Source organism: Paraburkholderia graminis C4D1M (genome assembly GCF_000172415.1).
GTDB classification, from domain to species: domain Bacteria; phylum Pseudomonadota; class Gammaproteobacteria; order Burkholderiales; family Burkholderiaceae; genus Paraburkholderia; species Paraburkholderia graminis.
Genome location: NZ_ABLD01000001.1, coordinates 455,015 through 512,685, shown reverse-complemented (window position 1 = coordinate 512,685; position 57,671 = coordinate 455,015). Strand labels below are relative to the sequence as shown.

Annotated in this window: 45 protein-coding genes, 2 pseudogenes and 1 riboswitch (2 of these 48 running past the window's edge); of the genes and pseudogenes, 20 read left to right on the top strand and 27 right to left on the bottom strand. The window is 64.7% G+C overall.

All coding sequences use genetic code 11. From position 1 onward, the window contains the following. Both treA and BGRAMDRAFT_RS02255 read left to right on the top strand, forming a co-directional pair. Positions 1-200, top strand: the 3' end of a protein-coding gene (gene treA, locus BGRAMDRAFT_RS02260; RefSeq protein ID WP_006047023.1) for an alpha,alpha-trehalase TreA. Its footprint begins 1,504 nt before the window's first position; only the last 200 of its 1,704 coding nucleotides appear in the window; its start codon lies beyond the left edge, outside the window; it ends in the stop codon at positions 198-200. A gap of 135 nt (positions 201-335) precedes the next feature. Then, positions 336-926, top strand: coding sequence for an alpha-ketoglutarate-dependent dioxygenase AlkB (locus BGRAMDRAFT_RS02255; RefSeq protein WP_006047022.1), 591 nt, complete (start codon positions 336-338; stop codon positions 924-926). Positions 927-971: 45 nt separating this feature from the next. Here the strand turns inward: BGRAMDRAFT_RS02255 and BGRAMDRAFT_RS02250 are convergent, their stop codons facing one another. After that, positions 972-1,607 (bottom strand): carbonic anhydrase, encoded by a 636-nt coding sequence (locus BGRAMDRAFT_RS02250; RefSeq protein WP_006047021.1) that lies wholly within the window; start codon positions 1,605-1,607, stop codon positions 972-974. Positions 1,608-1,832: 225 nt separating this feature from the next. Next, entirely contained in the window at positions 1,833-2,105 is a 273-nt protein-coding gene (locus tag BGRAMDRAFT_RS02245) for a DUF1488 family protein (RefSeq protein WP_006047020.1), read from the bottom strand. 226 nt (positions 2,106-2,331) lie between these two features. Here BGRAMDRAFT_RS02245 and BGRAMDRAFT_RS02240 point away from each other — a divergent pair, with 226 nt between their 5' ends. Further along, the gene (locus BGRAMDRAFT_RS02240; protein WP_006047019.1) at positions 2,332-3,825 is read left to right on the top strand and encodes an MDR family MFS transporter; all 1,494 of its coding nucleotides are present in this window, start codon (positions 2,332-2,334) and stop codon (positions 3,823-3,825) included. 68 nt (positions 3,826-3,893) lie between these two features. Here the strand turns inward: BGRAMDRAFT_RS02240 and cobM are convergent, their stop codons facing one another. The 4 genes from cobM to BGRAMDRAFT_RS02220 are packed head-to-tail and all read right to left on the bottom strand — an operon-like array spanning position 3,894 to position 7,711. Next, complete coding sequence (gene cobM, locus BGRAMDRAFT_RS02235) at positions 3,894-4,619, bottom strand: precorrin-4 C(11)-methyltransferase (protein ID WP_006047018.1); 726 nt, start codon at positions 4,617-4,619, stop codon at positions 3,894-3,896. A gap of 28 nt (positions 4,620-4,647) precedes the next feature. Continuing rightward, positions 4,648-5,370 (bottom strand): cobalt-precorrin-6A reductase, encoded by a 723-nt coding sequence (locus BGRAMDRAFT_RS02230; RefSeq protein WP_006047017.1) that lies wholly within the window; start codon positions 5,368-5,370, stop codon positions 4,648-4,650. Next, complete coding sequence (locus BGRAMDRAFT_RS02225) at positions 5,367-6,455, bottom strand: cobalt-precorrin-5B (C(1))-methyltransferase (RefSeq protein WP_006047016.1); 1,089 nt, start codon at positions 6,453-6,455, stop codon at positions 5,367-5,369. The genes BGRAMDRAFT_RS02230 and BGRAMDRAFT_RS02225 overlap by 4 nt, the downstream gene beginning before the upstream one ends. 5 nt (positions 6,456-6,460) lie before the next feature. Continuing rightward, a complete protein-coding gene (locus tag BGRAMDRAFT_RS02220) occupies positions 6,461-7,711 on the bottom strand; it encodes a bifunctional cobalt-precorrin-7 (C(5))-methyltransferase/cobalt-precorrin-6B (C(15))-methyltransferase (protein WP_006047015.1) in 1,251 nt (416 codons plus the stop codon). A gap of 84 nt (positions 7,712-7,795) precedes the next feature. After that, a riboswitch (cobalamin riboswitch) is annotated at positions 7,796-7,986 on the top strand. 83 nt (positions 7,987-8,069) lie between these two features. On the opposite strand from BGRAMDRAFT_RS02220, the gene cobG reads away from it, so the two are divergent. The 4 genes and pseudogenes from cobG to cobJ all read left to right on the top strand — a co-directional run bounded on the left by cobG (position 8,070) and on the right by cobJ (position 12,645). Further along, positions 8,070-9,581 carry a precorrin-3B synthase gene (gene cobG / locus BGRAMDRAFT_RS02215; protein WP_302479667.1) on the top strand — a complete coding sequence of 504 codons (1,512 nt, stop codon included), beginning with the start codon at positions 8,070-8,072 and terminating at the stop codon, positions 9,579-9,581. Next, complete coding sequence (locus tag BGRAMDRAFT_RS02210) at positions 9,574-10,200, top strand: precorrin-8X methylmutase (protein WP_006047013.1); 627 nt, start codon at positions 9,574-9,576, stop codon at positions 10,198-10,200. Before cobG ends, BGRAMDRAFT_RS02210 begins: the two co-directional genes overlap by 8 nt. Further along, positions 10,197-10,939, top strand: a pseudogene (locus BGRAMDRAFT_RS02205) (precorrin-2 C(20)-methyltransferase). Before BGRAMDRAFT_RS02210 ends, BGRAMDRAFT_RS02205 begins: the two are co-directional and overlap by 4 nt. After that, on the top strand, positions 10,936-12,645 hold the full coding sequence (gene cobJ / locus BGRAMDRAFT_RS02200; RefSeq protein WP_083803793.1) for a precorrin-3B C(17)-methyltransferase: 1,710 nt from the start codon (positions 10,936-10,938) through the stop codon (positions 12,643-12,645). The pseudogene BGRAMDRAFT_RS02205 and the gene cobJ overlap by 4 nt, the downstream one beginning before the upstream one ends. A 31-nt stretch (positions 12,646-12,676) precedes the next feature. Here cobJ and BGRAMDRAFT_RS02195 read toward each other — a convergent pair whose 3' ends face one another. Both BGRAMDRAFT_RS02195 and BGRAMDRAFT_RS02190 read right to left on the bottom strand, forming a co-directional pair. After that, the gene (locus tag BGRAMDRAFT_RS02195; protein ID WP_006047010.1) at positions 12,677-15,301 is read right to left on the bottom strand and encodes an AAA family ATPase; all 2,625 of its coding nucleotides are present in this window, start codon (positions 15,299-15,301) and stop codon (positions 12,677-12,679) included. Next, on the bottom strand, positions 15,298-16,440 hold the full coding sequence (locus tag BGRAMDRAFT_RS02190) for a metallophosphoesterase family protein (RefSeq protein ID WP_006047009.1): 1,143 nt from the start codon (positions 16,438-16,440) through the stop codon (positions 15,298-15,300). The genes BGRAMDRAFT_RS02195 and BGRAMDRAFT_RS02190 overlap by 4 nt, the downstream gene beginning before the upstream one ends. A 223-nt stretch (positions 16,441-16,663) precedes the next feature. Between BGRAMDRAFT_RS02190 and BGRAMDRAFT_RS02185 the strand changes: the two genes are divergently transcribed. The 4 genes and pseudogenes from BGRAMDRAFT_RS02185 (at position 16,664) to BGRAMDRAFT_RS02170 (ending at position 22,169) form a co-directional block, all read left to right on the top strand. Then, complete coding sequence (locus BGRAMDRAFT_RS02185; RefSeq protein ID WP_006047008.1) at positions 16,664-17,944, top strand: DUF445 domain-containing protein; 1,281 nt, start codon at positions 16,664-16,666, stop codon at positions 17,942-17,944. A gap of 149 nt (positions 17,945-18,093) precedes the next feature. Then, a complete protein-coding gene (locus BGRAMDRAFT_RS02180) occupies positions 18,094-20,049 on the top strand; it encodes an AI-2E family transporter (protein ID WP_006047007.1) in 1,956 nt (651 codons plus the stop codon). A gap of 173 nt (positions 20,050-20,222) precedes the next feature. After that, positions 20,223-21,972 (top strand): annotated as a pseudogene (locus BGRAMDRAFT_RS02175) (FAD-dependent oxidoreductase). Further along, positions 21,969-22,169 (top strand): hypothetical protein, encoded by a 201-nt coding sequence (locus BGRAMDRAFT_RS02170; protein WP_006047004.1) that lies wholly within the window; start codon positions 21,969-21,971, stop codon positions 22,167-22,169. Before BGRAMDRAFT_RS02175 ends, BGRAMDRAFT_RS02170 begins: the two are co-directional and overlap by 4 nt. Positions 22,170-22,259: 90 nt before the next feature. Here BGRAMDRAFT_RS02170 and BGRAMDRAFT_RS02165 read toward each other — a convergent pair whose 3' ends face one another. The 3 genes from BGRAMDRAFT_RS02165 to BGRAMDRAFT_RS02155 form a co-directional block, all read right to left on the bottom strand. Next, positions 22,260-23,234, bottom strand: a complete 975-nt coding sequence (locus tag BGRAMDRAFT_RS02165; RefSeq protein ID WP_044020097.1) for a 2-dehydropantoate 2-reductase — start codon at positions 23,232-23,234, stop codon at positions 22,260-22,262. A 4-nt stretch (positions 23,235-23,238) separates the two neighbouring features. Next, positions 23,239-24,030, bottom strand: coding sequence for a class II aldolase/adducin family protein (locus tag BGRAMDRAFT_RS02160; RefSeq protein ID WP_006047002.1), 792 nt, complete (start codon positions 24,028-24,030; stop codon positions 23,239-23,241). A 72-nt stretch (positions 24,031-24,102) separates the two neighbouring features. Continuing rightward, on the bottom strand, positions 24,103-25,302 hold the full coding sequence (locus BGRAMDRAFT_RS02155; RefSeq protein WP_006047001.1) for an amino acid aminotransferase: 1,200 nt from the start codon (positions 25,300-25,302) through the stop codon (positions 24,103-24,105). A 174-nt stretch (positions 25,303-25,476) separates the two neighbouring features. Between BGRAMDRAFT_RS02155 and BGRAMDRAFT_RS02150 the strand changes: the two genes are divergently transcribed. Further along, positions 25,477-26,418: a LysR family transcriptional regulator gene (locus BGRAMDRAFT_RS02150; protein WP_006047000.1), complete on the top strand. Its 942-nt coding sequence runs from the start codon at positions 25,477-25,479 to the stop codon at positions 26,416-26,418. A gap of 42 nt (positions 26,419-26,460) precedes the next feature. Here the strand turns inward: BGRAMDRAFT_RS02150 and BGRAMDRAFT_RS02145 are convergent, their stop codons facing one another. The 5 genes from BGRAMDRAFT_RS02145 to BGRAMDRAFT_RS02125 form a co-directional block, all read right to left on the bottom strand. Next, complete coding sequence (locus BGRAMDRAFT_RS02145) at positions 26,461-27,270, bottom strand: helix-turn-helix transcriptional regulator (RefSeq protein ID WP_044020182.1); 810 nt, start codon at positions 27,268-27,270, stop codon at positions 26,461-26,463. 155 nt (positions 27,271-27,425) lie between these two features. Beyond that, positions 27,426-28,550 carry a hybrid sensor histidine kinase/response regulator gene (locus BGRAMDRAFT_RS02140; RefSeq protein ID WP_006046997.1) on the bottom strand — a complete coding sequence of 375 codons (1,125 nt, stop codon included), beginning with the start codon at positions 28,548-28,550 and terminating at the stop codon, positions 27,426-27,428. Positions 28,551-28,559: 9 nt separating this feature from the next. Further along, a complete protein-coding gene (locus tag BGRAMDRAFT_RS02135) occupies positions 28,560-29,186 on the bottom strand; it encodes a chemotaxis protein CheB (RefSeq protein ID WP_006046996.1) in 627 nt (208 codons plus the stop codon). 10 nt (positions 29,187-29,196) lie between these two features. Continuing rightward, positions 29,197-30,042 (bottom strand): CheR family methyltransferase, encoded by an 846-nt coding sequence (locus tag BGRAMDRAFT_RS02130; protein ID WP_006046995.1) that lies wholly within the window; start codon positions 30,040-30,042, stop codon positions 29,197-29,199. Between the two features lie 37 nt (positions 30,043-30,079). Further along, on the bottom strand, positions 30,080-33,688 hold the full coding sequence (locus BGRAMDRAFT_RS02125; protein ID WP_006046994.1) for a response regulator: 3,609 nt from the start codon (positions 33,686-33,688) through the stop codon (positions 30,080-30,082). Between the two features lie 247 nt (positions 33,689-33,935). Between BGRAMDRAFT_RS02125 and treF the strand changes: the two genes are divergently transcribed. Next, positions 33,936-35,759: an alpha,alpha-trehalase TreF gene (gene treF, locus BGRAMDRAFT_RS02120; protein WP_006046993.1), complete on the top strand. Its 1,824-nt coding sequence runs from the start codon at positions 33,936-33,938 to the stop codon at positions 35,757-35,759. 61 nt (positions 35,760-35,820) lie between these two features. Here treF and BGRAMDRAFT_RS02115 read toward each other — a convergent pair whose 3' ends face one another. The 3 genes from BGRAMDRAFT_RS02115 to BGRAMDRAFT_RS02105 form a co-directional block, all read right to left on the bottom strand. Continuing rightward, positions 35,821-36,717: a MipA/OmpV family protein gene (locus BGRAMDRAFT_RS02115; RefSeq protein WP_006046992.1), complete on the bottom strand. Its 897-nt coding sequence runs from the start codon at positions 36,715-36,717 to the stop codon at positions 35,821-35,823. Positions 36,718-37,114: 397 nt separating this feature from the next. Next, entirely contained in the window at positions 37,115-37,858 is a 744-nt protein-coding gene (gene msrA / locus BGRAMDRAFT_RS02110; protein ID WP_006046990.1) for a peptide-methionine (S)-S-oxide reductase MsrA, read from the bottom strand. 203 nt (positions 37,859-38,061) lie between these two features. Continuing rightward, a complete protein-coding gene (locus BGRAMDRAFT_RS02105) occupies positions 38,062-38,589 on the bottom strand; it encodes an Lrp/AsnC family transcriptional regulator (RefSeq protein WP_006046989.1) in 528 nt (175 codons plus the stop codon). A 161-nt stretch (positions 38,590-38,750) separates the two neighbouring features. On the opposite strand from BGRAMDRAFT_RS02105, the gene BGRAMDRAFT_RS02100 reads away from it, so the two are divergent. Continuing rightward, positions 38,751-39,767, top strand: coding sequence for a 1-aminocyclopropane-1-carboxylate deaminase (locus tag BGRAMDRAFT_RS02100; RefSeq protein ID WP_006046988.1), 1,017 nt, complete (start codon positions 38,751-38,753; stop codon positions 39,765-39,767). Between the two features lie 48 nt (positions 39,768-39,815). Here BGRAMDRAFT_RS02100 and BGRAMDRAFT_RS02095 read toward each other — a convergent pair whose 3' ends face one another. Next, positions 39,816-40,706: a LysR family transcriptional regulator gene (locus BGRAMDRAFT_RS02095; RefSeq protein WP_006046987.1), complete on the bottom strand. Its 891-nt coding sequence runs from the start codon at positions 40,704-40,706 to the stop codon at positions 39,816-39,818. A 176-nt stretch (positions 40,707-40,882) separates the two neighbouring features. Between BGRAMDRAFT_RS02095 and BGRAMDRAFT_RS02090 the strand changes: the two genes are divergently transcribed. Next, entirely contained in the window at positions 40,883-41,608 is a 726-nt protein-coding gene (locus BGRAMDRAFT_RS02090; protein WP_006046986.1) for a pirin family protein, read from the top strand. 169 nt (positions 41,609-41,777) lie between these two features. Here BGRAMDRAFT_RS02090 and ahpF read toward each other — a convergent pair whose 3' ends face one another. The 3 genes from ahpF to prpR form a co-directional block, all read right to left on the bottom strand. Beyond that, complete coding sequence (gene ahpF, locus BGRAMDRAFT_RS02085; RefSeq protein ID WP_006046985.1) at positions 41,778-43,370, bottom strand: alkyl hydroperoxide reductase subunit F; 1,593 nt, start codon at positions 43,368-43,370, stop codon at positions 41,778-41,780. Positions 43,371-43,549: 179 nt separating this feature from the next. Then, on the bottom strand, positions 43,550-44,113 hold the full coding sequence (gene ahpC, locus BGRAMDRAFT_RS02080; protein WP_006046984.1) for an alkyl hydroperoxide reductase subunit C: 564 nt from the start codon (positions 44,111-44,113) through the stop codon (positions 43,550-43,552). 126 nt (positions 44,114-44,239) lie between these two features. Then, positions 44,240-46,264, bottom strand: coding sequence for a propionate catabolism operon regulatory protein PrpR (gene prpR / locus BGRAMDRAFT_RS02075; protein ID WP_006046983.1), 2,025 nt, complete (start codon positions 46,262-46,264; stop codon positions 44,240-44,242). 220 nt (positions 46,265-46,484) lie between these two features. Here prpR and BGRAMDRAFT_RS02070 point away from each other — a divergent pair, with 220 nt between their 5' ends. The 3 genes from BGRAMDRAFT_RS02070 to BGRAMDRAFT_RS02055 all read left to right on the top strand — a co-directional run bounded on the left by BGRAMDRAFT_RS02070 (position 46,485) and on the right by BGRAMDRAFT_RS02055 (position 49,773). Beyond that, positions 46,485-47,366 (top strand): isocitrate lyase/PEP mutase family protein, encoded by an 882-nt coding sequence (locus BGRAMDRAFT_RS02070; protein ID WP_006046982.1) that lies wholly within the window; start codon positions 46,485-46,487, stop codon positions 47,364-47,366. Between the two features lie 462 nt (positions 47,367-47,828). After that, entirely contained in the window at positions 47,829-49,283 is a 1,455-nt protein-coding gene (locus BGRAMDRAFT_RS02060; protein ID WP_006046981.1) for an MFS transporter, read from the top strand. A 28-nt stretch (positions 49,284-49,311) separates the two neighbouring features. Continuing rightward, a complete protein-coding gene (locus BGRAMDRAFT_RS02055) occupies positions 49,312-49,773 on the top strand; it encodes a GNAT family N-acetyltransferase (protein ID WP_006046980.1) in 462 nt (153 codons plus the stop codon). Between the two features lie 39 nt (positions 49,774-49,812). On the opposite strand, the gene BGRAMDRAFT_RS02050 is transcribed toward BGRAMDRAFT_RS02055, so the two are convergent. The 4 genes from BGRAMDRAFT_RS02050 to BGRAMDRAFT_RS02035 form a co-directional block, all read right to left on the bottom strand. Further along, the gene (locus BGRAMDRAFT_RS02050; protein WP_006046979.1) at positions 49,813-50,736 is read right to left on the bottom strand and encodes a 2OG-Fe(II) oxygenase; all 924 of its coding nucleotides are present in this window, start codon (positions 50,734-50,736) and stop codon (positions 49,813-49,815) included. A 54-nt stretch (positions 50,737-50,790) separates the two neighbouring features. Further along, entirely contained in the window at positions 50,791-51,270 is a 480-nt protein-coding gene (locus BGRAMDRAFT_RS02045) for a nuclear transport factor 2 family protein (RefSeq protein WP_006046978.1), read from the bottom strand. A 171-nt stretch (positions 51,271-51,441) separates the two neighbouring features. After that, positions 51,442-52,887: a nicotinate phosphoribosyltransferase gene (locus BGRAMDRAFT_RS02040; protein WP_006046977.1), complete on the bottom strand. Its 1,446-nt coding sequence runs from the start codon at positions 52,885-52,887 to the stop codon at positions 51,442-51,444. Between the two features lie 138 nt (positions 52,888-53,025). After that, entirely contained in the window at positions 53,026-53,433 is a 408-nt protein-coding gene (locus tag BGRAMDRAFT_RS02035; protein WP_310033772.1) for a hypothetical protein, read from the bottom strand. Between the two features lie 1,194 nt (positions 53,434-54,627). On the opposite strand from BGRAMDRAFT_RS02035, the gene BGRAMDRAFT_RS02030 reads away from it, so the two are divergent. Together BGRAMDRAFT_RS02030 and BGRAMDRAFT_RS02025 are read left to right on the top strand one after the other, a co-directional pair. Then, the gene (locus BGRAMDRAFT_RS02030) at positions 54,628-56,079 is read left to right on the top strand and encodes a sigma-54-dependent transcriptional regulator (protein ID WP_006046975.1); all 1,452 of its coding nucleotides are present in this window, start codon (positions 54,628-54,630) and stop codon (positions 56,077-56,079) included. A 629-nt stretch (positions 56,080-56,708) separates the two neighbouring features. Further along, positions 56,709-57,671 carry the start of a mechanosensitive ion channel family protein gene (locus BGRAMDRAFT_RS02025; protein WP_006046974.1) on the top strand. Its footprint extends 1,785 nt past the window's final position, so the window shows 963 of its 2,748 coding nt (coding positions 1-963); the start codon lies at positions 56,709-56,711; the stop codon falls past the right edge of the window.

Genomic DNA, 57,671 nt, shown 5'->3' with positions numbered 1-57,671 from the left:
TCGCGCAGCAGATCGGCACGCGCTTTCTCGCCGACGTGAAAGGTGTCTATGCGTCGGACAAGAAGCTGGTCGAGAAATACGTAGTGGAAGGCGCGGGCACGGGCGGTGGCGGCGGCGGCGAATATCCGCTGCAGGACGGCTTTGGCTGGACGAACGGCGTGACGCTGAAACTGCTGGACCTGTATAGCCCCGGCGAGTGAGTTCGCCGCGACGCGAGGAGACCAGAGGCTGGCGGCAGACTTCCGGGACCTGGAAACACTGTATAAAAACACAGTATAATGACAGGCATGAACCCGTCATTTCCTGGCCGGGGCCTGCGCGCCCGGCGTTGAATCATGGTGTCCCAGCAAGGCCTGTTTGCCCCCGAGCCCGTTACCCTGTTTAGCGACAACGAAGGCGGAATGCGTTATCTGCCCGACCTGGTCCCGCTTGCGCTCGCGCAGCAGTGGTTCGGCGAGGCGCTGAAGAACATCGGCTGGAGCAGCCATCAGCGGATGATGTACGAGCGCGAGGTGGCCGTGCCTCGGCTTATCGCCACGTTCCTGCGCGAATCGGCGGACTTGCCGGCGCCGCTTGGCGAGGCGTTCGAAGCGGTGCGCTCGCTCGTCGGCGCGCCGTTTAACCGCGTGGGTCTGAACCTGTATCGCGACGAACACGACAGCGTCGCGCCGCACAGCGACAAGACGGCGAACCTCGTGCGCGGCGAGCCGATCGCGATCGTATCGCTCGGCGCTGCCCGTCGCATGACGATCCGCCCGAAGAAAGGCCCCGGCCGCGCGGTGCATGTCGACCTCGAGCCGGGTAGCTGTCTGGTGATGAGCTACGCGTCGCAGTTCACGCACGACCACGGCATTCCAAAGCTCGGCGAGCGCGTCGGGCCGCGTATCAGCCTGGCATTTCGCTGCTACAACGGGCCACGGGAGTAGGCACGCCTGCGCGCGCGCAAGCCCCCGCCCGCATCCCCCGCCCAATCACACGGCAAAAACGTCCGGATTCTCGAGCAAGGGCACAAACTTACCGCTGCGGCCGTCGAGTGCAAGCATCACGCCGCTTTCAATCTGGAAGAGCCAGCCATGCAGTTGCAGCGTCTTGTTCGCGAGCCCGACCGCCACCGACGGATGCGTGCGGATATTAGCCAGTTGGGCCACCACGTTGTCCTTGACCAGCGCGTCGAGACGTTCCGCCGCCGACTCATAGGTGCGCGACGCATTGATCGCCTTCGCGGCATCGGCGTGACGCAGCCAGCCGGCCACCGCCGGCAGATGTTCGAGGTTCGTGTTGCTCGAGATCGCCGTCATCGCGCCGCAATTCGAGTGGCCGCATATCACGATGTCGCGTACGCCGAGCACCGCCACGGCATATTCGACGGTCGCCGACACGCCGCCCGGCTCGGGACCATACGACGGCACGATATTGCCCGCGTTGCGAATCACGAACAGCGCGCCGGGTTCCGACTGCGTCAGCAGTTCGGGCACCACGCGGCTGTCCGAGCACGTCACGAACAGCGCGCTCGGGCTTTGCGCGGCGGACAGGCGCTTGAACAAAGCGCTTTGCTGCGGAAACACGTCGCGTTGAAAGCGGATCAAGCCCTCGATGATTTCCTGCAAGATGTTCTCTCCGATAGTCGAAGGTTCGAAGTTGCGCGGCGCGCAGCGCACAGCCGCTACGGATTCGCGCGACTATACCGCGTTGCCGCGTTGCCGCGTTGCCACGCGATGGGCATGCGCCGCCGAGGCCGCCGCGCAACACGCCGCGCCAGTGCGACCCGGCGTGTCCTTGCCGCGTCGTCGCGCCGTCAAAGCCGGCGCATTGCCGGCCCAGCTACAACGACCTCACGGCCCCGTCTTGTCGAAATCGCGCGTTTCGAGTTCCACCGATTGCCCGCCGTTTTTTTCGAGCACCCGCTTGGTGGCGTTTTCGATCTGCGCGCGGTTCGCCTCGAACGTGCCCACGAGATCGTGCGCCGACGGCCCGCCGTTGCCGAAATGGTCGTTGAGCGCGTCGAGCGATACGCTGCACCAAACGTCCTTTCCGTCGACATTGGCTTCGAAGGCGACGCGCGCAGCCGCCACCACTTCACGGCGTCCGGTGAATTCGATCCTCATAATGATCCTCCATGTGTCGAAAGAATTGCGGGAGTCGCAAGCGTTGTGCCATGACGGCACGCAGCGCTTCACTGCAGCACTACGCTGCGAAGATTCCCTGCAAGGTGCATACTCGCTTTCGGCCGCTCGAACGGCCACGCCGACGTCATAGCGCCGACCGTGCATCATGCATCAGCCAGGCACCGCCTGGCAGACGCACCCACTATTCTGATACCAACTTCGCCCCATGTCCCGCCATCCGCAATCGTCGCGTCCTTTGGTCATTGCCGCCGTCATGGCTTCGATGGCGATGGTCGCCATCGAAGCCACCATCGTATCCACCGCCATGCCGCAGATCGTCGCACAACTCGGCGATCTGCATCTGTATAGCTGGGTCTTCTCGTCGTTCCTGCTCGCTCAAACGGCGATGACCGTCGTGTTCGGCAAGCTGGCCGATCTCTACGGCCGCAAGCCGATCATGCTGGCGGGCATCGCGATCTTTCTGATCGGCTCCGTGCTCGCGGGCTTCGCGTGGTCGATGCCGGCCATGATCGCATTCCGGCTGATTCAGGGCGTCGGCGCGGGCGCGATCCAGCCGGTCACGCTGACCATCGTCGCGGACCTGTATCCGGCGCGCGAACGCGGCAAGGTGCAAGGTTATCTCGCGAGCGTGTGGGCGATTTCGGCAGTCGTCGGGCCGATGGTCGGCGGCTTCATCATCCACAACATGTCGTGGGCGTGGATCTTCTGGATGAACGTGCCGATCGGCCTCGCCTCGGCTGCGGGCTTCATCGCTTTCCTGCGCGAGGGTGAGCGGCACGCGCGCCCTTCCATCGACTTCGCGGGCGCAGCGCTCTTCATGGCCGCCATCGCCGCGTTGATGACGGCGCTCACCTACGCGGGCGACGACGACCTCGCGCATGCGTCGATGGCCGGCGCGGCGTTCGTCGTGTGCCTGCTGCTGTTCGTGCTGCAGGAGCGCCGCGCCAGGGAGCCGATGATCTCGTTCGCACTGTGGAGCCGCCGCCCGATTGCCGCGTGCAACGGAGCGACCTTGCTCTCCGGCATGATCCTGATGGGCTCGACCACGTTCCTGCCGATGTACGTGCAAGGCGTGCTGAACCGATCGCCCGTGATCGCCGGCCTTGCACTGACGATGATGATGGTCGGCTGGCCCGTCGGCGCGACGCTCGCTGCCAAGGTGTTTCACCGCATCGGCCTGCGGCGCATGCTGATCGCCGGCAGTGCGTTCATTCCGGTCGGCGCGGTGCTGCTGCTGTTTCTCGCGCCGGGCGGCTCGCCGCTCGTCGCCGCGTTCGGCTCGCTCATCATGGGCTTCGGCATGGGCACGTCGAGCGTCAGTTGCCTCATCCTGATCCAGGAAATCGTCAAGATGGAGGAGCGCGGCAGCGCCACGGCGTCGAACCTGTTCTCGCGTAATCTCGGCAGCACGCTCGGCGCGACGCTGTTCGGCGCGGTGCTCAACTTCGGGCTGAGTCATTCGGGAGGCAGCGCCGCCGTCCGGTCCGATCAACTGAAAAGCCTGCTGCAAAATCAGGCGGCGAATTTCGGCGGCGGCGACGCGATCCGCATGGTGCTGCATCAATCGCTGCACCTCACGTTCATGTCGATCTTCGCGATTGCGATTTTTGTGGTCGTGCTGCTGACGCTGGTGCCGGCGATCCACATCGGCGCGGAGAAAAAGATGCCGCTGGAGGCGCTGGCGCCGCTGGAAGATTGAGGCTTTGCGATGCGAGCTGCGCGACGGCAAGCCAACGCCGCCGCTTCGCGCGGCCCATGCACAACGCGTCAGTCCTTCGCGTACAGCGTCGAGTCGGCAAACCCTTCAGCCGCCAGCACGTCGCCGACCAGAATCAACGCGGTGCGCTCGATCTGCGTCGACTTCACCTTGCCGAGAATATCGTCGAGCGTACCGGTGATCTTCTCTTCGTCCGGCCAGCTCGCGCGATAGATCACCGCGATCGGACACGCGCCGCCGTAATGCGGCCGCAATTCGTCGACGATACGCGCAAGGTGCCGCACGCCCAGGTGAATCGCCATCGTCGCACGATGCCGTGCGAGATCGGCAAGTTGCTCGCCTTCGGGCATCGCGGTTTTCGTCGCGTAGCGCGTGAGAATGAGCGTCTGCGAAACGCCGGGCAACGTCAGCTCGCAACCGAGCGCGGCCGCGCTGGCAGCGGTCGCCGTCACGCCCGGCACGATCTCGTAGGGAATCGCGAGTTCGCGCAGTCTGCGAATCTGTTCGCCGATCGCGCCATACAACGACGGATCGCCCGAATGCACGCGCGCCACGTCCTGGCCTTTATCGTGTGCGCGTTTCAGCAAGGCCACGATCTGATCGAGATCGAGCTCGGCGGTGTTGACGACCTCGACCGCCGAATGTCCTTCCAGCACCGCAGCCGGCACCAGCGAACCCGCATACAGAATCACCGGACAACGGCGCACGAGACGCTGCCCTTTCACCGTGATTAGTTCGGGGTCCCCAGGACCCGCGCCGATAAAAAACACCGTCATTCAAAGCTCCATGATTGATGCAGACCATTCAGTGCGACCGAGGCAGCGCTTCGAGCAAACTGGCCGCGCTGTCAAACTCGCGATCCACCGCGGGCAATGACGGCCGGCGCAGCATCACAACCGGCAAGCGGCGCTCGCGTGCGACTTCGAGCTTCGCTTCGGTCGCGCTGCCGCCGCTATTCTTGCTGACGAGCACGTCGAAGCGTTGCAGCGCGAACAGCGCGCGTTCGCCTTCCAGTGTGAACGGTCCGCGCGCCGCGAGTATGCGAGCGCGTGCGGTGTCCGCGTGCGAGTCCAGACAGCGCACGAACCAGAACTGATGCGCGGGAATCTCGTCGAGATGCGCGAGCGGTTCGCGTCCAAGCGTGAAGAGCGGCCGCGCGAATGGCGCCAGCGCCGCCGTGAGTTCGTCCCAGTCAGCGACCATGCGCCAGTCGTCGCCGGCTTGCGGCTGCCAGGCGGGCCGGCGCAGCGCCCAGCACGGCACGCGCGCGGACCTGGCCGCCTGCGCCGCGTTCGCGCTAATTTGCGCCGCGTACGGATGAGTCGCGTCGATCACGAGGCCGATCGCCTCCTGTTCGATATAGCGCTGCATCCCTTCACTGCCGCCGAAGCCGCCCACGCGCACTGCGCAGCACAGATCGTCGGGCACCTTGCCGAGTCCGGCGAGACTGTAGACATCGTGCGCAGCAAGCTGCCGCGCGATGCGCAACGCGTCGCCGGTGCCGCCGAGCAGCAGAACCCGCGTCATCGCGCCGCTCCGATCAGTTTGCCCTGGCGGTCGATCGCGAATGTCTCGACGCTCACCTGCGGCGGCACGATCTCGCGCGCCACGCGAAGCGCATGTTCACAGACGATGTCGGCGAGCGGCACCTGTTGCGCATGCGCGAGCGCGACGGCCTGCTGACTCGTGTTGGCCGCGCGAATCGCGGCCTGCAACGCGTCGTCGGCGCCGTGTTCGGCGGCCCATGCGGCGAGCCGTTCGAGGTCGATGCTCGAGTTGCGGCTATGCAGATCGAGGTGGCCCGCCGCGAGCTTGCTCAGCTTGCCGAAGCCGCCGCAAATGCTCAGGCGCTCGACCGGCGCGCGCTTCATATGCTTGAGCACCGCGCCGACGAAATCGCCCATTTCGATCAACGCGATGTCGGGCAGGCCGTAATGCGCGCGCATCGCGTCTTCGCTCGCGTTGCCGGTGCAGGCGGCGACATGCGTATAGCCGTTCGCGCGCGCGACGTCGATGCCTTGATGAATCGACGCGATATACGCCGAGCACGAGAACGGGCGCACGATGCCGGTCGTGCCCAGAATCGACAACCCGCCGAGAATGCCGAGCCGCGGGTTCATCGTCTTGAGCGCGAGCGCTTCGCCGCCCTCGACGCCGATCGTCACTTCGAAGCCGCCGCGATAGCCGTGCTCGGCGGCGAGTTCGGCGAGGTGCGCGGTCATCATCTGACGCGGCACGGGGTTGATCGCGGGCTCGCCGACCGCGAGCGTCAGACCGGCGCGCGTGACGGTGCCCACGCCGGGTCCGGCGCGAAACACCACGCCCGCTTCCGCGACGAGGCGCACGCGCGCGAACACCACGGCGCCGTGCGTGACGTCGGGATCGTCGCCGGCGTCCTTGATCGTGCCGGCCTCGGCGCCGTCGTCGGTCAGGCGGCAGAACACGAGCGGCATCGGCACATGCTGGCCCTTCGGCAACACGATTTCGGCGATGTCGCTGACCACGCCCGCGAGCAGCAGACGCGCCGCCGCCAGCGACGTCGCGGTGGCGCAACTGCCGGTCGTGTAGCCGCTGCGCAGCGGCGCGGGTTGTTCGGGGGTCTCGTCGCGCATCGCGGTCAGGCGGAGCGTTCGGGCTGTGGGCGGCTTGCGGCGCGCTCGTCGCCGCAGGGCTTCACCACATCGAGCAAGGTGATCGGCAACGCCTGCCGCCACGTATCGAATCCGCCGAGCGGTTGTGCATCGGCAAGCGCGATGCGCGTCAGCGTGCCGCCATGCTGTTCGCGCCATGCGGCAAGCGCCGCCTCGCCTTGCAACGTCACCGCGTTGGCGACCAGCCGGCCGCCGTCGCGCAGACTCGCCCAGCACGCGTCGAGTACACCCGGCACCGTCACGCCGCCGCCGATGAACACCGCATCCGGCGTCGGCAGCCCGTCGAGTGCTTCAGGCGCGCGGCCCGCGACGAGTTGCAGCCCCGGCACGCCCAACGCATCGCGATTGTGTTCGATAAAGCGCTGCCGCTCCGCGTGCGCTTCAATGGCAATCGCGCGGCAAGCGGGATGCGCGCGCATCCATTCGATGCCGATCGAGCCGCTGCCCGCGCCCACGTCCCACAGCAATTCGCCGGGCGCCGGCGCGAGACGCGCGAGCGTGATCGCGCGCACATCGCGTTTGGTCAACTGGCCGTCGTGGCGGAATGCGTCGTCGGGCAAGCCGCAAGTGAGCGGCAGACGCGGCGCGCCATCGGTCGCGCGGCATTCGAGCGCGATCAGGTTCAGCGCGGCAACGTCGCGCGCGGACCACTGATCCGCGCGGCCGTCGATGCGCCGCTCCGCGTCGCCGCCGAGATGTTCGAGCACGGTCATGCGCGTCGCGCCAAAGCCGCGCGCGTTCAGCAGCGCGGCGAGCGCCGCGGGCGTGCCGCCGTCCGCGCTCAACACGAACACGCGCGCGCCGTCATGCAGATGCGCATTCAGCGTCGGCAGCGGCCGGCCGACCAGCGACACGACGGCCACCTCCTGCAACGGCCAGCCAAGCCGGGCGGCGGCCAGCGACAACGACGAAGGTGCGGGCAGCACGCGCAACTCGTCGGCCGGCAACTGCCTGGCCAGCGTCGCGCCGACGCCGAACAGCATCGGATCGCCGCTCGCCAGCACGCAGACGGAGCGGCCGCGCTCGGCGAGCAACGGCGCGAGATCGAACGGACGCGGCCACGCGGCGCGGCGCGCGGCAAGCCGCGCCGGCAGCATCGACAGATGACGCTCGCCGCCGTAAATCGCCGACGCCTCCAGCAACGCACGCCGCGCGGGCCGTCCCAAACCGGCGAAGCCGTCGTCGCCGATGCCCACTACCGTCAGCCACGCCGGCATGCATCCTTCCTCATGATGTCTCTCAAAACAATGCGCTGCGCCACGCCGGTCAAAGCGTCCAGCCTCGTTGTGCTATCCGAAAAAAGGCATAATACAGCCGCCGGTGCCCTTCGGGGCCTAAGAGGGAACACAGCGGGGAAACCATCGCCGCTGCGGCTGCCCCCGCAACTGTATGCAGCGAGTCCGCCTGCGCTAAGCGCCACTGGTTCGACCGGGAAGGCCGCGACGGACGACGACCTGCGAGCCAGGAGACCTGCCGGCGAGACTGTTCGTGCCAGCCAACATCGGGCGGGGTGTACCGATGCCGCAGCCAAGCCGCTTTATCGCTTGCTCGGGCCGTCGCGCGACGCTAACCGCGGTGTCCGTCTTGAATCGAGCTTCTCCCTCCTCCACTGTATTGCCTGACGCGGCTTTCGCGCTGCGGCCCTCGGCGTGTCCGGGGCTCGCGCGGATCGTCGCCGCGCGCGACGGCGGCATCTGCCGGATCAAGCTGCCGGGCGGCGAACTGAGCGCGGCTCAGGCGCACGCAATCGCGGATGCGAGCACGCGGCACGCGGCGGGCGTGATCGAGTTGACGAACCGCGCGAATCTGCAACTGCGCGGCGTTCGTGGCGGCGAGGAAGCGGCGTTGATTGCGGCGCTGGTCGATGCGGGGCTTGGGCCTTTGGCGGAGGCTTCTACTTCTTCTGAAGAAAAAGCCGACACCAGGTCTTCCGCCGCCCTCACCGCTTCAGCCGCCGACGACATCCGCAACGTGATGATCAGCCCTGCCGCAGGGCGCGACCCCTCCGCGCTCTTCGACACAAGGCCGCTTTGCACGACTTTGCTCGCGCTCTTGCAAAGCGACGCGCGTTTCGCGGCGCTGTCGCCGAAATTCGCGCTGCTCGTCGACGGCGGCGAGCGTCTTGCGCGGCTCGATCATCCGCATGACGTGTGGCTCGCGGCATCGCAGGGTGGTTCCGGCGAGATCCGCTTCGTGTTCGGCCTCGCCGGTTGTCCACCGGTTGCTGCGACGAATTCGGCGACGATTGATGCAGGCGCACTCGCCGCCGTGCTGCCGTCGCAAGTTCCGGCGCTGGTGCGGGCGCTGCTGCATACGTTTCTCGATCTCGCCGCCGACTCCGACACGACCCGCATGCGTCACCTGCTCGCCGCACATTCTGCCGACGCAATCCTGCGACACGCGCAAACCTACGTCGATTTCCCGTTGGCACGCGACGCAGCGCTCGCCGAGTGGCAGCGCAGCACGCCCACCGATGCCACGCTGCACGTCGGCGCTCACGCGCAGCGTATCGCGGGAACGTGGCACGTCGGCGGTCAACCGCTGCTCGGCCGCATCGACGCAACCGCGCTGCATGGCCTCGCTTCGCTGGCGCGGCAACACGCGAACGGCGCGCTACGCATCACGCCGTGGCAAAGCGTTCTACTGCCCGACATCGCCACACATGCCGTGCCCGCCGTGCTTGCCGCGCTAAAAACGCTGGGCTTTGCATGCGATCGCAACGACCCCGCTTCACGCCTCATCGCGTGCGCCGGTTCCACCGGCTGTGCAAAAAGTCTCGCGGATACCAAAGCCGACGCGCTCGCGCTCGCGAAGCGCCTGCCCGCGGGCGTCGACGTACACCTGAGCGGCTGCCCGCGCTCCTGCGCCGCCGCGCATTGCGCGCCGTTCACGCTGCTTGCCGCGGCGCCCGGCCTCTACGATCTTTACCGGCGCGACGCACAGCCGGGTTTCGGCGAATGCGTCGCGCGCCGACTGACGATCGCACAAGCCGCCGACACCCTCGCGCAACTCGCCCAAGCCGGACAGACGCACGCCCAGGGCGCACGACCAGAATGCCCGACTCAAATGAGTGATACCGATGCTTGATTACATTCGCGACGGTCAGGAGATCTATCGCCAATCCTTCGCAACGATCCGCGCCGAAGCCGATCTGTCGCGCATCCCCGCCGACCTCGAAAAGCTCGCGGTGCGCGTGATCCACGCGTGCGGGATGGTCGACGTGATCGGCGATCTCGCGTTCTCGCCGAATGCCGGCACGGAGGGGCGTCTCGCGCTCGCGCAAGGTGCGCCGATTCTCTGCGACGCCGGCATGGTCGCGCAAGGCATCACGCGCGCGCGCCTGCCCGCGAACAACGACGTGATCTGCACGCTCACGCACGAAGCGGTGCCGGACCTCGCGCGCGAACTCGGCAACACGCGCTCGGCCGCCGCGCTCGAATTGTGGCGTCCGCGTCTTGCGGGCAGCGTCGTCGTGATCGGCAATGCGCCGACCGCGCTGTTTCATCTGCTCGACATGCTCGATGCCGGCGCGCCGAAACCCGCGCTGATTCTCGGCTTTCCGGTCGGCTTCGTCGGCGCGGCGGAATCGAAAGCCATGCTCGCGGGCGACAGCCGCGGCGTGCCGTATGTCGTCGTGCATGGCCGCCGCGGCGGCAGCGCGATGGCCGCCGCCGCGGTCAACGCGCTGGCGACGGAGGTCGAATGACCGCCGCGCCGCAACGTGCAGGGCGTCTCTTCGGACTCGGCGTGGGTCCGGGCGATCCCGAACTCATCACGCTCAAAGCACTGCGTCTCCTGAAGGCCGCGCCGGTGGTCGCTTACTTCGTCGCGAAGGGCAAGAAGGGCAACGCGTTCAGCATCATCGAGGCGCATTTGCACGACGCGCAGCAGCATCTGCCGCTCGTCTATCCGGTGACAACGGAGGCGCTCGAGCCGCCGCTTTCGTACGAAGCGATCATCGCGGATTTCTACGACACGGCCGCGCAGATCGTCGGCGGACATCTGGACGCGGGGCGCGACGTCGCGGTGATCTGCGAAGGCGATCCGTTTTTCTACGGCTCGTATATGTATCTGCACGACCGGCTCGCCGCGCGCTACGAGAGCGAGGTCGTGCCGGGCGTGTGCTCGATGCTCGGCGGCGCGGCCGTGCTCGGGGCGCCGCTCGTCTATCGCAACCAGAGCCTGTCGGTGCTGTCGGGCGTGCTGCCCGAAGACGAACTGCGCCGCCGTCTCGCCGATGCCGACGCCGCCGTTGTGATGAAACTCGGCCGCACTTCGACAAGGTGCGGCGCGTGCTCGGCGATCTCGGCCTCGCGCATCGCGCGCTGTACGTCGAGCGCGCGACGATGGGCAATCAGCGCATCGTGCCGCTCGCCGAAGTCGATCCGATGGCGTCGCCGTATTTCTCGCTGCTCGTCGTGCCGGGGGAAAAATGGCAAGGATGATGCCGCCCGCCATCGTGATTCTGGGCGTGGGCGCGTTGGACACGGCGCGGCGCATTCAGGCGCTCACGGCCGGTTCGCAGGTGCATGCGCTGCAAGGACGCGTGCAAGCCGACGTCGCTTATAGCGAACTCGGCGCGCATCTGCGCGAGCTGTACGCGCGCGGCACGCCGATCATCGCGCTGTGCGCGGCCGGCATCGTGATTCGCTGCGTCGCGCCGCTCTTGTCGAACAAGGGCGCGGAGCCGCCGGTGCTGGCCGTCGCCGAAGACGGCAGCGCGGTCGTGCCGCTGCTCGGCGGCCTTGCCGGCGTCAACGTGATGGCGCGCGACATCGCGGCCGCGCTCGGTGTGTCGCCCGCCATCACGACGAGCGGAGAACTGAGGTTCGGCACCTGCGTGCTGAATCCGCCCGAAGGCTACGCGCTCGCCGATCCAGGCCAGGGCAAGCGCTTCGTGTCGGATCTGCTGGCGGGCGAAAGCACGCGCGTCGAAGGCGACGCGCCGTGGCTCGACGACGCGCAACTGCCGCGCTCCGCATCCGCGCGGCTCGCGATTCGCGTGACGCCGCACGCGTGGAATGGGCGCGAGGATGAGCTTGTGATTCATCCACGCAGCGTGGTGGCGGCGGTGGCGTTGGGAGAAGCGTCGGAGATTGTCGCTCGCGTGCGCGCTTCGCTTCAGGCGCACGGCCTCGCTCCGCTTTCGCTCGCGGCGCTGGTGGCGTCGTCGGAAGATATGGCGCACGCGGCGTTGGCCGAAGCCGCCGCAAGCCTGAACGTGCCGCTGCGTTTTGTCGAACCTCGTTCCGCAGACGACCGCTCATCGGCGAGCCTGCCACACAAGCTCTTAAACGCCGCATTGCGCATCCCTTACGAAACGCTCAACGACGACCACGCCCAAGGCGTCGCGCTCGCCCTATCGCCTTTGGCCATCGATCCCCACACGATAGGCCGTGCGCGCGGCCGCCTAACGGTGATCGGCCTCGGCCCCGGCAGCGCCGATCTCATGGTGCCCGCCGCCCGGGACGCGCTCGACGAAGCCACCGACATCCTCGGCTACGAGACCTACGTGAAAATGGCCGGCCCGCTGCGCGCCGACCAGCGTGTGCACGCGACCGACAACCGCGAGGAAATGCAGCGCGCGCGCCATGCATTCGAACTCGCGAGCGAGGGACGCTCGGTGGTGATGGTGTCGTCCGGCGACCCCGGCGTGTTCGCGATGGCCGCGGCCGTGCTCGAAGCGCTCGACGCGTCGGACAACAACGCGTGGGCCGCCGTCGAACTCAGCATCGTGCCGGGCGTATCGGCCGCGCTCGCCACCGCCGCGCAAGCGGGTGCGCCGCTCGGCCATGACTTCTGCATGCTGTCGCTGTCGGACAATCTGAAGCCGTGGAGCATCATCGAAAACCGCTTGCGGCATGCAGCGCAAGCGGACCTCGTGATGGCGTTCTACAACCCGATTTCGCGCGCCCGTCCGTGGCAACTCGACAAGGCGCTCGACATCGTGCGTGAATACCGCGCGGCCGATACGCCGGTCGTGCTCGGACGCGACATCGGCAGACCGGGCGGCACGCTGCGCACGGTCACGCTGGCCGAACTGCATTCCGCCGATGTCGACATGCGCACGATGGTGATCGTCGGCTCGTCAACGACGCGCCGCTTTAGCAAAGGCGCGCAATGGGTCTATACGCCGCGCTGGTATCAATGAGCGCGGCCTGTAGAGCGTGTAGGAGCAAAAGTCACGCCGCCGCCTTGATATCGTCGATCGCGCGCTGCCTCACGCCCAGGTCGTCCCACAACTCGGGGTGACAGGTGAACACGAGTATCTGATGCCGCGACGCCGCGTCGATCAACGCCCGCTTGATCGCGTCGCGGCGAGCGGCGTCGGTATGCACGGCGGCATCGTCGAGCATGAGCAGCGTCGGCCGGCCCGACGCCTTCAATAGATCCGCGTACGCGAGCCGCGTGAGAATGCCGAGCTGTTCGCGCGTGCCGAAGCTCAACGCGTCGAGCGTATCGGCGCGGCCATAGCGGTCGAGCGTCGCGGGACTCAGATCGTCGCCGAGCGCAATCGTCGATTGCGGGAAAATCCGCTTCAGATAATGGCCGAGGCGCTCGGTCAACGGCGCGCGCAGTTGCGCGACCGCCGCATCGCGTTCGGCGACGAGCACTTCATCGAGCAGACTCAAGGCACCGGCGCGCAAGCTCAATTCGTCCTTGCGGCGCGTGGCCTGCTCGATCTTTGCCTCGAGCGCGGCGAGCCGCTCGCCGAGTCCCGATGCACCGACGGTCTCCAACTGGCTGCGCAAATGCGCAATGCGCACTTGCCGCTCATGCTGCTCCTGACGCGCGAGCTGCGCAGACGCGCGATAACGCTGCGCCTCTGCGGCGGGATCGTCCAGACGCGCGGCCTCGAGTTCGCGCTCGCGTCCTTCGCGCTGCTTCGTCAGCGCTTCGACCTGCACGCGCTGTTCGACAATCTTCGCCTGCCATTGCGCGCGGTTGCTGCAAAACGCCGCGTCGCTCAATTGCGCTTCCTTGCGCTGCAATTGAAGCGCGAGCGATTCCGCCGTGGCAAGGCCGGTCGAGCGTTTCTCCGCGGCATCGTTCAACAGCTTGCGGGCGCTTTCCAACGCGGCGCGCGCAAGGTCGGCGTTGCGCCGCGCTTCGTCGAGCGGCAACGCCGACGAGACATCGGGCAAGCCCGCGAGCCGTTCGTTCGCGGCCTGCAAGCGCGCACTCGCCGAAGCCGACGCCGCGCGCAACGCGTCGATGCCGTGCGGCGCATGCGCGTCGAGCACTTTCGCGTGACTCGTCTGCTGCGCGACGAGCGCCTTCCACTGCTCATGCCTCTGTTCTGCTTGCGCGAGCGACGCCACGCCGAGCGCCTGCAACGACTGCGCGTGCTGCGCTTCGAGCGCCGCGAGTTCGGACAGTCGCGCGGGCAAATCGGAGACGCCGGGAATCACGCGCAACTCGCCGAGTTCGCCGAGACCAATGCGCTTTTCTTCTTCCAGACGCAGCACGCCCTCGCCGCCGATCCGCGCATCGCCCACCGTGATCGATCCGTTCAACCGGTATTCGATGCGAGTCATCGCCGCTTCGGTGCGCGCGCGCAGCACGGTCAACGACGCATCGAGCGAAGCCAGGCGTTTCAGTTTCGTCTCGTCGACTTCGAGCGCGGCCGCGGCGCGTGTCGCTTCGACAAGCGCTTCGTGCGCTTCGTTCGCCGCGCCGATCGCCGCTTCGAGCCGTTCGAGTTCGGCGCGATAAAGACCGATCTGGCTGCGCAAGTCCGCGGCGCTCACCGCTGCGTTGGCGAGTTCAAGCGCGCGGTTTGCATCGGCCGAGGCTTGCTCCAGTTGCACGACGCGGCTCGACGCCTGCCCATGTTCGGTCTCGACGGCGGACACATTGGCGCGCGCCGCGTCGAGTTGCTGACGATCGCGCGCGACGGCCGCCTCCAGTTCCACCGCGGCCTGTTCCTGCTGCAACGACAACGCGAGTTGCGCCTCGCCGACCTTCAGCGCCTGCACGAGATCCTGCACGCCGCGCTCCAGTTGCACGGCGGCATCGGCGCGCTGTTGCGCGAGCAGCGCCTTCTGCTCGTGAAGCTCCCAGGGCCGCTTGCGCTCGGCGTCGTCGAACGCTTCCTGCTGCGCGGCGAGACGCGCGATGTTTTCGTCGAACTGCTCGCGCTGCCGGACAAGATCGTCGCGTTCGGCGCTCAATGTGCTCAGCGCCGCTTCGGCTTCCGCGAGCGGACCGGTGGACTTCTGCGTGCGCGCGGTCAGCAATTGCCGAAGCTCGCGCTGCACGACGGCGATCAACGCGTCCTCTCCCGCCGATTCGCGGCTGCCCGACAATTGCGACAACGCATCGCGCAGATACTGCGCCGCGTGTCCCGTCGAGTCGCGCATTTCCTGCGTGCCGCCCTGCTGCACCCACAGCAAGCCGGGCACGCCCGCGTTCTCGGCCTTCAGCGGACCGCGCGCGGCGCGCGAAAAGCCGAGCAAGGCCGCGAGCTTGTCTTCCGCTTCGTCTTCGCCGTACACGCTTTGGCCGATCTTCAGTTCGCAGCGCTGACGCGTGACGAACTGCTTCGACAAGCGGCATGCAACGCCGTCCAGATCGAAGCTCACTTCGACGGAAGGCTGCCCGCTCGCCTTGCCCCACGGCAACAAATCCTTCAGATGCGAAGCCTTATAACGTTCGAGGAACACCGCGCGCACGGCCTCGGCAATCGTGCTCTTACCCGCTTCGTTCGGTCCCACGAAAAGATTGAGTCCGGGCTGAAGGTCGTCGATAAAAAGCCGTCCGGTGAACTGCTTGAATTCCTGTATCGCGATGCTTTGTAGCTTCATGCGGACCTCGCCTCACGCGGCAGTTCACGTTGAAAACGCGCCAGCAGCAACAACGCCTCGGCCGCGCGCCGGACCTGTTGCGGATCGGATTGCGGGTCTTCCTGCAGGCCGCGCAGACGCGCGACCACTTTCGCCAGATAACCACTCTGCGCGCCGAGTTCGGCGAGATCTTCGGTGGTGGGCAGCACTTGCAACGCGCTCATGTCGACGCGCAATGCGCGCACGCGCGCGCGGGTTTCCTCGACGGCGACGTGGAGCGCTTCTGCATCGGCGAGCGCGGCCGTGCCGCTCACCGTGACGCGCAGCACGTCGCTGCCGCTCAGCGTGGCGAGGCGCGCCTTCAATGCGTCGACGTCGGTCGGCACGGAGATCGTTTCATCCCACCGATGCCACTGATACTGGCCGACCCGCACCGGCTCGACCACGGCTCGCGCGCTTGGCTCGCTCAGGCTCACATCGAGCACGAAGCCCGGATCGTTCGCGCGAAAACGGTCCTGCTCGTGCGTGCCCGCGTACCACGTGCGATCGTCGACGCGAAGGTGGCCATGCCAGTCGCCGAGCGCCAGATAGTCGAGCCGCGCGCTCGCGGCGCGCGTCGGCGAAATGGGATTGGACGAGTCGATGCCTTCCTGCAGGATGCCGCTCACGCTGCCATGCGCGAGGCCGACGCGGTGATAACCCGGCGGCGTTTCGACGTTATCGAAGAAGCCAGTGGTGTCGTCGTAAGTGATGCGTTGCGTGAGCGGCGCGCACAGGAGCGCGCAGCGGCATGCGTCGAGCAACACGACGCCAGGCTCGAGCACGATGCGCACGTTCGGCGGCACGCAGTTCAGTCGATGCGCGCGCGTCCATACGCTTTCGACGAGCGCCGCGTCGTGATTGCCCGGCAGCATGATCCACGGACCGGCGAACGCTTGCAGCGCGGCGAACAGACGCCGGATCACCGTGTCGGACACGGTTTGCAGATCGAATACGTCGCCGGCCACGAGCACGGCATCGACGTTGCGCGCGGTGGCTTCGTCCGCGATGCGGCGCACCGTGTCGAAGCGCGCCTGCGCGAGATGCGCGGCCTCGTCCGGCTCGAACTGGCCGAACTGCGTGCCGATCTGCCAGTCCGCGGTGTGCAGAAACCTGATCACTGTGCCTCCATTGCATTCGATTGCGTTGCCGCATGGCGCGCGCGATTCGACTCGGCGCATCGCCGCGGCGGTTCAACCGTGCATGTTACCGCGCCGACGCGTCGAAAGAGCCGTATGTGCTTCCTATATCGCTTGGGCTTCGTCACCTCACTTCGCCTCGCATGGCCCCGCCCCGCCCCTCACGGCGCTAAACTCGCGTTTCCAGACCCGGGCTCTCTCGCCGATGAACAAAGCACTCGAACTGAAGAAAGCCAAACGCACGCCGTTGCTGCTGCTCGCGGCCGCGGCCTGCGTCTTCGTCGCGACCGCGTTGATGCCGCGCGGCTTGTGGATCGACGGTATCAAGGCGGTGGCCGAGGCCGCGATGGTCGGCGCACTCGCGGACTGGTTCGCGGTCGCCGCGCTGTTCCGACGCGTGCCGATTCCGCTGGTGTCGGCGCATACGGCGATCATTCCGCGCAACAAGCACAAGATCGCCGACAACCTCGCCGTCTTCGTGCAGGACAAATTTCTCGACGTGCCGTCGCTGGTCGGTCTGATCAGGAAGCACGACCCGGCGCAGAGCATCGCGCGTTGGCTCGCCGAGCCCGCCAACAGCGCACGCCTCGGCGATTACGTGGTGAAACTGACGAGCGGCATGCTCGATCTCACCGACGACGTGCGCATTCAGGTCTTCATCAAGGACGCGCTGCGCGACGTGCTTGCGAAGGTCGACCTCTCGCAGTCGATGGGCTCGATCCTCGACACGCTCACGAAGGACGGCCGTCATCAGGAATTGCTCGACGCCGGCATCGAACAGGTCGTCGCGCTGCTGCGCGAACCGCAGGCGCGCGAGTTTATCGCGCAACGTATCGTCGATTGGGTGAAGAGCGAGTATCCGAAGATGGAGAAGATTCTGCCGTCCGCATGGCTCGGCGAAAAAGGCGCCGAGGCGCTGGCCAACGCGGTGAACCGCATGCTCGAACAGATCAGCGAGAACCCGACGCACGAACTGCGGCAGAAGTTCGACGGCGCGGCGCACAAGCTGATCGTCAAGCTCAAGAGCGACCCCGCGTTCCTGCAAAAAGGCGAGGAACTGAAGCGCTATCTCGTGGAAGGCGAAGCGCTCGCTTCGTATGTGAAGGACATGTGGGGCGAATTGCGCGCGTGGCTCAAGCGCGATCTGCATAGCAGCGACTCGGCGCTGCATGCGCGAGTCGTCGCGTCCGGTCAATGGGTGGGCCGCGAACTCGCGAACGATCCGGCGCTGCGCCAATCGCTGAACGATCACCTCGAAGAAGCCGCGCGCGCGATGGCGCCCGAGTTCGCGCGATTCCTCACACGGCATATCAGCGATACCGTGAAGAACTGGAACGCGCCGGAGATGTCGCGGCAAATCGAGTTGAACATCGGCCGGGATCTGCAATACATCCGCATCAACGGAACGGTGGTCGGCGGCTTTATCGGTTTGCTGCTTTATGTGAGCACGCAACTGTTCGGCTTGCTGCGCGTGCACATCGGCTGAGCGTGCGATATAGCGTCGCGCGACGCAAAGCGCCTACAATCCGGGCATAAGGTTTGCTCTCCCGCATGGGCCGCACACGGCCTATGCCGCCGCCGCGTCCATCGCGCCGGACCAGAAGCGACCGCGCCACTCAATCGGACAGTGTGCTCATGAAAATATCGTTGCCGCCGCCTGGGCGGCCCAATCGCGTTTATCCGCCTGGCGCGCCAGGCCTGCACGGCCTTGCCTCGGTGATCACGGGCGTCGTGGTGGTATGCGCGCTTTACTTCGGCCGCGCGGTGCTGATCCCGATCACGCTCTCCGTGCTGCTCAGCTTTCTGCTCGCGCCGCTCGTGCAGATGCTGCGGCGTTTGCGCATGGGACAGTTGCCGTCCATCTTCATTGCGGTGCTGTTCGCGCTCGCCGCGCTGCTCGCTATCGGCGCGCTGATCGGCGCGCAGCTCGTGCAATTGGCCGGCGACTTGCCGCAGTATCAGGTGGCGATCGAGCAGAAGATCGAAACCGTGCAGGAGAAAACGATCGGCCGCGCCGATTCGCTGATGAGCCGCGCGGCCGCCACGCTGCAACGCGTGGCGCCCTCGAAGCCGCCGCCGCCGCGTCCGACCGGCCGCGCGGCGCGCAATGCGCCCGCGGTGCCTACGCCGGTCGAAGTGCACGAGCCGTCGCCTACGCCGATGCAGCTCGCGCAGCGCGCGTTGTCGCCGGCCATCGCGCCAATCGAAACCACGTTCATCGTGCTGGTGGTGACGATTTTTATCCTGCTGCAACGCGAGGATTTGCGTGACCGTTTGATCAGTCTGTTCGGCTCGCGCGACCTGCATCGCACGACGACCGCGATCAACGACGCCGCCGTGCGCCTGAGCCGCTACTTCGTCGCGCAACTCGGCGTGAACCTGAGCGCGGGCGGCGTGATTGCAATCGGTCTCGCGATCATCGGCGTGCCGGGCGCGCTGCTATTCGGCGTGATCGCGGCGCTGCTGCGCTTCGTGCCGTATATCGGCATCTGGATCGCGGCGATTCTCGCGGTGTTTCTCGCCGCCGCGATTCAGCCGCAATGGACGATGGCGGTGTACACGCTGATACTGTTCATCGTCGTGGATGTGGTCGCCGGGCAGATCGCGGAGCCGCTGCTGTATGGGCACCGTTCGGGGCTCTCGCCGCTCGCGGTCGTGGTCGCGGCGATTTTCTGGAGCTGGCTATGGGGGCCGATCGGCCTCGTGCTGTCCACGCCGCTCACGCTGTGCGTGGTCACGCTCGGGCGTTACGCCGACCGTCTGAACTTTCTCACGGTGCTGCTCGGCGATCAGCCGGCGCTCACGCCCGCGCAGAACTTCTATCAGCGGCTGCTCGCCGACGATCCGCACGAGGCGATCGTGCAGGCGGAGCGTCTGTTGCGCGAAATGTCGCTGATCGACTACTACGACAAGGTCGCGCTCGAAGGGCTCAAGCTCGCGCGCAACGACGCGATGCGCGGCGTGTTGATGCCCGACCAGTTGGCGAGCGTCAACGAAGCGCTGGTGGACATCGTGGAAAACCTCGAGATCGCGGACGGCTTGCCGGACCGCCTCGCGCGTCCCGAGCCGGGCGACGCGGCCGCGCTGCACGCGGCGTCATCGGCGGATCTGTCGGAGCGGCACGAGCAGACCCGCGAGCATTCGTCCGAACATCACGACGACGAAAAGACCGCCGTGCTATGCGTGCCGGGACGCGGCGCGTTCGACGAGGTCACGACCGCCATCGCCGTGCAACTGCTCGGGCGCGTCGGCTTCGCGCCGATCATGGCGACGCACTCGGGCTATCGCAGCGCGCGCGCCGACGAACCGAGCTATAAAAATGCGCCGATCATCTGCATCGTCACGCTCGACGCGCCCGATTCGCCGCCGTATCTGCGCAACATGCTGCGGCGCACGCGCGAATGGCGGCCGCGCGCGACGCTCGTGGTCGGCGTGGGCGGCAGCGCGGAAAACGGGCACGACATCGGCATGGGCTCGACTGCCGCGGCGCACTCGGCGCCCACCTTCCGCGCGATGATCGAAGAATGCCAGGTCGCCGCGTGGGCGTTGCAGGCGGGCCGGCATTCGCATGTCGCCGGTGGGGCGGATTGATCGTGGTCGATCCAACCCCCGCATAAAAGCACCCCGCGCCTGTACCCAAAATGAGGACAGGCGCGCACAAGCTCTCCTTCATACTTCGCTCATCGCTTTTCATTTCGCGCCGCTTCTAAAAGAACCGAACACGGGCGGCGGCCGCGAATGCAGCGAACATCGAGGAGACCCGCATGAGCCGCAGCTTCAAACCCTATCCATTTTCGCCGCGCCGTTACGGGGGCGCCGTGCCTCCACTCGTCGACGGACGCGATCCCGTGCGACGGTCCGTTGCGATTGTCGGCGGCGGGCCGGTCGGCATGACGCTCGCGCTGGCGCTCGCCCGCCAGGGCGTGCGCTCCGTTCTGATCGAAGCCGACGACAGCGTATGCACCGGCAGCCGCGCCATTTGCATCTCGCGGCGCAGCCTCGAAATACTCAAGCGCCTGGGCGCCGTTGAAGGCTTCTTGCAAAAAGGTCTGCCGTGGACGGGCGGCCGCAGCTTCTATCGCGATGCCGAGGTGTTCCGCTTTTCGATGCATCAGGACGACGAGCAATCGCTGCCGCCGATGATCAACATCGCGCAGTATCAGATCGAACAGTTCCTGCTCGACGAACTGGAGCGGCACGCGGACCTGATCGAGATTCGCTGGCAAACGCGTGTGACCGCAATCGGGCAACGCGCTGCGTCGGACGCCTCGCGCGGCGCCACGCTCGATCTGCAGACCGGCGACACCGCGTGGCAAATGGAAGCCGACTGGGTCGTCGCGTGCGATGGCGGGCGCAGCACGATACGCGAGGCGCTGGGACTCAAACTGACCGGCACGACGTACGAAGGCCGCTACGTGATCGTCGATATCGAACTGCACAGCGATCGCGCGACCGAGCGGCTCGCCTATTTCGATCCGCCGTCCAATCCCGGCTCGACCGTTCTCGTGCACAAGCAGCCGGACAACGTGTGGCGCATCGACTACCAGCTACGCGACGACGAAGACCCGCAGGCTGCAGTCGAACCCGGCAACGTGATGCCGCGCGTGCAAAGCGTGCTGGACGCGATGGGCGAAACAGGCGAATGGTCGCCGATCTGGATCACCGTCTACAAGGCCAACGCGCTGACGCTCGAACGTTATCGCCACGGCTCGGTGCTGTTCGCGGGCGACGCGGCGCATCTGGTGCCGATCTTCGGCGTGCGCGGCGCGAACTCGGGTATCGACGACGCCGACAATCTCGGCTGGAAACTCGGCTGCGTGGTGAACGGCATCGCGTCGCCCGAGCTGCTCGACAGCTATAGCGACGAGCGCGTGTTCGCCGCACGCGAAAATTTGAGCTACGGCATGAAGAGCACCGAATTCATGGCGCCGCCGACCTTCGCTTTCGAGCTGATGAGAAGCGCCGTGCTCGGACTCGCCGAACGTCATGCCGCTGTGCGTCCGCTGATCAATCCGCGGCAGACGCATCCGATTGCTTATGTGCAATCGCCGCTCAATCGCGCGGCGGCCGAGGCAACGGAGAGTCAGTTCACCCATGGCGCGGCGCCAGGCAGTGTGCTGCCGGAGTGCCCCCTCAAGTCCATTCGCGATGGCGAGCTGCTCGACATGCACCTCACCGATCTGCTTGCGCCCTGCTTCACCGCGCTGCGCTTTTCCGCCGATGCATCGCAAGAGAGCGCGTGGCGGGACATGCAAGAGGACCTGGCGAGCCGCGCGATTCCGTTTCAACGTAATCACCGTGGTTCATGCAAGCGACGAGGCCAACGCTAACGGCATAACCGCAATCGATCACACCGGCCGTCTGCATCAAATGCTCGATGCGGCAAAGGGCACCGTCTACCTGATCCGCCCCGACGGCCATGTGCTCGCGCGCTGGCGCGAAGGCAGCGCGGCCACCACGCAGCGCGCGCTGATGGCCGCACTGAACATCGAAAACAAGGAGAGCCAGTCATGACCGATAGCGATCTCGACCGCGTCTATACGGCGCTTTGTCATACGCTCACCGCCGAAGGCGAAGCCGATGCTCCGCTGTATCTCGCTCGCCTTGCGCTGCTGTGCATCACCGGACTCGACGACGCGCAACGGGCTTTGTCCTTGATCGAAGCGGCGCGTTTGCCAAGGTCAGAAGCCGTCACGGCGACGGCTGTTTAGTTGGAATAGCCCTATAAAACAGGCATAAAAAAAGCCGCCGCGAGAAAAACACGCGGCGGCTTTCTGCTTCAACGTGGCACTGCGCTGCGTTCAATACAGACCCAGCGTGCTGGCATGCAAGCGCGCGAGACCGAGCAGCGCATCCGTATAAGGCGTCTTCACGCCGGTCAATTGCCCGAGTTCGCGGACCGCGCTCACGAGTGCATCCAGTTCGACCGCCTTGCGCGCCTGCACGTCTTGCAGCATCGACGTTTTCATCGCGCCGAGTTTCAGCGTGACCGCGTGCCGGTCCTCGGGCGCCTGGTCGATCGGAATGCCGAAACGCGCGCCGATTTCCTTCGCCTCGAGCATGATGCTCGTGACGAAGTTGCGCGCCAGTTCGTCGCCGAGAATGCGGTCGGTGGTGGCGCCCGTGATCGCGCTGATCGGGTTCATCGTCATGTTGCCCCACAGCTTGTACCAGACGTCGCGCTGAATCTGCTCCGACACCGACGCATTGAAACCCGCCGCGGCCAGCGTCTCGGCGAGCGCCTTCACGCGTTCGCTCGGACGCCCGAGAGCCTCGCCGATAATCAGCCCATTGCCTTGATGATGCCGGATCACGCCCGGCGCCTCGACGAGGCAACTCGCGTGCACCACGCAGCCCACTGTTTGCGCGCTTGGAATCGCGGCGGCGATTGCGCCGTCGGGATCGATTGACTTGAGCCGCTTGCCCACGAAGTCGCCATGCAGACCGTCGCAGAACCACCACGGCACACCGTTCATTGCGGTCAGCACGACGGTTTGCGCGCCGAGCAGCGGCGCGATGTGCGCGGCCACCGAGGCCATTGCCGGCCCTTTGACCGCGACCACGACGACATCCTGTACACCGAGCGCGACGGGGTCTTCCGCGGCTTGCACGTCGACTGTTTGCGTGCTGCCGCCTTCGATCAGCCGCAAGCCCTGCTCGCGCAACGCGGCCAGCGTCGCGCCACGCGCCACCACGCCGACCTCGTGGCCCGCCTGCGCGAGCTTCACGCCGATCCATCCGCCGATGGCGCCCGCGCCGTAAATCGCTACTTTCATCGCTTCATCCCTTGTAACTCGCATCGATGCGCTCGACGCGCCGCACGAGCGCATCGAACACGTCCTGTCCCGCGCCGTGACGGGGATCGAATTGCAACGCGTCGCGCGAGCAGCGCATCGCGACGTCTTCGGGAACCGGCCGCGCCTTGCCCATCGAAAACGTCGCCATCTGAATCTCGCAGGCGCGGTTGAGCGTCCATAGAACCGCGAAAGTTTGCGGCAACGTGCGGCCCCATGCAAGCAACCCGTGATTGCGCAGAATCACAGCCTGCCTGTCGCCGATATGTTCGACGAGCCGCGGCCCTTCCTCCGCATGCACGGTGATGCCCTCGAAGTCGTGATACGCGATGCGCTCGTGCAATTGCGCGGTGTAGAAGTTGGTCTGCTGCAAACCGTCTTCGAGACACGCGACGGCGACGCCCGCCGTGGTATGCGTGTGCATCACGCAATGCGCGCCGGGCACGCCTTCGTGAATCGCCGCATGCACGACGAAACCAGCGGGATTCACCGGATAACGCGAGCCGTCGAGCACGCGCCCTTGCGCGTCGATCTTCACCAGGTTGCTCGCCGTGACTTCGCTGTAGTGCAAGCCGAACGGATTGATGAGGAACTGGCGCTCGCCGCCGCTCACGCTTTCCGGCACACGCAACGTGATGTGGTTGTAGATCATCTCGGTCCAGCCGAGCATGTCGAAGATGCGGTAGCACGCGGCCAGTTCAACGCGTGCCTGCCATTCGTCCGCATGCATGCCGGCTTTTTGCGGCGCGCTTGCCGGTGGCATATCAAGTGTCGTCATCGACGTCTCCAGGGTTATCTGTTGGCTGTGCGCGTTGCGTGCTCGTTCGCGTTGGCTGCGCTGCCGCGGTCGCTATGCGCCCGCGACCACCGCGGCAATCGACGACGCCACGTACTCCGCGTTGCGCGCATTCAGGCCCGCGACGCACATGCGGCCCGAGCGCAGCACATACACCGCGTGTTCGCTGCGCAGGCGCTCGACCTGGCGCTCGCTCAGGCCCGTATAGGTAAACATGCCGCGCTGCGCGACGTAACGCGCGCGCATCACTTCATCGACACGGCCTGCGAGTCCCGCGTGAATCGTGCCGCGCATCGCGAGAATGCGCTCGCGCATGGTGGCGAGTTCCGCTTCCCACGAAGCGCGCAACGACGCATCGGACAGCACGTTCGCGACAAGACGCGCGCCATGCGTCGGCGGATTGCTGTAGTTCGCGCGCACCGTGGACATCAACTGGCCGAGCACGCGGCCCGCTTCATCGGCGCTCTTGCAGACCACGCTCAATGCGCCGCAACGCTCGCCGTACAGCGAGAAATTCTTCGAAAACGAATTGGCGGCAATCAGCGGTATGTCGGCTTCCGCGAGCATGCGCACGCAAGCGGCGTCTTCTTCGAGGCCCGCGCCGAAGCCCTGGTAAGCCATATCGACGAACGCAATCAGCTTGCGACGCTGCAATACCGGCACGAGTTCAGCCCATTGCTCGTTGCTCAGATCGACGCCCGTCGGATTGTGGCAGCACGCATGCAGCAGCACGATGCTGCGCTCGGGCAATTGGCCGATCGTCTCGATCATATCGGCGAAACGCAGGCCGCCTGTCGCTTCGTCGTAATACGGATAGGTGTTGACGGTTAGGCCCGCGCCCTCGAACACGACGCGATGATTCTCCCAGCTCGGGTCGCTGATCCAGATTTGCGAAGCCGGGAAATAGCGCCGCAGGAAATCGGCGCCGACCTTCAGCGCGCCGGAGCCGCCAATGGTTTGCAGCGTCGCGATGCGGCCCGCCGCGCGCGCTTCGCTGCTCGCGCCGAAAACCAGCGTCTGCGCCGCTTCGCGGTAGAGCGGCAAGCCTGCCATCGGCAGATAGGAACGCGGGCCGATTGCGTCGAGCAACGCGGTTTCGGCGCGGCGCACGGCGTCCATGACGGGCAGCTTGCCGGCGTCGTCGAAATAAATGCCGATGCTCAGATTGACTTTGTTCGGACGCGGATCGAGCTGGAAATCTTCGTTCAGGCTGAGAATCGGGTCGCCGGGATAGGCGGGAATATGGTCGAACATGGCATTTCCTTGAAGGGAGCCTGGCGTGGCGCACGCATACGTCCACAGAGGCGAGGCGGAAAGTCTAAGCGCCTTTGTGTGCTTCCGTCGATTGGGACAAGTGTCGATGAACGCGCGGCAATCTACAATCAACCGATTTTGCACGATTCGTAAGTTTTTCTTTAGAATCGCAGCATGGCACTTACTCGCGTCACCATCCGTCAATACGAGGCGTTTCTCGCCATTGTCGATCTTCACAGCATCGGCGCGGCGGCCGAACGGCTGGGGCTGACTTCGTCCGCGGTGAGCCAATTGCTCGCGGAACTCGAAGCGGAACTCGGCTTTCGTCTTTTCGACAGGACCACGCGGCGCGTGAATCTCTCGAGCGCGGGTCAGGATTTCCTCGCATCGGCGGAATCGGTGCTGCGCCACGTGCGCGCCGCCGCGCAATCCGCCGACGATATTCGCAACCGCGCGGCCGGCATCGTGCGGATCGGCGCGCCGCTGGTGCTGGCGTCCACCGCGTTACCCGCGGCGATTGCCGACTACGCGCGCGACAAGCCCAAGGTCGTCGTGCGCATTTGCGATACCGTGGTGGAGCAACTGGTCGAGCGCGTGGAAAGCGCGGACGTCGATCTGGCAATCGGGCCGGACCGGCCAAGCGGTGCGCGTGTGCGCCGGGACGCGGCGTTCGCAAGTCCGTGGGTGATGTGGTGCGCGCCGTCGCATCCGCTCTCCGCGCGCAGACGTGTGCAATGGCAGCAGTTGCGCGACGTCCCTATCGTCGCGACCGGCCGCGATCACGAACGGGCCGTCGACCAGATGCTCGCCGATCTGCCCGTCGAGGCGCGCATCGTTCCCGCAGACGTCGTGGACAACGTGACCACCGCTTTCGGTATCGCATCGCGCGGCCTCGCGGTGACGCTCGCGCCGGCTTATGTCGCGCCGCTCGCACGCACCTTCGGTCTGGTGATGAAGCGGATTGTCGAACCGGAGACGATCCGCGAAGTGTGTTTGTACCGCTCGACCGAACGCGCGTTGTCGCCGCCCGCAGCGGGCTTCGCGGATTTTTTGCTGCCGTGGCTCAAGCGCTGGGATCGTGAGACGCAGGCGGATACGCGGGTGAAGCGCGGGTGAAACGCGGTTGGGGCGTGGTTGAAGCGTGGTTCAAGCGGGAAATCAGCCGCGCTGCGGCGTCACGCATAGCGCAAACAGTTGCCGCTGCCCCGAAATGCCGAGCCGCGCGTAAGCGCGCTTCTGATAGGTGACGACGCTCGCGGGCTTCACGCCCATTCGTTCCGCGATCTCAACGGCGCTTGCGCCTTCGAGCGTGCCGCGCAGCACGTCGAGTTCGCGCGGGGTGAGCGCCGGGCAGATTCGTCTGACGCGTGCGAGCATGGTTGCCGCCGGACTCTCTTCATGCTGCGTATGCAGCGCGTAATGCGTTTTTGCCGCCTGCGCGAAGAGCTGCGCGAGGCTTTCGACCCGCTGCAACTCGCTCGTCTCGAAGACGCCGTAAGCGCGATCGCGATACAGGTTGATCGACAGCCACACGCTTTCCATCGGTTGCACGAGCAACGACAGGCGATCCGACACATTGGGCTGCGCGTAACACGCCGCACGATACGCTTCGTTCCCGATCTCGTCGCTTTGCTGCTGATGCAAGACGAGCGCGTCGCGGGAGTGCGGGTTATCGACAATCGCGCGGTTGCCGTCGAGTGCATAAAAATGCGCGGCATAGCGATTCGCGACGTCGCGGAGAAAACGCCCGCCGCGATGGTCGGCGGCGGAAATGGTGCGCGGCCGTGCGTCGAATTCATACGCGAATACGGTGCACTGCGAAACCGGCATCATGTCGCCGACCGTTCTCAGCATGCTGGCGGCGAGCGCGTCGGCGTCGCCGTGCGAAATCGACATGACCAGATCGGCCGCGCGCGCGGTGCTGATCTGTTCGTTTCGGTGAGGCGGGGAAATGCGCCAGGAACGCATGATGGCTTCGGGCTCGCGCGGCATGGATGGGGTGCGTCAAGCGTAGCACAGCGCGTCGCGGCGTGCGTCGGCAGCGGTGTTCATAGCGCATGCCGTCGCGGCAAAAGCACTGCGCGGTTCGTCGCGCGCAGTTCGTCGCGCGCAGTTCGTCCCGATCACCTCCCCGAAAACGACCCGCGTTGCAGCGTGACCATTCGCGGCAACTCGATCGTGAACACCGTGCCGCCGCTTTCGTCCGATTTCACGTCGACCGTACCGCCGTGCATCCGCGCGATTTCATGGACGATATGCAAGCCGAGACCCAGTCCCTCGCGCGAACGCGAGCCGTTGTTGTTGGGCCCGAACGCCTTGAAGAGATGCGGAAAAACCTCGGGTGGAATCACGCCGCGATTCGCCACTTTCAGACGCACGAAATCCGCCGCTTCGCCGTCCACCTCCACGTTCACGTCGCCTGCCGCGCCGTGGTGCAGCGCATTGCTGACGAGATTGGACACCGCCTGCCACACGAGATCCGTATCCCACGCGCCCGCCGTATTGCCGCGGCTCGTGAACAGGATGCGCTTGCCGTTCTCGCGCGAAGCGAATTCGTCGATCACCGACCGGCATAGCGTTGCCAGTTCGATCGAACGAGGCTGCAACGGCAGACGTCCGCCTTGCAGACGCGCGAGGTTGAGCAACTGATCGACCATCCGCGCCATGCGCAGCGAACTGTTTTTAACGCGCGCCGCGACCGTTGCGGATTGCTGATCGGCTGCGGTTCGCATCAGATATTCCGCCGATGCAAGCACTGCCCCAAGCGGCGTGCGCAGATCGTGACTGAGCACCGCCATCAGCATCTCGTTGGCTTCGAGCATCTGACGCGTGGTGACGAGCTGCGCGGCAAGCTGGCGCTTTTGCTGCTCGAGCTGAACGAATACATCCACCTTCGATTGCAGAATGCGCGGATCGAACGGCTTGTAGAGAAAGTCCACAGCGCCCGCTTCGTAGCCGCGAAACGTGCGCGACGCATCCTGCGCGGTGGCCGTCAGGAAGATGATCGGCACATGCGATGTTCGCGGACTGCCGCGCATCAGCGCCGCCAGTTCGAAGCCGTTCATGCCGGGCATGTTGACGTCGAGAATCGCGAGCGCCACCTCGTGCTTGAGCAGCAGATCGAGCGCGGCCGTGCCCGAGTCGGCCACCAGCACGGCCACATCGGGACGCGTCAGCAACGCCTTGAGCGCGGTGATGTTATGGGCGATGTCGTCGACGATAAGAATATTGACGGGTGAGTTCGACATGGCATCGGGTCAGAGAGAGGCCGGCCATGCTGCGAGCCGCCGGGCCATGGTTTCGGGAGAATAGATGTAGTCGGCCGCGCCGCGTTCAATCGCGGTGCGCGGCATCTCGGACGACATGGCGGTGGCCGGGTCCTGCACCCACGCGACGCCGCCCAACGCACGCACGCGCTGCAAGCCATTCACGCCGTCGTCGTTCGCACCGGAGAGCAGCAGCGCCAGCAAATGCTCGCGATACACGTCGGCCGCGGACTCGAACAGCACGTCGATGGAAGGCCGCGAGAAACGCACGGCCGCATCGGTTGAAAGCGCAACGGTCCGGTCCACTTCGACCAGCATGTGATAGCCGGGCGGCGCGACATGCACGCGGCCCGGCATGATCTGCTCGCCCGCGTCCGGTTCGATCACGGGCAACCCGCAACGGTGCGCCAACGCATGCACGAGATAGCTCGGCGGGTCGGGCGGCAGATGCATGACGATCATCACAGCGGGTGCAAAGCTCGCCGGCAGCGCGGCGAGCAGCAAGTTGATGACCTCCATGCCGCCAGCCGAACCGCCGATCACGACGAGTTCGCACGCGCGCGCATCTTGTGCGTCACGCGCTGCGTCGACGTCAGGTTGAGTGATTGAGCGCGGCATCACGTTGGTCTCAGCGCTTCTGGTAAATACGCTCGCCTGGACGGAATTCGTCGAAGGCTTCGTAATGACGGGAAAACCGCAACGTCTCCTTGCTGCCGAGGCCGAGAAAACCGCGCCGTACCAGCGCGTTTTCGAATAGCCCCAACGCGCGGTCCTGCAAGCCGCGATCGAAATAGATCAGCACGTTTCGGCACGAGACGAGGTGTGCTTCGAGAAAGACTTCGTCGGTGGACAGACTGTGGTCGGCGAACACCACGCGGCCTTTGAGCGAGCCGGCGAAACGCGCGCCGCTATACGCCGCGTGGTAGTAGTCCGACAGCGAGCGCGTGCCGCCCGCAGCGAGATAGTTCTGCGTGAAGCCTTGAATGCGGTCCAGCGCGTAAATGCCGGCTTCGGCGCGCGCGAGCGCGTCGGGGTTGATGTCGGTCGCGTAGAACAGCGTGCGTTCGGTCAAGCCCTCTTCGTCGAAGAGAATCTTCAGCGACCATAACTCTTCGCCCGTGCTGCAGCCGGCGACCCACACCTTGATCGACGGATACGTGCGAAGACGCGGCAACACATGTTCACGCAGCGCGAGAAAATAGGCAGGATCGCGAAACATATCGCTGACCTGCACGGTGAGATACTGGAACAGCCGCGAAAACTGCTCACTGTCGCGCATGATGCGGTCCTGCAATTGCGACAGCGTGCCGAGCCCGAACTCATCGAGTGCCTGCGACAGGCGGCGGCGCAGCGACGACATCGCGTAGTGGCGAAAATCGTGCTGGTACTTCAGGTAAATAGCCTCCAGCAGCAATTTCAACTCGATGTCGAAATCGCTCATGCGTTGCCGTGCGTCGAATTCTGGCTGGCTCATTCGTTCTTTCCGTGTCGCTATGCTGATCCGTTTGCGGCTAGCGCTGGCGCAGCCACACGCGGCACAGCGCGACGAGCTTGTCCACGTCGATCGGCTTGGACACGTAGTCGTCCGCGCCGGCTTCGAGGCAACGCAGACGATCGTTCGCCATGGCCTTCGCCGTCAGCGCAATGATCGGCAGATGCGCGAAACGCGGATTGCGCCGTATCTCGCCCATCGCGGTCAAGCCGTCCATCTCGGGCATCATGATGTCCATCAGGATCAGGTCTGCTTCAGGGCCGTTTTCCAACGCTTCGAGTGCTTCGCGGCCATTGCGCGCGATTTGCAGCTTCGCGCCGAGCGGCTCGATCACATGCGAAAGCGCAAAGATATTCCGCACGTCGTCTTCGGCAAGCAGGATCGTGCGCCCTTCGAATGCATTGTCGCGCTGCCGCACCGTGCGCAGCATGCGCTGCTGCTCGGGCGCAAGCGACGACTCCACGCTGTGCAGGAACAGCGTGACTTCGTCGAGCAGGCGCTCGGGCGACTTCGCACCCTTGATGATGATGGATTTCGAGTAGCGGCGCAGACGGTGCTCTTCTTCGTCCGACAGCATGCGCCCCGTGTAGACGATCACCGGCAGCGCGGCATGTTCGGCGTTTGCCGCGAGGCGTTCCAGCAAATCGTAGCCGGTGCCGTCCGGCAGCGCGAGGTCGGTCACCACGCAGTCGAACGACGACTTCTCGAGATACTGCAGCGCCTCGGACAACGTTGCAGCGGCAACGATCTCGGTGTTCTCGCTTTGCAGCAGCGCGCGGATGCTTTCGCGCATCGGCGCATCGTCTTCGATCACCAGTACGCGTTTCAGTTGCTGCTGCAAGCGTGCTTCGAGGCGGCGAATCGCGGCTTCCATCGTCGAGCGCGCGGTCGGCTTGAGCGTATAGCCGATTGCGCCGAGATGCAGCGCCTTGTCCGCGTGGTCGGTCGCGGACACGATATGAATCGGAATATGGCGCGTCAGCGGATCGTTCTTCAGCCATTCGAGCACGGTCAGTCCCGAACGGTCCGGCAAGCCCACGTCGAGCAGCACCGCGGCGGGGCGCATGTCGCGCACGAGCGCGAGGCCGCTTGCCGCGTTGCTCGCATGCACGAAGTCGAAGTCGAGTTCGTGCACGAGATCGCGCAGGATTTCAGCAAACGCGAGATCGTCTTCGATCGCGACGATCAGACGGCCCGTGCGCGTGCGGTTGTCGCGGTCGTCGGCGATGGAAGCGATGGACGCCACGCCGCCTTCTGGTGCGCTGACGTGCGCGGCGCTGGCGCCTGCACCATTGGCCCCATTCGCAGACATTGCCGGCATCAATCCGTTGGCGGGCGAGATCACCGCGGGCGCTGCGTCGCTCCACGCTGCACGCGCGAGCAGCGCGTCTTGCGCGTTGCCGTTCGTGGTGGGCACACTCGCGAGCGTTGGCACCGACGAGTCCGCGAGCGCGCTCTCGTTGCCCGCAGTGAGCGCCGCGCGGCCATCGAGCGGCAGCCACAACGTGAACACGCTGCCCTTGCCCACTTCGCTTGCAACGGTGATGCGGCCGCCCAGCAAGCGCGCGAATTCACGCGAAATAGACAGGCCGAGGCCGCTGCCGCCGTACTGGCGACTCGTCGATCCATCGGCCTGCTGGAACGCTTCGAAAATCATCTCGAGCTTGTCGGCGGGAATGCCGATGCCGGAATCGCGCACGTCGATACGCAGCATGTCGTCGTCCGCCGGCGCGACCGACAGCGCGACCTCGCCATGCGCCGTGAACTTGACCGCATTCGACAGCAGATTGCGCAGGATCTGCGTGACACGCTGGCCGTCGCTGACCATCGTATCCGGCACGCCCGGCAAGCGGTCGAATACGAGACTCAGGTGCTTCGCGCCCGCCAATGGCTTGAAGAGTTCTTCGAGCGATTGCAGCGTTGCGTCTATGGAAACCGTCTCCAGTTCGACGTTCACCTGTCCGGCCTCCACTTTCGAAAGATCGAGGATGTCGTTGATCAACACCAGCAAGTCGCTATTCGATGCGTGGATCGTTTCCGCGTAACGCACCTGCTCTTCGGTCAGATTACCGGTGCGGTTCTGTTGCAGCAGCTTGGCAAGAATCAGCGAACTGTTTAGCGGCGTGCGCAGTTCATGCGACATGTTCGCGAGGAACTCGGACTTGTAGCGGCTCGACTGTTCGAGACGCTCCGCGTTTGCCGCAAGATCGTCCTGTGCGCGTAGCAGGTCCGCTTTCTGCCGCTCGAGCCGGTTCGCGTATTCCTCGAGTTGCACGTTGGTCTGTTCGAGTTCCGCTTGTTGCGCTTCGAGACGCGTTTGCGATTCGAGCAGCGCGCGGCCGCGCTCTTCAAGGCCTTCATTCGATACGCGCAGTTCTTCCTGCTGAACCTGCAACTCTTCGTTCAACTGTTGCGTTTCGATTAGCGCATCCTGCAAGCGCTCGCGATAAAGCGCGGCCTCGATGAAGTCGCCCATGCTGTTGCTGACGACTTCGATAAACTCCTGGTCACGCGGCGCGAGTGGCCGAATAAAGCCCAATTCGACCACGCCGTTGACCTCGCCCTCGCTCGCAACCGGCGCGATGATGAGATTCTTCGGCGCGCTTTTTCCGGTTCCCGAGACGACCTGTATGTAGTTCTCGGGCACCTCATGCAACACGACGATGCGACGCGAGAGCGCTGCCTCGCCGATCAGCGTGTCGGCTTCGCCCAGGTCGCGCGCGCTCGCCTGCTCGCTTTCGCGGCTAAAGCCGTAAGTTGCGATGCGGCGCAGCGTGCCTTGCCGCTTGTCGCGCACGTAGAGCGCGCCGACCGCCGCATCCAGGTATTGCGCGAGGCAATCGAGCATCGCGCGGCCGACGAGTTGCGGCGTGGCCTGCCCCACTACTCGCTCGGCAAGCAGACGCTGCCCAGAGCGCAACCACACCTGTTTTTCCAGTACTTCCGTCTGCTCCTCCTGCTGGCGCAAAGCCTTGTCGTAGATGCCGGCGAGGTTCAGCAGTTCACGGCGGCCCAGCCACGCAAGCAAACCGTTCACGCCGATGCTGAAGAGCAGGAAGACGCTCACCAGTATTCCAGTGACGCGCCGCGACGCTTCGCTGCGCTCCTGGCGCAGGCGCAATTCGACGGCGAGAAAGTCGTCGAACTCTTTACGTATCTCGTCGAATTCCATCTTGCCGCGGCCGCTCGCCACAATGCTCGCGACGTCGCGCATTCTGCGCCGTGCATCGATCATGTCTTCGGCCACGCGGTTCCAGCGCTCCTGAATCGCGGCGACCTGTTTGAGCTTTTCGACTTGCGGCGGGTTGTCGGCGACGAGTGCCTGCAATTCGTCCATTTGCGCCTTGAACTGCGGTCCGCCGTTTTCGTATTGCGCGAGAAAATGCTCGTCGCCGGTGATGAGAAAACCGCGCATCGACGATTCGCGGTCTACTGCGAGACGCAGCATCTGGTTCGCCTTGCCAATCACGCGCTCCGAATGCTCGGCCAGACTCGTGGTGGAAACAAGGTACGCAATGAGCCCGACGAACACGGCTATCGTGATCAGTCCGACTAGCAAGGGCAACGCGATGTTGCGGCGAATGATGCCGCGAAAGTAGTGTTCGTCGACAGCCTGGGATGCGGTCATTTTTTCTATATTCGGCAAGGCGGATCATTGCGATCCGGAATATTTTTCAGGGCTCCGGCGAGATTCATGCGTGGCTATGCAAACGCTTAATCATACAGGACGGGTCTCGTTTTTTGCGTGCGTGAGCGCGCTCTGACTTACTTCGTGAAGACCGCAAGAAGCACGCAACTTTGCTGGACCGGCCGCGGTCAATGATGCGAACAATGCCCGCTTATTCATTCATGCGTTCCTTCTCCTGGCTCAGCCGATGACCGATAAAGCCTTCGCTTCCAACCGCCTTCGTTTGCGCAGCGCGCTCGTTGCGGCGTTCGTGCTGCATGCGTCTTTCGCGACTGCTGCTTTTGCTGCTTCTACTGCCGACGTTGCCCACACGGCGAACGGCATCACGCGCGTCGCGCTGCACGTCGAGCCGCCGTCGCAGGCATCGCCGGTTGTGCCCGTCCCGCCTTCCGGGCAATATCCCGAGCTTTATCGCGACGTCCAGCTCGCTCACCTCTTTCCGGACAGCAAGACGTTCGCCGATATGGTGCCGCTCGCGCCCCCAGAGCAGATCGCCGCCGACTACGCGAGCACGCGGCAGCAGCCCGGCTTCAATCTCGGCGACTTCGTGAAGCGCAATTTCACGCTGCCTGCAAGAGCATCGAAAAGCTACGTGTCCAATCCGAACGAGGACGTGGTGAGCCACATCGATACGCTCTGGCCGGTATTACGCCGCGAGCCGGACTCGACTGCAAGCCGCTGGTCGTCGCTGCTGCCGCTGCCCGATGCGTACATCGTGCCGGGCGACCGCTTCGACGAAATCTATTACTGGGACTCGTACTTCATCATGCTCGGTCTTGAGGCAAGCGGCCGGCATGCGTGGGTCGTCGACGAACTGAAAAATTTCGCAACCCTGATCAATCGATACGGCCATATTCCAAACGGCAACCGCACTTACTATCTGAGCCGCTCGCAACCGCCTTTCTTCGCGCAGATGGTGCGGCTCGTGGCCGAGAAGGACGGCGACGCTGTCTACGCCCAATACCTGCCCGAGCTGCAACGCGAATACGCCTACTGGATGAACGGCAGCGAGGGCCTCGCCGCCGGCCATGCGAACCGCCATGTCGTGCGCCTCGCGGACGGCACGCTGCTCAACCGTTACTGGGACGAGCGCGCAGCGCCACGCGACGAGTCGTATCGCGAAGACGTCGCCACGTCGCAGCAAACGCCGCAACGCAACGCGGAGGACCTGTGGCGCAATCTGCGCGCGGGCGGCGAAACGGGCTGGGACTTCAGCTCGCGCTGGTTCGCCGACGGCAAGACGCTCGCTACCGTCGATGTCACTTCGCTTGTGCCCGTCGATCTGAACTGCCTGCTGGTCGATCTCGAACGCGCGCTTGCGAAGGCGTACCGGATGCGCGGCGACGTCACGCATGCGGAGAACATGGCGCAGCGCGCCGCGAGCCGCGCCGACACCATTCGACGCGTGCTGTGGGACCCGCAATTGCAGGCGTTCGGCGACTACGACTTCGTGCATCGCACGCTCACGCACAGGCTGACCGCGGCCACGGTGTATCCGCTTTATGCGGGCGTCGCGAGCCGGCAGCAGGCGAAGGCCGTCGCAGCGACCGTGCAGCGCCAGTTGCTGCGCCCCGGCGGCCTCGCTACTACACTGGTCGCGAGCGGTCAGCAATGGGATGCGCCAAACGGCTGGGCGCCTCTGCAATATCTCGCGGTGATCGGCCTGCGCCGTTACAGCGAACCCGCGCTCGCGCAAACCATCGCGACGCGCTGGATCAAGACCAACGTCTCTTACTTTCAGCACACTGGAAAACTCGTCGAAAAATACGATGTGGAAGCGGCCTCGCCCGGCGTGTCCGCGGGTGGCGGCGAATATCCGTTGCAGGATGGATTCGGCTGGACCAACGGCGTATTGCGCGCGTTGCTCGCGCTCTATCCGCAGGCGGTCGGCAGTTCGCGTCCGAGCGATATTGCAGCCGGTCCCGCAGGCGTATCGGAAGCGGCGGCATCCGCCGCTGCAGCGTCGAAAAACACGCATCGGCTGCAAGCGGCGCCGCACGTGAATCCGTAACCGCGCTGGTTGCGTAACCGGTCCGGTTACGCTTCCTGTCGCTTGCACGTTTGTGCGTCACTCAAAACCGGTAGTTGATCGATATGTCCGCAACGCCATTGCCCTTGCGATGCGTGACCGGACTATTCCCCGCACTGCCGACGAGTTGCTGGAACGCGCCGTCGGCGGTAGCGAACCAGTGCTTGTCGAACAGCCACACAGCGCTGATACCGAAGCCCACCGACTTGAAGCCCGCGCTCGCGTGATACTGCCGAAACTGCGAATGCGCCGCCTGTTGCTGATTCACGCCGAACCAGCTATTCATATAAGTCGAGTCCGCGAGCGTGACGTTCGGGCCGGCGAACCAGAAGAATTTCTTCGTGCTGCCGGGCATCGGCATATATGCGCCGAGATCGCCGATCCATCCATTCGATCCGCCGAAATAGCGGCGCACGTCCGCGCGCAAGACCAGCGGAAAGTCTTTGGATATGACGTATTCGCCGGACAGCTTGAGCCCCGGCGCGGCATTGATATTGCCCAGACCGTTCAGTTCCTGCGGATCGTCGTGTGCGCGACGGCCCAGGTCGTAGACCGCTGCGAGGCTCGCGCGCCAGTTCGGGCCTTGCACGAAGTTGACCCCGAAACCTTCGCCGCTCGATAAGAAGAACAGGTCTTTATAGCGCACGTCGATGCTCGGGCCGGCCATCAGGTGATAGCGGTCCGAGCCTTCGTAGCGCGGCTGAAACGACGCTGCAGCGCCAACGCGCAATTGCCAGTCGGGGATCGTCGGCTGCCACATCTTTTGCAGCGGAATGCCCACCGAGTACTGCCATTCGCCCAATGGCGAAGGCGTTTGCGCGAACGCCGTCCCCGGAAGAGCAGCAACGCCGCCGATGGCGACGGCTACCCCGCAAATTGCCGCGATGCCTGTTTGTTTATTGCGGACCTCGTTGATCCGCTTTCTACGGCTGTTCAACACCAATGCCTCCAATCTCGCGTATCGCGAAGAGGGTTACGTTTGCTCGCTCCAAGCCCAGCGCGTCGGGCGATGAACTCGGGCGACCGCCGCGTTGCTACGCGCGGCATGTAAGTTTTTCAGCAACAGGATGCGTTGCACGGCAAAACCGGTTACTGCGCCAGGTCCCTCTACCGCAATGCACAAGGCTTACTGCTACGGTATTCGTCGGAACAGACAGAGCGAAAGTTTTGCCGACGGACCTGCTAGTGCAAGATGCGGGCCTACGACGTGGAGGCGCGCCTCCAGCCGCCTCTCTTCACCGCGAGAGAAGCCAATAAAAAAGCGCTGCACGGGGCAGCGCTTTTTCTAAAGCCGATTCAAGGCTCATTAGGCCCATGACCGGACGACGCCGCGCGCCTCATTGCGCAGCCTGAACAAGCACGGGTTTGTCACTGTACAGATGGGGGAAAAGGCGCTTCAAACTGGCCACCTTCGGCAAATCGTAAAGCGCAATGTACCCCGAGTTCGGATGTTGCGTCAGGTAGTTCTGGTGATAGAACTCGGCCGGATAAAAGCCCTTGAACGGTTCCACCTTTGTCACGATGGGTGCCGTGAATGTATGCGCTTTCTCGAGTTGCGCGATATAGCTCTGCGCGACTCGCCGCTGCGCATCGTTCAATGGGAACACCGCCGACCGGTATTGCGTGCCGCTGTCCGGGCCCTGGCGATTCAATTGCGTCGGGTCGTGAATCACCGAGAAGTACACCTGCAATAACTGGCCGTAGGTGACTTGCGCGGGATCGAACGCGACTTGCACCGATTCAGCGTGGCCGGTCGCGCCGCCGCTCACCGTTTCGTAATGCGCCGTGTCGCGCTGGCCGCCCGAATAGCCGGACACCGCCTGCTTCACGCCGCGCACGTGCTGAAATACGCCCTGCACGCCCCAGAAGCAGCCGCCCGCGAAGACCGCGGTTTCTTCATGCGCCGACGCGGCGGAGACGGGCTCGTCAAGCGCAGGCGGCGCGATCGGCACCGCGTTTTCCGACGAAAACGCCATGCGTTGCGCGAGCAGCAGTGCGAGCGCGCCGAAGCCGATGCCAACGGAAATTCTTGCCACGCGCGAGCGGGAGCGCTTGGTGTCGATACGTTTGTCGATGTTCATGATGTCTGTCCTGTCTGTCCTCATTGCACCTGCATAACGGCGATACCTTTCGGTTCACGCGCGGTTCACGCGGCCCGGCGCGTTTCGCGTGGCTCGAATGGCCCCGAGTATTAGTCGCGCGAGCGCCGCATTAATGACAACCTCCAATAGCATGCGCGTGTTTTTCGCTTCACGCCGGCGAACGCGAACCGTTACAGAAGACGTCAAAGCGGAAAACGGGTGGTCGACAGAATTTCCTTGAGCACCATGAACGAGCGGATCTGCCGCACGCCGGGCAAATAGAGCAACTGCTCGGCATGCAGGCGATTGAAGCTGTCGCTGTCGCGCGTGCGGATGGTCATGAAGTAATCGAATTCGCCGGTCACGACATGGCACTCCATGCAGCCCGGCACTTTCTGCGCGGCCTTTTCGAAGTTCGCAAACGATTCGGGCGTGGAGCGATCGAGCACCACGCCGATGATCACGAGCATGCCCGCGCCCGCGGACTTCGGGTCGATCAACGCAACCACGCCGCGAATCAGGCCAGATTCCTTTAGACGTTCGACGCGCCGCAAGCAGGCCGGCGCGCTCAGCTTTACTTTTGCCGCCAGCGCGACGTTCGAGATGGACGCATCCGTTTGCAACTGGCGCAGGATCGCCCGGTCGATGCGGTCAAGCGATTGCAGAGAGTCGCTGGGGGCATTGCCGGCGGCGGGCGCCGCTGAAGCAGCGCGAACTTTCGTTTTGTTCATTGGCTCCACGGCGAAATAAAATTAAACGGAAGCAGCATCGTCGGTCTCAAAGTTACGCCTGACGCATTTTCTTCGCAAGCTCATTTCCCGGCATTTTTCCTACCATGTGCTGAACGCGGCAACCGCTTGCCCGCGCCGGACCCATCGATCACGGAGATGCCATGAACCTGCAACGCTTCCCCCGCTACCCGCTCACTTTCGGGCCGACGCCCATCCAGCCGCTCAAGCGCCTGAGCGATCATCTGGGCGGCAAAGTGCATCTCTATGCGAAGCGCGAGGACTGCAACAGCGGCTTTGCGTTTGGCGGCAACAAGACGCGCAAGCTCGAGTACCTGATTCCCGAGGCGCTCGCGCAGGGCTGCGACACGCTCGTGTCGATCGGCGGCATTCAGTCGAATCAGACACGCCAGGTCGCCGCGGTTGCCGCGCATCTCGGCATGAAGTGCGTGCTGGTGCAGGAGAACTGGGTGAACTATTCGGACGCGGTGTACGACCGCGTCGGCAATATCCAGATGTCGCGCATACTCGGCGCCGACGTGCGTCTCGTGCCGGACGGCTTCGACATAGGCTTTCGCAAAAGCTGGGAAGATGCGCTGGAAAGCGTGCGCGCCGCCGGTGGCAAGCCGTATGCGATTCCAGCCGGCTGCTCGGACCATCCGCTCGGTGGCCTCGGCTTTGTCGGCTTCGCGGAAGAAGTCCGTCAGCAGGAAGCGGAACTCGGTTTTCGGTTCGACTATATCGTGGTGTGCTCGGTGACGGGCAGCACGCAGGCCGGCATGGTGGTGGGCTTCGCCGCCGACGGCCGCGCCGAGCGCGTCATCGGTATCGACGCATCGGCCAAGCCCGCGCAGACGCGCGAGCAGATCACGAGAATCGCTCGCCAAACAGCGGAGAAAGTGGGCCTCGCGCGTGACATCACCGCTCAGGACGTGGTGCTCGACGAGCGCTTCGGCGGCCCGGAATATGGCTTGCCGAACGCGGGCACGCTGGAGGCCATCCGTTTGTGCGCGCGCCTTGAAGGCGTGCTGACCGATCCTGTGTACGAGGGCAAGTCGATGCACGGCATGATCGACATGGTGCGCAACGGCGAGTTTCCGGAAGGCTCGCGCGTGCTGTATGCGCACCTTGGCGGCGTGCCCGCATTGAACGGCTACAGCTTTATTTTCCGCGACGGCTGAATGACGCCTGAGTGTCGATTGAAAGTTGAGTAATGCGGCGCCTGGCGTTCACGCCGTCAGGCGCTTCTTCAAATGCTTGCGCAGAAAGTCGACGAAAGCACGAATCGTCAACGAACTCTGCCGATGTTGCGGATAGACCGCATACACGCCCGTCGGGCTCGGCAGAAATTCGTCGAGCACGGTGACGAGCTCGCCGCTTCGCAATGCGTCGGCGACAATGAAATCAGGAAGCCGAACTATTCCGAGGCCGGCCACGGCCGCATCGCGAATCAGATCGCCGTTGTTCGCGCGCAGCGGCCCCTGCACTTCGAAGCTTTTCAACACGCCATCCACGGCGAACTCCCACGCCACGACACCGCCGTGCCCGTAAAGCAGGCACGAATGGCGCGAGAGGTCGGCGGGCGCGGCCGGTGTCCCGCGACGGCGCAGATAGCGCGGACTGCAACACGCGACGAGATTCACGTCGAATAATTTCTGCGCAATCAGCGTCGAGTCCGGCAACACGCCGATCCGCACCGCCATGTCGAAGCCCTCGCCGACCACATCGACGGTACGGTCGCTCAACTCCATATCGAAACGCACGTCGCGATGCTCGCGCAGAAAGTCGGCGACGAGCGGCGACAAATGCATCATGCCGAACGACATCGGCGCACTCACCCGCAGCAGGCCGCGCGGCCCGGCGCGCCGCAGCGACATGGCCTGCTCGGCGTCCTCGACCTCGCCGAGAATGCGTTTGGCCCGCTCATAAAATTCCTGACCCAGCTCGGTGACAGCCAGTTTGCGCGTGTTGCGCACGAGCAGCGGCACGCCGAGCGCTTCTTCGAGCGCCATTACGCGGCGGCTGACAAACTGCTTCGACAGCGACAGGCGTTTCGCAGCGGCGGTGAAGTTATGCGCGTCGACAGTCGCGACGAAAATCCGCATGTCATCCAGTTGCATGGCTATTGTCCACTAGAACGAGACGGTGTTTCCGATTAACGGCCGATTATAGCCGCAAGAGTTGACCTACACTCCTCTTCATGGATCGCGGACAACACATCAGTCCCGATCGCCCGCAACGAAAGTTGCATGGACGACGATCACGACGCCAAAGCGTCGGCTCACAGGAGAAAGAGATGCTTGAAATCAGACACGCCAATCAACGCGGCCGCGCGGAGCACGGCTGGCTCAGTTCGCGTCACACCTTTTCGTTCGCGCACTATCACGATCCGAAGCAAAACGGCTTCTCCGACCTGCTCGTGATCAACGACGACCGCGTCGCGCCGGCCCAGGGCTTCGGCAAGCACCCGCATCGCGATATGGAGATTTTCTCGTACGTGCTCGAAGGCGCGCTCGAACATAAGGACACGATGGGCACCGGTTCGGTGATCGTGCCCGGCGACATCCAGTTGATGAGCGCGGGAACCGGCGTGGCGCACAGCGAATACAACCATTCGAAGACGGACCCGGTCCACTTCCTGCAAATCTGGATCGCACCGGCGCAAAAGGGCACCGCGCCGCGCTATCAGCAACAGCATTTCAGCGAGGACGACAAGCGCGGCGTGCTGCGCCTCGTTATGTCGCCGGATGGTGCGGACGGTTCGCTGGTGTTGCAACAGGACGCTCGCGTGTATGCCGGCCTGTTCAACGGCGACGAAACGGCGCGGCTCGAACTCGCGAATAACCGCTACGCTTATGTGCACGTCGCGCGCGGCAGCGTGACGGTGAACGGCGTGGAACTCGGCGAAGGCGACGGCGTGCGCGTGCGCGGCGAGGAAGCGTTGAGCTTCACGCAAGGCCGCGACGCCGAAGTGCTGGTGTTCGATCTGCGCGACATCGAGACCTCGGCGTTGTGGGCCTAAGCGGTCTGACGCGCGACACTCGCTTGCGTCGCTGAGAGCCGCCCGGTTTGCGCCGGGCGGCTTTTTTGCGCCTGTTTTTCCGCGTGTTTTTACATGTTCAGCGCAGATGCAATAAAAACGGCGGCCCGCGGGCCGCCGTCATTCGCTACTTACTTGCCAGGCGCGATTATCAAACCGTCGCTTCGGCTTCCACCTCGCTAACCGCTTCCGTTTCCTCGCTGTTGCGGATCAGATGATCGAACGCGCTGAGCGATGCCTTCGCGCCCTCGCCGACCGCAATCACGATCTGCTTGAACGGCACCGTGGTCACGTCGCCGGCTGCGAACACGCCCGGCACCGACGTCGCGCCGCGTGCATCGACGACGATCTCGCCGTGCTTCGACAACTCGACTGTGCCCTTCAGCCATTCGGTGTTCGGCACGAGACCGATCTGCACGAACACGCCTTCCAGCTCGACCTTCTTCACTTCGCCCGAACGCAGATCCTTGTAGACGAGACCGTTGACCTTCTTGCCGTCGCCGGTGATTTCGGTAGTCTGCGCCTGGGTGACGATCGTCACGTTGGCGAGGCTGCGCAGCTTGCGTTGCAGCACTTCGTCGGCACGCAACGTAGCGCCGAATTCGAACAGCGTCACTTCGCGCACGATGCCCGCGAGGTCGATGGCCGCTTCCACGCCCGAGTTGCCGCCGCCGATCACCGCGACACGCTTGCCCTTGAAGAGCGGGCCATCGCAGTGCGGGCAGTACGCGACGCCGTGATTGCGGTACTCGCGCTCGCCCGGCACGTTGATTTCGCGCCAGCGCGCGCCCGTCGCGAGAATGATCGTTCTGGCCTTCAGCACCGCGCCATTCGCGAGACGCACTTCGCTGATGCGGCCGGGAATCAGCGCGTCGGCGCGCTGCACGTCCATGATGTCGACTTCATACGTCTTGACGTGCTGCTCGAGCGCGGTGGCGAACTTCGGTCCTTCGGTCTCGGTGACGGACACGAAGTTTTCAATCGCGAGCGTATCGAGCACCTGGCCGCCGAAGCGTTCCGCGACGACGCCCGTCGCGATGCCCTTGCGCGCCGAATAGATCGCCGCAGCCGCGCCAGCCGGCCCGCCGCCGACGATCAGCGTGTCGAACACCGGCTTGTTTTCCAGTTCCTTCGCGGCACGCGCGCCGGCATTCGTGTCGAGCTTCGCGAGGATTTCCTTCACGCCGCTGCGGCCCTGGCCGAACACTTCGCCGTTCAGGAACATGGTCGGCACAGCCATGATCTGGCGTGCTTCGACTTCGTTCTGGAACAGCGCGCCGTCGATCGCCACGTGGCGAATGCGCGGGTTGATCAACGCCATCACGTTCAGCGCCTGCACGACTTCCGGGCAGTTCTGGCATGACAGCGAGAAATACGTTTCGAATTGATAGTCGCCGTCGAGACTGCGGATCTGTTCGATCACCGCGTCGTCGAGTTTGACCGGATGGCCGCCCACTTGCAGCAACGCAAGCACGAGCGACGTGAATTCATGCCCCATCGGAATGCCCGCGAAACGGATGCCGATGTCCTTGCCCGGCTCGCCGATCGAGAACGACGGCTTGCGTTCGCTGTCGCCGCGGCGTTCGATGACGGTAACGCGTTCCGACAACGTCGCGATATCGTTCAGCAATGCCAGCAGCTCTTGCGATTTCGCGCTGTCGTCGAGCGACGCGACGATCTCGATAGGGTTACTAACCTTTTCGAGGTACGTTTTCAACTGAGTCTTGAGATTGGCATCAAGCATGGCTATTCGATTCCGTGACGATGGGTGTTGGATTCCCGGCGCCGCACGCATTCATGTAAAACGCGTGCGGCCCGGGGACGCGCGAACTGCTGCATGAAGCGGTTCGCACGGTGATGCGCCGCGTGGGCGCGACTGCCTGAAGCTTTGAGGCTATGCGCAGCTTTGGAAGCTGCGAGACCTTAGATCTTGCCGATCAGGTCGAGCGACGGCGTGAGCGTTTCTGCGCCCGGCGTCCACTTGGCGGGGCAGACTTCACCCGGATGCGCCGCGATGTATTGCGCAGCCTGCACCTTGCGCAGCAGTTCGCCTGCGTCACGGCCGATGCCGTTGTCGTGCACTTCGCACAGCTTGATCTCGCCTTCCGGGTTGATCACGAAGGTGCCGCGCAGAGCCAGACCTTCTTCTTCGATCAGCACGTCGAAGTTGCGCGAAATTGCCAGGGTCGGGTCGGCGATCATCGGGTACTTGATCTTCTGGATCGTGTCCGACGTGTCGTGCCAGGCCTTGTGCGTGAAGTGCGTATCGGTCGACACGCTGTAGATTTCAACGCCGAGCTTCTGGAAATCGGCGTAGCGATCGGCCAGGTCACCCAGTTCGGTCGGGCAAACAAACGTGAAGTCGGCCGGATAGAAAACGAAAACCGACCACTTGCCCTTCAGGCTTTCTTCAGTGACGGTCACGAATTCGCCGTTGTGATAAGCCTGTGCCTTGAACGGTTTGACTTGACTATTGATGATCGGCATTTGCTGAGTCCTCTTTCTGAGTGGTTGGAAAGTGGAGTCAGTATGTCAGACCGCGCTTAATAGGTAAAGTGGATTGTTTTAATTCTTTCGATAGATTGATTCTATCTACTCCGGGGCTTCGGGCTATCATGCGTCGTCGGCTTTGAGCAGCCGCCACAGTGTGGTTCGGCCTATGCCCAAGGCCCGGCTTGCCGCCGCGCGATTGCCGCCGCACTGCTCGAGCGCCTTCGCGACGTCGTCGCGGGTCGGGGTGATCCGGGGCGCCGCTGGAGCGCTGGCGGCGTCGGCGGCGTGCGCGTTGGGAGCAATACGAAGCGGATCTTTGCCGCCTTCGCGCTGCATCCGGTCGAATTCCGGGAAAAGCGCCAGCAGATCGGGCCCGATGTCACGGTCGAGATCGCCTGCCGCGTCCCCGAGATAAATGGCCGCGCGCGTCAACAGATTTTCCAGTTCGCGCACATTGCCCGGCCACGCGTAGCGCTCGAACAGCGGCGCCAGAAACTGCAGCACCCGCCCGATCGACGCCTCCGACAACCCATATTGGCGCGACCCGCGGCTTAACAAGTGCCGGGCGAGCGGGACGACATCGGCGCGCCGCTCGCGCAGCGGCGGCAATTCTATCTGAAGCAGATTCAGACGAAAATACAGGTCCGCGCGAAACGCGCCCCGCTCGACGAGCGCATGCAGATCGCGATGCGTGGCGGCGATCACCCGCACGTCGATGGGCGTCGCGCGGCCCGAGCCGAGCTTCATCACCTCGCGTTCCTGCAGCACGCGCAGCAGCCGGCTTTGCAGCGCGGCCGGCATCTCGCCGATTTCGTCGAGGAAAATGGTCCCCGTGTGGGCGATCTCGAACAGCCCCGGCTTGCCGCCGCGCCGCGCGCCGGTGAACGCGCCCTCCTCGTGGCCGAACAGCTCGCTTTCGATCAAGCCTTCCGGCAGCGCCGCGCAATTGAACGCGACGAACGGATTGCCGCGCCGCCGGCTCGCGTTGTGGATGCCCTGCGCGACCAGTTCCTTGCCGGTGCCGCTCTCGCCGGTCAGCAGGACGGTCGCGTCGTGCGCCGCGCCTGCGCGCGCGAGCCGCCGCACGCGTTCGAGCGCCGCGGATTCGCCGACCAGATCGTCCAGCCGATGCCGCGCGACCAGATGCTTCGGCCGCTGGCTCGTGCGCAGCGACCGGTCGATCCGCTGCGCGACGAGCGCGTCCTGCACCGTGACCACGGAGCCGGAACGCGCGCCCTGCTCGAGGATCGGGACACAATTGACGATCAACGAACGTTCGCCGATCTGTTCGATGCGTTCCTCCGCAGCGCCGCCGCGTTCCGCTGCTTCGCGCAGCCAGGGGCCGAGCGTGCGGGCCAGTTCGGCGGGCACATCGCGGTCGCGGTTGTTATCGCGGTGGCGGTCGCCGGTCAGGCCGAGCAGATCGAGCATCGCGGGATTGACGGCCTCAAGCTGGCCGGCGTCGTCGAAAGCGGCCACGCCGTCGCGCAGATGCGCGACGATCGTGTTCAGGCGCACGCGTTTCGATTCCTTCTGCCGGCTCACGCGCGCGAGTTCGACCGAACGCTCGAAGGCTTCCTCGACCGCGCCGAGCGAGTACAGGAACACGCTGTCCAGACCCGCCTGCTGCGCCAGATCGCAAGCCATGCCGGGACCGATGATGACGCGGCAGCCCTCGGCGGCCAGATCGTTGACGGCGGTCCGAACCTCATCGACCGAACGGTAGGCGCGCTGCGTCAGACGAACGTTCAGCCAGCCGCCGAGATCGGCGAGTTCGTGCGAGATGGTTTCGTGCAGCACAAGGCCGATCGGCGCGCCCGGCCGCGCGGCGGTGGCGCGGGTGATCGCGCTCAGCACGTCGAAGCCGTTGACCTTGACCATGACCACCGGCACGCTGAGGTGCTCGCGCAGATACGCGCCGTTCGAGCCGGCGGCGAGCACGACATCGACGGAACCGGCATCGACGTGCGCCTGGAGCGCTGTGACCGCCGCGCCATAGCCTTCGCGGACGGAGAAAAATCGGGCGCGGCCGGCGTAGCGCGGCGCGATAGTCTCGCAAAGCGACTGCAGGCGGCTAATACTGACGAGGGCGATGCCGGGCCGGCCGGGGTCGGCGTTGACGAAAGTCGGCGTGAACGTGGACAACGGGATGCTCCGATTGCTGCGGCCAAAAAGGCGGGATTATGAGCGTTCCGCGAAACGTTTCATGAAACGCCCAGCCATTTTGCCATGAAACGCTGCGCGGCCCAGAGTCGCGTGCAAACGTTTGATTCTGCATGGAAAACCTGTGGCCCGCCGTCAATGGCATGCATCCTGCACTTCCCGAATCACCTCAACACATCAAACCTTTCCGGAGACACCTCTCATGACCACTTCCGCCACACGCCGCGCCGCCTTCCGCGCCAAGGTCAACCAACGCCGGGGCCTGCTCGTGCCCGGCGCCTTCAATGCGATGAGCGCCCGCGTGATCGAGGACGCCGGCTTCGAGGCCATCTACATCACGGGCGCGGGCGTCACCAACATGTCGCTCGGCCTCCCCGATCTCGGCTTTATCGGACTCGCCGAAGTCGCCGAGCACACGGCGCGGATCCGCGACGCGGTCGCGCTGCCGCTGATCGTCGACGCGGACACCGGCTTCGGCAACGCGCTGAACGTGCGCCAGACGGTGCGCGTGCTGGAGCGCAGCGGCGCCGACGTGATCCAGTTCGAAGACCAGATCATGCCGAAGAAATGCGGGCACTTTTCCGGCAAGGAAGTGATCAGCGCGAGCGAAATGGCGGGCAAGATCCGCGCGGCCGTCGATGCCCGCGAGGACGGCAATCTGCAGATCATGGCGCGCACCGACGCGGCGGCCGTCCACGGTATCGAGGATGCGATCGAGCGCGGTCATCGCTTCATCGAGGCGGGCGCGGACATTCTCTTCATCGAGGCGACCGAATCGCTCGCGGACATCGAGCGGCTGCCGTCGCTGTTCGACGCGCCGCAGTTGATCAACATCGTGATCGGCGGCAAGACGCCGGTGCAGTCGCGCGAGGCGCTCGGCAAGCTCGGCTACGGGATCGTGCTGTACGCGAACGCGGCGCTGCAAGGCGCGGTGCTCGGCATGCAGCGCGCGCTCGGCAGCCTGCAAACGAATGGCCGCCTCGACGAGGACGCGACGCTGGTCGCGCCGTTCAGCGAGCGCCAGCGTCTCGTGAACAAGCCGTTGTATGACCGGCTGGATCGGGAGTATGCCGCGAAGGATTGAGCGGAGCGCGTCGAAACGTGTTCACGTAGCGTGGAGGGCGGCACGCGGGGTGCTGGGTGCTCGCATGCTCGGCGTTCGGCGCTCCCCTCGCGCGCCATCGCCGCAAGCATGCGCATCGTGCTGATGCGCCAGGCTCGATTGCGCTACGATTCAGGGCCGGCGTGCAAAGCCGCGCGAAGCGACGTCAGCGGGACCGCAGAAATCGCGCCCGCCTTGCTGCACAACCGCCAGCCGAGCAACCCGAGGCGGCCGCCGCGAGTCCGCCTCGCACCGGACGGAGCCAACGCGCGCAAACGCCCGCAAAACACGTATTCGCCAGCGAAAGGTAGTCAGAAAAATGAAGCCCATCACATCGCGCATAGCGTGCATAACGCGCATAGCGTCCCCGGCGCCCCGCATTCGCCCGCGCATTCGCCGCACGCCTGACGATGCATCCATGCCCACGCTGCCCGGAGCCTTCCAATGAGCGCAGCGAGCGCGCCGCACAAGCACGTCGGCTGGCTGCCGTACATCGTCGCCGCCACGTTTTTCATGGAGTACCTCGACACCACGGTCATCGCGACCGCGTTGCCGCAGATGGCGCACTCGTTCGGCGTCGGCCCTAACAGCGTCAGCCTCGGCATGACGGCCTACATGCTGGCGCTCGCCATCTTCATTCCGGCGAGCGGCTGGATCGCCGACCGCTGCGGCTCGCGCACCGTGTTCTTCAGCGCGATCGGCGTGTTCACCGTGGCGTCGGTGCTGTGCGGACTGTCGCAGAACGTCGCCGAATTCACCGCCGCGCGTCTGCTGCAAGGCATCGGCGGCGCGATGATGGTGCCAGTCGGCCGGCTCATCGTGGTTCGCAGCACCGAAAAAAGCCGCATGATGCAGGCCATTTCGACGATCACCTGGCCCGCTATCGCCGCGCCGGTCGTCGGTCCGCCGATAGGCGGTTTCATCACGACCTACGCGTCGTGGCGCTGGATTTTCCTGCTCAACGTACCGTTCGGTCTCGCGGCGATGGCCGTCGCGCTCGCGATGGTGCCGAACCTGCGCGGCAGCGAACGCAAACCACTCGACCTGGTCGGCCTGCTGCTGAGCGGCACCGCGCTCACGGCAATCCTGTACGGCGCGGAACTGGCGAGCCAGCCTGCCGAGAACCCGTGGATTGCCGGGGCGATCATCATCGCCGGTTTGCTGGTCGGTGTCGTCGCGTTCCAGCATGCGAAGCGACATCCGCATCCGCTGATCGACGTGTCCACGCTGAAGATCCCGACCTTTTCCGTGACCGTCGTGACGGGCTCGTTCACGCGCATCGGCATTGGCGCCGTGCCTTATCTGATGCCGCTGCTGTTCCAGGTCGGCTTCGGCTTGTCCGCGTTCAAGTCGGGCCTGCTGCTGCTCGCGAGCGCGCTCGGCAATCTCGGCATGAAGGCGTTGACCACGCGCATCCTGCAGCGCTTCGGCTTTCGCATGGTGTCGATCGTCGACGTAACCGTGGCCGGCATCTTCATCATCGCGTGCGGATTGCTGACACCCGAGGTGCCGCTCGCGCTCGTGCTGATCGTGGTGTTTGTGTATGGCGTCGCGCGCTCGATGCAGTTTTCGACGCTCGCAACGCTCGCCTACGCCGACGTCGCGCAGCCGCAAATGAGCGCGGCCAGCACGCTGTGGAGCGCGGCGGCGCAAATGACGATCGGGCTCGGCATCGCATTCGGCGCGGTGTCGCTGCGCGCAGCCGCATTCTTCAACGGCGAGACCACAGGCCACGAGACCGCAGGCCTCGTCTTCACGCTCGACGATTTCCGCCTCGCGTTTCTGCTCGCGGGCGTGTTGACGCTGCTGTCCGTGATCGGCTACATGGGTCTTGCGCGCGATGCGGGCCAGAGCATCGGCGGCGGTTCGCGTGGAACGGAAGATCCCGCGAAGGGCTGATAAATTTCTGGAGCGTTCAGGAGACTACATGAGCACCGTCACCGATCTGCGAATTTCAAGCGACAAGAACGAACTCGACGTCGAGATGATCTACGCGTTCCTGTCGCAGGAAACGCCGTGGGCGAAGGGCATGCCGCGCGAAACGCTCGAACGCGCGATTGCAGGGTCGCTATGTTTCGGCGGCTATCTCGGCGACGATTCCGGCGACTCTCGGAGCAGTAAACAGGTGGCGTTCGCGCGCGTCGTCACGGATCACGCGACTTTTGCGTACCTGTGCGACGTTTTTGTGCTGCCGGAGTATCGCGGCAAAGGTTATGCGCACGCGTTGCTCACGCAACTATTCGCGAGCGAGTCGTTGCAGGGACTGCGAAGAATCATGCTCGCGACGACGGACGCGCATCACGTGTATCGGCCGCATGGGTTCAGCGCTTTGTCGAACCCCGAGCTTTTCATGGAAGTGCATAACGCGGACGTTTACCGCAGCGCCTGATGAAGCGGAGGCGACGTGCCTCCGCAACCCTCGCACCAATCACACATACGCCCGTTCGCGCATCCACTTCGTCATGATCCACTTGTCGCCGGCACGCACCGGCGCGCCGCCGTGCAAGGTCAGCGGATCGAGTTGACGTTGGCCGTTCATATAACGGAAATACACTGCACCGCCCTGCTTCGCGGCCACCGACAAACCCGCTTCCGGAAAGATCGTTTCGCCGCCGTCCGGCACATCGTTCAGATAGATGACGAGCGTGGCCACGCGTTGCCCGCCGCGTGCCGTATGCACCATGCTGCCAGGCTGGTCGGGCGGAAAATAGTCGAAATGCGGCCGGTATTCGCCGGTTGGGCCGTAGTGGAGAATCTGCAAGCCCTCGCCGTTTTCGACCGGCCAGTTCATCAGGCTCGCGATGCGCTGATCGAGCCGCTCGATGAACGCGTCTTCCCCGCGCTGATACCAGATGCCCTCGCTGGTGCGGTTGCGGATCACGTCTTCCTGGCCGGTCGCCGGATCGACGATGGTCGAGCGTTTCAGCCGATGCCGCGAACGCTCGATCACTTCATCGCATTCCTCCGGCGACAGCACGTTCGCGAACACGATCACCTGCGGACGCTCGCAGCGCATCAACACCTGGACATCGCGGTCGAACGCGCGGATTGTGTTGCCGCGCGCGACAGGCCCGTGGTCGTACGCATACGGCGTACGCTGCACGCCTGGCGCACCAGGCGCACTCGGCGCCGTTTGCCGCAGCGCGGCTTCAATCCCGCCCGCCGCTACCGGCGACGCCGCTGCACCCGACGCGACCACGCCGAACGCGCCAAACGCGCCATGCACGGCTTTTGCGGCTGCGTCGGCGGCAAAACCCGTCTGGACCATCGCGCCGATCATCGAATCCATCGTGCAGCCGCGCGCTGCATTCGTGCGCAGCCATTCCTGCCACGCGGCATCCACTACCGGCATACGCGCCTCCGCTGTTGGATAGAACGAGAATAATGCATCGGCGGAAGCCGGCGGTCAGGCGCCATGATCCTGGCGCCGGTAAATCGCGAGCCCTTTTCTCGCTCGCGCGCGGATCGAGCGATGCACGAGCGGCGACCATCCGAGCAGCGCGCCGCGTGCGCCCAGCGCCTGGCGCATCCACGCCCACAAGTCGAAACTGTCGCGATGCTCGACGATGAGTCCATCGCGAAACGCAAAGCGCGCTTCGACATGATTCACCACCGGACGCCCCGTCTGACTGAATACATAGCCCGCGGTCCAATGCGCGCGGCCGCTATGTTCATCGGCTTCGATGCTATCGAACGTCAGCGAAAAATCCTGCGCGCGCGTGACGAGCATGCGCCACATGTCGCGTACTTCGTCGCCGCGCAATTCGCCGAACGCCGGGTCGCTGAAGACGACGTCATCGGCATAGCAGGCAATCATGGTCGCGGCGTCGCGCCGCTGGAACGCCGTGTAGAAGCGCTCGATCAGTTCGGTGTTGGGATGGCTCATTTGTTGTGTACTTGAGTTGCCGGTATAAAAGCCCGTATTGAAGCCGATATGGAAGCCGGTTTGATTGTGCGCGATGCCAAACGGCTGCCGAACCGCACGCGCCGCCCACGATCAGCCGAGTTTCGCGGGATTGTATCGAATGATCGCGCCCGCGCTTGCATCCGCGATGCGCTAGCCCTCGTGCGCGTGAGCGCGAGCCCGGATTTCCGACAACGATACATCGACGAGCAGCTTGCCCGAATCGAACACCGTTTCCATCGCATCGTCCCAATCGGAGCCATCGGCGCGCGCGTCCCGATCCGGCGCGAGCGGCAGCGTCGCCGTGCGGTACTCGCCCGTTCGACGATTGATGAGCAGCGTGAGCCGTCCTTTCATCGAGCGTTTGGTGCTGTCCGTCACGGGGTCTTTCGATACGTCATGCCATGTATCGCCGAGGCGGATCGCCGAGCATTTCATCGCGAAGCGCTGCGTGTCGCGGTTGATCTGCTGCAACAGCGCGCCGCCCATGCCGAACACGATGTTGTCCGCTGCAAAACCCGCGCGGTCCATCGCCGCGAGTATGGCCTCGAGCGAGTCGGGATTCACGCCGTCGCCCTGAATCACGCGCACGTTGTTGAGCACGCGCCGGCCTTTGCTGTTCAGCACCGATCCAAACGACCCGTCGAGCGCGCGCAGCGTTTGCAACACGATGCTGCGCGGATCGCCGGAATCGGGGCGGATCACGAGCGTGGCGCCTGAGTCGAGCACCGCTTGCTTGAGCTCCGTGCCCCACACCTTCAGCGCAGCGAACAGATCGTAAGAGTCCGACACCACGGAAACGATTGCGCCCGGCCTCGCGAACTTCGCGATCATGTTCCGATACGCGTCGGTCTCGCGCTCGCGGCCCCACGCCGTGATTGTGCTGTGCTCGGCGGCCGGCACCGAAAACGCGGCCATGCTCTCGTTGTAGTAATGATTGGCGGCCACCACGCCGAGCACGGTATCCGAACCCATGAAGCTGACCAGATGCGCCGCGCCGCCGATCGCCGCCGATTCCGCGCTCGACACGCCACGTGCGCCGAAGTCATGCAGCTTGAACGGCAGTTGCGTGACATCGTCGCTGGTCTTCAGCAGATACTCGCGAATCGTCTTGCGCAGATGCCAGCTTTGCGTCGCGACCGTGACCGGATACCACACGCGCAACAACATGGTTTCCAGATACGACGCGAGCCAGAACACCTCGGGGTCGTCGCATTCGACGGTGACGAGCACGTTATGTGTGGGCACCACCGACCCTTCAGGCACTGCGCGAATGCGCACCGGCAGATAACCGCGATGACGTTCGACGATATGACGCCAGCCCGCTTCGTTGAACGGCTCGCCGTGCGCGCTGAAAAACGCCTTGGCCTCGTCGATCATGGGTGCGGTAATGGGACTGCACAGATACTGCTTGATGAGCATCTGCAAGCCAAAGAAGAGCGTGCGGTCGTAGCGCCCGCCGCGCGATTCGATGTATGAAAACATCGCCGACGCTTCCGGCGGGTACTGGAGATAGTGCGACGCCTTGTATGAATCCGTGTTGAGGATCGGATTCGAGAAGATCGCGGAAGCGCCGCTCGGACCGCTGAATTCGTTCATCGTGGATGACGCCGCATTCGGCTCGCTGACGGTAGCTGGCTTTACATGATGCCACGGGCACGATGCGGGCGCGGGCTTCGGCTTCAGCTTCCGCGCTCATGCAACTTGCCCGTGCCGCCCGCTGTTGCGCAACGGTGTTCAGTCCAGATCGTCGTATTCGCGCCGGCGGATGTCCGCATCGCGGTCTGCGTTGCGCTCCTGCGAAACGGGCAATTCATAGGCATCGCGCAGTGCGGGGCGTTGAATCTCGGCCTGCTCGCGGCGCTTGATTGCGTCGGCGATCACGAGCGTCAGCAGATCGACCGGCGGCGCGGCGAACAACGCGCGCTGCATGCCGGCGCATGCCCGGTAACGAAGACGGACAACGCTGCCCGCAAATTGAGCAACTGAAGGAGTAACAGAGCAAGTACCCGGCGTGGCCGGCTGATCGTGGCGCGGCGCGCGGGCCGGCCCGGAAACAGGTGCTTTCATGACATCCCCCGTGAGAATGACACATTGAAATGCGCTGACGGCCGCGTTGCAGCCTTCCAGGTCCGCCGTGCCCACGCGAAAGCGCGAACACGGCGCCCGGTCCACCTCGCTATGTGCCTCTCTTATGGAGCTGTGGCCTTCTCCCCGTTTCGTCGCGCCGGTTGGTCCAGACCGTACGCTGCCCCTTCCCTGTTATGCACGTCGGTCGCGCAAACGTTGCCGCGCGACGACCTGTCGTTATAGGCCCAACACTTGCACCTTCACAGACGAAAAAAACCGGCGAGGTCAGAGCGTTGCGTCGTCGGGTGACGAACGACCGCTTCGCATCGGTCGTTCGCCCCGTGTTGTTTGACGTCCGTCTGTCAGTGGCCCCGCCGCAGCCTCGTAGACGCAATGGCATTCCCCGGCCACGTCCACGAAGTCGTTTATTGCGCCGGTCGTTACCTCTACTGACCGGCACAACAGATTCGCTGCGACTCCCTTAATGCAATGGCTATGCCATGTGCGCCCAGGTGCCGTCGCGCGGAGCGTCGCCGACGATGCAACGCTACCGTCCGCCCGATCGCCCGACTGAAAAACCGCCGGTGATTCGTATTCGAGACGCGTCTGGGCGCTCACGCGGTCTGCAAGATGCGCATCTAACGCATCGAATACACGCTTCCGATAAGCGCCATTCGCTGCCACGCCCGCGCGGCTTCGCGGTTTGTGTGCGAGCCCGGTCATTAATGCCGACGCCGAAACACATAAAAGCGACACGAAAATGGCCGAAAAGGCTTATGCGATTTTTGTTGCATGCATGAAACATCGCAAATGGATGTATGCCGATGCGTAAAGCGCATTCGTTCACGCGCTGTGTACTCCAGCGCGCATAACACGGCTTGACGTATCGCCGTCCGAACAGTATCGGATTAGCCGCGCGGCGCCTTGCAAAATCAGGCGACTGCCGAATAAGCGCACGTCAAATCGGGAAACTTTCTCGATACTGATTTGTTTGTATAGCATTCCAAAGCGCTTTCGCTTATGTTTGAGTCATGCGCCAGTCAGAGCGCCATAAAAAAAACGAACGAGTTAAGAAACGGTATAAGTGATTCGGGGATGAACTACTCCGGCGGTTGCCACGAGGCACCTTCCGTCGCCTGCCGCGATAATGCGGCGCCTCGCGGCTTGCGCCGCGCCCTGCTCGCTCCGCCGCAAACGTCGACTGTAGGCCGCCACACCGGTCTTCAATATCTCGCACAGCAGTCTTTCGAGCAGTAGGAATCGGGGGTAATGGAAATGACTTTCGCATCTGCGGACACCGGACGCACCGTTCTTTATGTGTCGAGCTCGCCCGATCAGAAACTCGCCGACTTCCTCGCCGCATCGGGCTGGCATGCCGTGCACGCGAAAAACGCGGCGGGCGCGGAACGCATGATCGAGCGCGACAACGTCAAGGTCGGTCTGGTCGAACTGCCGGAAGACTGCACGACACAGCAGTTGTCCGCGCTCGCTGCGTGCATGCGTCGCCCGGAAACCAACTGGGTCGCGCAGATCGCGCCGGGCCAGGCGGATAACGAACTGGTCAGCCGCTTTATCCTCGATTACTGCTTCGACTTCGTTACGCGGCCGTGGCTCAACGAGCGTCTCGTGTTCGCGCTCGGCCACGCGCATGGGCTGTCGTCGCTGAGGCATGGACATGTAGCGCCGGAACCGTCGCTCGGGCGGCATGGCATGGTCGGTCAATGCGAGGCGATGCAGCAGTTGTACCGGCGCATCGACAAATGCGGCGCGACCGAGGCGCCGGTGTTCATCGCCGGCGAATCGGGCACGGGCAAGGAGCTGACCGCGCTCGCAATTCACGAGCGCTCGCCGCGCACCGGCCGGCAGTTCGTCGCGATCAATTGCGCGGCGATTCCGCCGAGCCTGTTGCAGGCGGAACTGTTCGGTCACGAACGCGGCGCGTTCACCGGCGCGCTTCAGCGCAAGATCGGGCGGATCGAGAGCGCGCACGAAGGCACGCTCTTTCTGGATGAAATCGGCGACATGCCGCACGAATGCCAGGCGGTGCTGCTGCGCTTTCTGCAGGAAGGCACGATCGAGCGGCTCGGCGGCAACGGCCCGATTCACGTCGACGTCCGCGTTATTTCGGCGACGCACGTCGATCTCGACAAGGCAGTCGAAGACGGCCGCTTCCGCGCCGACCTGTATCACCGGCTATGCGTGCTGCGCCTCGTCGAGCCGCCGTTGCGCGAACGCGGCGGCGACATCAAGCTGCTCGCGAACTATGCGCTCAGCATGTACAAGCAGGACGGCGCGCGCAAACTGCGCGGGCTGTCGAGCGACGCGATCGTCGCGATGTCGAACTATGCGTGGCCGGGCAACGTGCGCGAGCTGATCAACTGCGTGCGGCGCGCCGTCGTGATGAGCGAGGGCCGTTTCATCACCGCGAACGACCTCGGCTTGCCGGCCACGGACAACGGGCCCGCTGTCACGCTCGCGGAAATTCGCAGCAAGGCCGAGAAAGACGCGATCGAACATGCGTTGCAGCGGCATGGCTATAAGTTGTCGGAGGCGGCGGTCGAACTGGGCATCTCGCGCGCCACGCTGTACCGGCTGATGCACGCGGACCGGCTGCATCCGGAGCCTTCGGGCGGCAACGGATCGAACGGCGGCGCGGATGCGGATGGGGACAGCGAGGCTGAGCGGCGCGGGCATGGATTGGTGTCGGCGGCTTCGGTTTAGGTTTAGGTGGTTGTCGGTGTAGACGGCGGGCGGGCAGTTTAGGGTTGGTGGTCCGCCCTTGGCGCGGGTTGTTTTGCGGTTGCGGCGCTGGGTGTAAGGCTTCGGGTGTCGAGCCTGGTTGTGCCTAGCGTTGTTCTTGGCGTTGTTCTTGGCGTTGTTCTTGGCGTTGTTCTTGGCGTTGTGCCTGCCGTTGTTGCGTGCCGTTGTGCCAGCCGTTGTTGCCTCGCGTTGTTGCCTCGCGTTGCTGCCTCGGCGTTGTTCTTGGCGTTGCTGCCTCGCGTTGCTGTCTTAGCGTTGTCCTTGGCGTTATATCGCCTAATATCCGTTCACGGCATCTCGCCCCGTTGGCCGCTGAGCCACACGCAACGGAGTCCTTCCCTCTCCTTGCGCGTCCCTCCAAAACCCACGGGCAAGCAACTTGCTACCGCATGTTGCCGACGCGTCGGCGACGCCACGCGTCTTCGCGAGCCCGGACGCCGCGTCGCATTCCATAACGACGCAGCGGCCGCCGCCTCAGGAACTTGCACGGCGAAACTCGTGTCGGTCAAGACCGGGGCCCAGGCCCAAAACAGCCAGACCGGCCGATGCGTCCTGCCGCCGTCCGCATTCCGCAGCCCGTCCCATACCTTATGCGCAAATTTCTACACGCCTGCTTCGTCGTTCTGCTCATTCTCGGCGCCCCGCCCGCTTTCGCCGCGGTGACGCCGGCCACTCCCGCCGCGGAGGCTTCCGGCACCGCCGTCACGCTGACGCCCGACCAGGCGCGCCAGGCGCTCTCGGTTCTCAACGACCCCAGGCGCCGCGCGCAGGTCGCCGATACCTTGCAGGCCATCGCCGCGGCCGGCGCGCTGAGTGCGCCGGCATCGGCACCGACGGCCGCCTCCGCGCCCGCTGCGGCGAGCGGCGCAGCGTCGCTCGTGCCCGCCGCGTTCAAATCGAACGGACTGGCCTCGCAGCTCGCCCGTCAGGGCGCGCATTGGGCGGTCCATCTCGGCGGATCGCTGCGCAACTCGGTGACGGCGCTGCTCGACGTCGCCTCGGTGCGCGCGTGGTGGAACTGGCAATCGACCAGTCCGCAAGCGCGCTCGATCCTCGCGCACGTCGCCTGGTCGCTGCTGGCCGCGTTGTTGCCGGCGCTGGTGCTCGAATGGCTCGCGCGGCGTGTGCTGCGCCGCGCGTATCGCACGCTGGCCGCGCGCCGCGAGCATGGCGATCCCGCCGACGCGCCGCGCACCGACTTGCCCGTCGACGTCGAACCGCAGCCTGCCGACGCCGCGCATGCCGCACCGCCCTTGCCCGCACCGCCGGTCGCCGAGGCGCAGGCCGAAGCACGGGCCCAAGCGGAATCGAAAGCCGAATCCACAACAACAGCCCGCGCACAAGCCGCCGCAGCGGCCAGTGCTGCAACGACGCCCGCAACGGGCCAACCTTCCGCGACGCCAACACTCACACCAACGCCCACGCCGTCCACCGCCAGCGGCAAAGCGGCCGAAGCCAAAGGCAAGCAAAACGCCACGCATCACTGGACGCTCCTGCAACGCCTGCCCCGCGCGCTGCTGATCACAGTGCTGCGCCTGCTGCCGCTAGCGGTG

Bases quoted from the DNA above. Each gene is read 5' to 3' on its own strand.
- BGRAMDRAFT_RS02130 (WP_006046995.1), bottom strand. From the start codon at position 30,042: ATGAGCCAGCCAGAATTCGACGCACGGCAACGCATGAGCGATTTCGAC.
- BGRAMDRAFT_RS02050 (WP_006046979.1), bottom strand. From the start codon at position 50,736: ATGCCGGTAGTGGATGCCGCGTGGCAGGAATGGCTGCGCACGAATGCA.
- BGRAMDRAFT_RS02180 (WP_006047007.1), top strand. From the start codon at position 18,094: ATGAAAATATCGTTGCCGCCGCCTGGGCGGCCCAATCGCGTTTATCCG.
- ahpF (WP_006046985.1), bottom strand. From the start codon at position 43,370: ATGCTTGATGCCAATCTCAAGACTCAGTTGAAAACGTACCTCGAAAAG.
- BGRAMDRAFT_RS02155 (WP_006047001.1), bottom strand. From the start codon at position 25,302: ATGTTCGACCATATTCCCGCCTATCCCGGCGACCCGATTCTCAGCCTG.
- msrA (WP_006046990.1), bottom strand. From the start codon at position 37,858: ATGAACATCGACAAACGTATCGACACCAAGCGCTCCCGCTCGCGCGTG.
- BGRAMDRAFT_RS02255 (WP_006047022.1), top strand. From the start codon at position 336: ATGGTGTCCCAGCAAGGCCTGTTTGCCCCCGAGCCCGTTACCCTGTTT.
- ahpC (WP_006046984.1), bottom strand. From the start codon at position 44,113: ATGCCGATCATCAATAGTCAAGTCAAACCGTTCAAGGCACAGGCTTAT.
- BGRAMDRAFT_RS02230 (WP_006047017.1), bottom strand. From the start codon at position 5,370: ATGACGCGGGTTCTGCTGCTCGGCGGCACCGGCGACGCGTTGCGCATC.
- BGRAMDRAFT_RS02210 (WP_006047013.1), top strand. From the start codon at position 9,574: ATGCTTGATTACATTCGCGACGGTCAGGAGATCTATCGCCAATCCTTC.
- BGRAMDRAFT_RS02240 (WP_006047019.1), top strand. From the start codon at position 2,332: ATGTCCCGCCATCCGCAATCGTCGCGTCCTTTGGTCATTGCCGCCGTC.
- BGRAMDRAFT_RS02140 (WP_006046997.1), bottom strand. From the start codon at position 28,550: ATGTCGAACTCACCCGTCAATATTCTTATCGTCGACGACATCGCCCAT.
- BGRAMDRAFT_RS02160 (WP_006047002.1), bottom strand. From the start codon at position 24,030: ATGACGACACTTGATATGCCACCGGCAAGCGCGCCGCAAAAAGCCGGC.
- BGRAMDRAFT_RS02105 (WP_006046989.1), bottom strand. From the start codon at position 38,589: ATGAACAAAACGAAAGTTCGCGCTGCTTCAGCGGCGCCCGCCGCCGGC.
- cobM (WP_006047018.1), bottom strand. From the start codon at position 4,619: ATGACGGTGTTTTTTATCGGCGCGGGTCCTGGGGACCCCGAACTAATC.
- BGRAMDRAFT_RS02195 (WP_006047010.1), bottom strand. From the start codon at position 15,301: ATGAAGCTACAAAGCATCGCGATACAGGAATTCAAGCAGTTCACCGGA.
- cobJ (WP_083803793.1), top strand. From the start codon at position 10,936: ATGATGCCGCCCGCCATCGTGATTCTGGGCGTGGGCGCGTTGGACACG.
- BGRAMDRAFT_RS02040 (WP_006046977.1), bottom strand. From the start codon at position 52,887: ATGAACGAATTCAGCGGTCCGAGCGGCGCTTCCGCGATCTTCTCGAAT.
- BGRAMDRAFT_RS02165 (WP_044020097.1), bottom strand. From the start codon at position 23,234: ATGAAAGTAGCGATTTACGGCGCGGGCGCCATCGGCGGATGGATCGGC.
- BGRAMDRAFT_RS02185 (WP_006047008.1), top strand. From the start codon at position 16,664: ATGAACAAAGCACTCGAACTGAAGAAAGCCAAACGCACGCCGTTGCTG.
- BGRAMDRAFT_RS02150 (WP_006047000.1), top strand. From the start codon at position 25,477: ATGGCACTTACTCGCGTCACCATCCGTCAATACGAGGCGTTTCTCGCC.
- BGRAMDRAFT_RS02060 (WP_006046981.1), top strand. From the start codon at position 47,829: ATGAGCGCAGCGAGCGCGCCGCACAAGCACGTCGGCTGGCTGCCGTAC.
- BGRAMDRAFT_RS02030 (WP_006046975.1), top strand. From the start codon at position 54,628: ATGGAAATGACTTTCGCATCTGCGGACACCGGACGCACCGTTCTTTAT.
- BGRAMDRAFT_RS02095 (WP_006046987.1), bottom strand. From the start codon at position 40,706: ATGCAACTGGATGACATGCGGATTTTCGTCGCGACTGTCGACGCGCAT.
- BGRAMDRAFT_RS02245 (WP_006047020.1), bottom strand. From the start codon at position 2,105: ATGAGGATCGAATTCACCGGACGCCGTGAAGTGGTGGCGGCTGCGCGC.
- BGRAMDRAFT_RS02070 (WP_006046982.1), top strand. From the start codon at position 46,485: ATGACCACTTCCGCCACACGCCGCGCCGCCTTCCGCGCCAAGGTCAAC.
- BGRAMDRAFT_RS02055 (WP_006046980.1), top strand. From the start codon at position 49,312: ATGAGCACCGTCACCGATCTGCGAATTTCAAGCGACAAGAACGAACTC.
- BGRAMDRAFT_RS02090 (WP_006046986.1), top strand. From the start codon at position 40,883: ATGCTTGAAATCAGACACGCCAATCAACGCGGCCGCGCGGAGCACGGC.
- BGRAMDRAFT_RS02135 (WP_006046996.1), bottom strand. From the start codon at position 29,186: ATGCCGCGCTCAATCACTCAACCTGACGTCGACGCAGCGCGTGACGCA.
- BGRAMDRAFT_RS02225 (WP_006047016.1), bottom strand. From the start codon at position 6,455: ATGCGCGACGAGACCCCCGAACAACCCGCGCCGCTGCGCAGCGGCTAC.
- treF (WP_006046993.1), top strand. From the start codon at position 33,936: ATGACCGATAAAGCCTTCGCTTCCAACCGCCTTCGTTTGCGCAGCGCG.
- BGRAMDRAFT_RS02100 (WP_006046988.1), top strand. From the start codon at position 38,751: ATGAACCTGCAACGCTTCCCCCGCTACCCGCTCACTTTCGGGCCGACG.
- BGRAMDRAFT_RS02145 (WP_044020182.1), bottom strand. From the start codon at position 27,270: ATGCGTTCCTGGCGCATTTCCCCGCCTCACCGAAACGAACAGATCAGC.
- BGRAMDRAFT_RS02045 (WP_006046978.1), bottom strand. From the start codon at position 51,270: ATGAGCCATCCCAACACCGAACTGATCGAGCGCTTCTACACGGCGTTC.
- BGRAMDRAFT_RS02125 (WP_006046994.1), bottom strand. From the start codon at position 33,688: ATGACCGCATCCCAGGCTGTCGACGAACACTACTTTCGCGGCATCATT.
- BGRAMDRAFT_RS02170 (WP_006047004.1), top strand. From the start codon at position 21,969: ATGACCGATAGCGATCTCGACCGCGTCTATACGGCGCTTTGTCATACG.
- BGRAMDRAFT_RS02220 (WP_006047015.1), bottom strand. From the start codon at position 7,711: ATGCCGGCGTGGCTGACGGTAGTGGGCATCGGCGACGACGGCTTCGCC.